This is a genomic window from Streptomyces sp. AMJ-169, assembly GCF_055597585.1.
Genome location: NZ_JBVLTJ010000013.1, coordinates 109,245 through 166,915, shown reverse-complemented (window position 1 = coordinate 166,915; position 57,671 = coordinate 109,245). Strand labels below are relative to the sequence as shown.

The window sequence follows — 57,671 nt, the reverse complement described above, 5'->3', positions numbered from 1 at the left end:
TCAGTGGGAGAGCGCTTCGTTCACACCGAAGAGGTCACTGGTTCGAACCCAGTATCGCCCACCCGGATCAAGGGGTCGTTTCCAGGCGAAACGGCCCCTTGAAGCGTTCCAGCCCCCGGACGCACCCCGGCGGTCGTCCGCAGAGGATCGAAAGGGCGTCATGACCAGCCTCGTCTCCGTCATCACCCCCATCTACGACCCCCGCCCCGACTTCCTCGCCGCCGCCTACGCGTCCCTCGCCGCGCAGGAGCTGCCGGGCGGCTGGGGCTGGGAGTGGATCGTCCAGGAGGACGGGCGGACCGGAGTCGCCGAGGAGATCCTGCCCGCCGACGACCCCCGCATCCGCTTCCAGCGCGGCCGGCACAACGGCGTCGCCATCACCCGTAACCTCGGCCTCTCCCGCGCCGCGGGCTCGCTGGTCAAGAACCTCGACCAGGACGACGTCCTCACCCCCGGCGCCCTCGCCCGAGACATCGCCGCACTTCAGGACCCCGCGATCGGCTGGGCCACCTCCCGCGCGCTCGACCTCCTCCCGGACGGGACGACGGTCGGCTTCGACGACGTACTGCCGCCGGGCCCGCTGCACCGGCCGGCCGTCGTCGACCACTGGCGCACCCACGACCACCGCCTCCCCGTCCACCCCACCACCCTCTGCATCCGCCGTTCCCTCGCCATCGCCCTCGGCGGCTGGATGGCCGTGCCGGGCTCCGACGACACCGGTCTGCTGATCGCCGCCGCGACCGTCTCGACCGGCTGGTTCACCGGTGAGCCGGGGCTGCTCTACCGCAAGTGGCCCGGCCAGGTCTCGGCCGGTGACGCCCATGTCGAACCCGTCGAACGCGCCCTGCGGATGCGGCTCATCAGCGAGCGCGCCGACCAGCTCGCCGCTCTCCTGAAATAGCGGCACGAACGGAATAACGGCACGAACCGCCCGGCCCCCGCGCCAAACCCGCCGGCGGATTTCCGCCGCAGGGCGTGCGTTCGGCCCGCCGGACCCGCCGCCCTCACCTGCGGTTCCGTCAACTCGCCGGGCCCAGAAGGCACTTGAAACCCGCTCAGCCCACCCGTCAAGTGCCTGAGAAATTCCTGTCCGAATCATTGACGCCCTCTCACCCCCCTCGTACCTTGTGCCAGCAAGCGCTTTCTTGAAACGATTCATGGCGGCAACGACGCTGCGAGGAGGGCCCGACGTGGGAACTGGCAGGCATGTCGAGAGGCGAACGATCCTGAAGGCGGCCGGTGCCACGGCGGCCACGCTCGGGCTGGCGGCCACGACCGGCTGCGGGGGCGGCAGCGGCTCGTCGGCGGACGGAAAGGTGACGATCCGTTACGCCTGGTGGGGCGCCGACGACCGGGCCAAGAGAATCAACCGGACCATCGCGCTCTTCGAGAAGAAGTACCCGAACATCAAGGTGAAAACGGACTTCCAGCCGTACAGCGACTTCTGGAAGAAGTTCAATACGCAGGCCTCCGGCGGAAATCCGCCGGACGTCTTCCAGAACGCCATCGGATTCCTGCGGAAATACGACGCGAAGAACGTCCTGCTCGATCTCAAGCCCCAGGTCCAGGCCGGAAACCTCTCCATGGACGGATTCCGCGCCGGGCTCGCCACCTTCGGCGAGGTCGACGGCAAACTCCTCGGCGTCCCCGTCGGCTCCAACTCCATGGCCCTCGTCATCGACCAGCCCGTCTACACCCGCGCCGGGATCACCCCCAAACAGGGCTGGACCTGGGACGACTTCCACGCCGCGATGCTGAAGATCCACCAGAAGACCGGCCGCGCGGGCGACTCCGGCATGTACGGCGTCATGTACCTCTACGACCTGTACCTGCGCCAGCACGGCAAGGCGTTCTTCACCACCGGCGGACTCGGCTTCACCGAAGCCGACCTCAAGGACTGGTGGACCAAGGCCGAACAGGGCCTGGAACAGGGCGAGTTCGCCGACGCCAAGAAGGTCGCCCAGGTCAAGCCCAAGTCGGCCGTCTCCGCCGAACTCGCCGCCGGCGAGTTCACCTGGGACAACTTCACCATCCGCTACACCTCCGAGGGCAAGAGCGAGTACCGCCTCGCCCCCATCCCCACCACCGACGGCAAGAAGACCGGCCAGTACCTCGGCTCCCTCATGCTCAGCGCCTCCAGACGCACCCGGCACCCCAAGGAAGTCGCCCAGTTCATCGACTTCATGGTCCACGACCCCGAGGTCGCCAAGATCATGGGCTACGACCGCGGCGTCCCCGCCACCCAGGCCCAGTACGACGCCTTCCGGCCCACCGACGACGTCAACAAGGCCATCGCCGCCTACGAGGAGTCCCTCGTCTCCTCCGGCGTCCTCGAACCCATCACCCCGCACCCCAACGGCGCCGACATCTGCGAGTCCGCGTTCCTGCGCATCGCCGAGGAACTCGCCCTCGGCACCCGCTCGGCCGACGACGCCGTCAAGCAGTTCTTCACCGAGTCCAAGACGGCCCTGACCGTCTGATGGGGACCACCATGACCGACGCCCCCGCGACGCGGAGCCCGGCCGCCGGCTCCCGTCGCGGGCCCGCGAAGCTCCCCAGACCGCCCGCGCTCCGACGCCGGCTGCGCCGCGAGAACCTGGCCGGCTACCTCTTCATGTCCCCCTGGATCGCCGGGTTCCTGCTGCTCACCGCGGGCCCGATGGTCGCCTCGCTGTACTTCGCCTTCACCGACTACAACCTCTTCGACCCGCCCAGGTGGATCGGCCTCGACAACTTCTCCGAGATGTTCGCCGACCCCCGCTGGCGCCACTCGGTCAAGGTCACCCTCTGGTACGTCGTCGTCGGCACCCCCCTCAAACTGCTCGCCGCCCTCGGCGTCGCCCTCCTCCTCGCCCAGAAGCGCCGCGGCCAGGCCTTCTACCGCGCCGCCTTCTACGCCCCCTCCCTGATCGGCGCCAGCGTCTCCATCGCGATCGTCTGGAAGGCGATCTTCTCGGACGACGCCGTCGTCGACCGCGTCCAGCGGCTCTTCGGCATCGACGCGGGCGGCTGGACCGGTGACCCCGAGCTGATCATCTACAGCCTCGTCGCCCTCACCGTCTGGCAGTTCGGCGCCCCCATGGTCATCTTCCTCGCCGGCCTCAAACAGGTCCCGCGCGAGCTGTACGAGGCCGCCGAGGTCGACGGCGCCGGGACCTGGCGCAGATTCTGGAACATCACCCTGCCGATGATCTCCCCCGTCCTCTTCTTCAACGTCCTGCTGGAGACCATCCACTCCTTCCAGATCTTCAGCTCGGCGTACATCGTCGGCGGCGGCGCGGGCGGCAACGCCTGCGGCCCTGCCGACGGATCGATGGTCTATACCTGCTATCTGTACGTGCAGGGCTTCGAGAACAGCCGGATGGGCCTCGCCTCCGCCATGGCCTGGCTGCTGCTCCTCGCCGTCGCCCTCGTCACGGCCGTCCTCTTCTGGTCGCAGAAGAAGTGGGTGCACTACGAGAACGACACGGAGGGTGCCCGATGAGCGCCGACTCCCTGGTCCGTGAGCCCGCCTCCGGGCTCGGCCGCAAACGCGCCGGATCGCTCGGCTGGCACCTCGGCTCGCTCGCGATCCTCGCCGTCATCCTCTACCCCGTGCTGTGGGTCGTCGGCGGCTCGTTCAAGAAGAGCGAGGACATCGTCGGCAGCCTCGACCTCTTCCCGGCCGACCCGATCGTCTCCAACTACCAGCGGCTCAGCGACGGCATCGCCGACATCCCCATCTCCACCTTCTTCGTCAACTCCCTGACCCTCGCGGTCGGTTCGGTCGTCGGCATCCTGCTGTCCTGCTCGCTGACCGCCTACGCCTTCGCGCGCATCCGCTTCGCCGGCCGCAATCTGCTCTTCACGCTGATGATCGGCACCCTCCTGCTGCCGTACCACGTCCTGCTCATCCCGCAGTACGTGCTCTTCCGCAACATGGACCTCATCAACACCTACGTGCCGCTGCTGCTCGGCAAGTACCTCGCCACGGAAGCCTTCTTCGTCTTCCTCATGGTCCAGTTCATGCGCAACCTGCCCAAGGAACTCGACGAGGCCGCCCGCCTCGACGGCTGCGGACATCTGCGGATCTACTGGTCGATCGTGCTGCCGCTGTGCCGCCCGGCCCTCATCACCAGCGCGATCTTCACCTTCATCAACTCCTGGAACGACTTCATGGGCCCGCTGATCTACCTCAACGAGCCCGACAAGTACACCGTCTCCCTCGGCCTGAAGATGTTCGTCGACCAGGAGGGCGTCGCCGACTACGGCGGCATGATCGCCATGTCCCTGGTCGCCCTGCTCCCCGTCCTCGCCTTCTTCCTCGCCTTCCAGCGCTACCTCATCGACGGCATGGCGACCTCCGGGCTCAAGGGCTGACATGGCCGGGGTACGTGTGAAGGAGTCCTGGTTCGCCGAGCGGTTCGCCGTCTTCGCCGAATGCCTGCTCACCGGCATATGGATCGCGGTCGCCTCCCTCGGCGTCGTCACCTACCCCGCCGCCCTCGCCGCCGGTGCCCGCCATCTGCACCGCCGGACCACTCAACAGGGCGGCGGAGTAAGGGAGTTCGCCGCCGACTTCCGGGGTGCGCTGCGCGGCGGGTGGGTGGTCGGCGGCGCCGGATGGGCGGCCGTGCTCGTGGTCTGGGTCGACGTACGGGCCGTGCGCGCCGGGCTGCCCGGCGGGGCGTTCGCCGGGGCCGTCGGGGTGCTCGCGCTGATCGGGGCCGGGGTCGCGCTGCTGCGGGCGGCGGCGCGCTGGGCGCCCGGCGCGAGCTGGCGGGCGCTGCTGGCCGGGGCCGGGCGGCGGACCGTGCTCGATCCGGCCGGGTCCTTCCTCCTCGTCGGCGGGATCGCGCTGGCCGTCGTCTCCTCCTGGTTCATCGCACCGCTCGGGGTGCCCGTCCTCGGGGCCGCCGTGGCCGCCGCGCTCGCCGTGGAGGAGCGCTACCGGCGGCGCTGATTGTTCTGTCATGCCCCTGACTAGCCTGAATTATTCCCGCACGGAAAGGAAAGGCCATGTCACCCCTTCCTCGCAGATCGCTTCTCAAGGCCGCCGCGGTCGCCGGAGTGGCCGCGCAGTTCAGCTGGGCGCTGGGGGCGGAGGACGCCTCCGCCGCGCCCGACTCCACTGGCGGGCCCGGTGATCCGGTCGTGCTCGACTGGCTGGAGGACGGCGGGCTCGGCGCCGCCCCCGGCGCCACGCTCGGTGTGCCCTGGCCCACGGGGGCCTTCCAGGAGGGGCAGGCCTTCGCGGCGACCGACGCCGGCGGCAAGGCCGTGCCCGTGCAGTCCTGGCCGCTCGCCTACTGGCCCGACGGCTCCCTCAAGTGGACCGCCCACGCGGTGAGTTCGGGCGAGGGCAAGCTGACGCTGGCGGCCGGGGAACCGGCCGCGCCGGGTGCCCGCGTGAGCGTCGACAAGAGCGGCGGGACCATCGATGTGTCGACCGGCGTGGTGCGGGTGCGCATCGGCAAGTCCGGGTCCACGCTCATCAAGTCCGTCGTCCGCGGCTCCACCGAGATCGCCAAGGACGGGCGGCTCGTCCTCATCCGGCAGCCCGAGATCGAGGACGAGGACCAGGGCGGCGTCAAGACCGAGCGCTTCGACGGGGTCATCTCGACGGTGACCGTCGAACAGGAGGGCCCGGTACGGGCGGTGGTCCGCATCGACGGCAAACACCGCAAGGGGAACCGGAGTTGGCTGCCGTTCTCGATCCGGCTGTACTTCTACGCGGGCGCCGACTCCTTCCGCATGGTCCACACCATCACCTACGACGGCACCCAGGAACCCGGCAAGGCGAGCGGCGACTTCATCCGCGGCCTCGGCGTCCGCTTCACCGTACCCATGCGCGACCAGTCCTACGACCGCCACATCCGCATCGGCGGCGAGGGAACCGGCCTGCTACGAGAGGCGGTCAAGGGCATCACGGGCCTGCGCCGCGACCCCGGCATCGCCGTACAGGAAGCCCAGTACGCGGGCCAGAAGCTGCCCGACCCCGCCACCTGGGACCAGCGGGTGACGACCCGCCTCCAGTACATCCCCGAATGGGGCGACTACACCCTCTCCCAGCTCTCCGCCGACGGCTTCACCCTGCGCAAGCGCACCAAGAAGGGGTACGGCTGGATCGGCGCCGGCGGCGGGAAGCGGGCCTCCGGGTTCGGGTACGTCGGCGGCGTGAGCGGCGGACTCTCCTTCGGGCTGCGGGACTTCTGGGAACGCCACCCCTCCCAGCTCGACATCCGCGCCGCCCACACCGACGCCGCCGAAGTCACCCTCTGGCTCTGGTCCCCCGAGGCCCAGCCCATGGACCTGCGCTTCTACCACGACGGCATGGGCCAGGACACCTACCCCGAACAGCTCGAAGGTCTCAACATCACGTACGAGGACTACGAGCCGGAGTTCGGGACGCCGTACGGGATCGCCCGTACCTCGGAGTTGCTGTTCTGGGCGAACGAGTCGACGCCGACGCCGCAGGCGTTGGCCCAACAGGTCGACGCCGTACGGGTGTTGCCCCAACTCGCCGCGCCGCCCCAGCAGTTGATGAAGGCCAAGGTCTTCGGCCCCGGCCTCTACTCCGCGCCCGACCGCTCGACCCCGGCCAAGGCGAAGATCGAGGACCACCTCGACTTCCTCTTCACCTACTACAAGGACCAGGTGGAGCAACGCCGTTGGTACGGCTTCTGGGACCACGGCGACATCATGCACACCTACGACACCGTCAGACACCAATGGCGCTACGACATCGGCGGCTACGCCTGGGACAACTCCGAACTCTCGCCCGACCTCTGGCTCTGGTACGCGTACCTGCGCTCCGGCCGCTCCGACATCTTCCGCTTCGCCGAGCACATGACCCGGCACACCGGCGAGGTCGACGTCTACCACCTCGGCAAGTGGGCCGGCCTCGGCACCCGGCACGGCGTCCAGCACTACGCCGACAGCGCCAAGCAGCAGCGCATCGCCAACACCACCTACCGCCGCTACTACTACTTCCTCACGGCGGACGAACGCGTCGGCGACCTCATGCACGCCAACGTCGACTCCGACGAGACGTTCCTGGTCCTCGACCCCATCCGCAAGATCCGCACCGAGCCCTACACCCCCGACCGCCACGCCCTCTCCATCGGCTTCGGCACCGACTGGAGCGGCCTCGTCTCCGCCTGGCTCACCGAGTGGGAACGGCGCGGGCCCAAGTGGGAGAAGGCCAAGGCGCGTGTCCTGTCCACCATGGAGACCATCGCCGCCCAGCCGAACGGCTTCGTGCAGGGCAGCGGCCTGTACGACCTCGACACCGGCAAGTTCGCGGTCGCGGCCCAGCCGGTCGTCGGTGTCTCGCATCTCTCGGCGGTCTTCGGCCTCAATGAGCTGTGCGCCGAGCTGATCCATCTCGTCGACATGCCGAAGTTCAACGAGGCGTACTACGACTACTGCCGCTACTTCAACGCCACCAAAGCCGAACAGGCGGCCCGCTACGGCTCCAACTTCGGCACCCTCCTGCTCTTCCAGGGCCACTCCCGCCTCGACGCCTACGCCGCCGTCCAGACCGGCGACGAGAAGCTGGCCAAGCGGGCGTGGGACAAGTTCTACAACTCCGACGGCTACAAGGAGTCGGCGCCTTGGCGGACGGAGGGGGTGAGTGGGCCTGCGGCGCTGGTCGCGGGGAGTGAGGCGGCTTGGGTGTCGACGAACGATACGGCGTTGTATGGGCTGGCGGCGATTGAGAATTTGGCGTTGTTGGGGGACAAGATGCCGTAGGGGGTGGGGAGTTGGGGGGGCTGATCTCGGAACTCCGGGCTCGGGGCTCGGGAGTTGGGGGAGTCTTCGCTGGCTGGCCGGGAGGCTTGGCTGGGGGTCCGTCCAGCCGCTCCGGTAAGTCGGTTGGGCTGGTCCGTCGGGTCAGCCCTTCCTGCTCGCTAGTTGAATCGGCCCAGCGTCTCCCGTACTCGTCGTACATCTCTCAGTCTGCGTTCGTACGTCGCGCCGAGCGTCAGCAGTAGGGCGTCGGCGAGGGCGGGATGGGTCCAGCGGGGTAGTGCACCGGCCAACTGGGCTAGGTATGGGGCCAGTTCGTGCAGTGCGGTCAGTAGGAGTGCGGCGCCGCCGAGCAGTGTCAACGCCAGTGCTGCCATGCCCAGCAGTAGCGGACGTGACCAGCCTGGGTCTGTCCAAGTTGCCGCCAAGCTGGGGGGGAGCGGGGCCGTATGCCGGCCATGAGTTCAGCTCTGGGGTGCGGTGGCGGACCTAAGTGGCCATTAGGAGGAGGGTGGTTGCCGCGTAGGCCGCTGGGCGGCGGTCGGGGCGGGTTGCTGTGGCTGCGGCGGTGCCGGTGATTTCCGTGGCGATTACGCTGGTTGTGCCCGTCAGGCGCTTCCCGCCGGTCGCGCTGGCCGTGCCCTTTGCTCGGAGAGTGCCCTTCACGCTGGACACGCCGGTCGTGCCCTTCGCGCCGAGCGTGCTGATCGTGCCCTTCGGGTTGATCGCGCCGGTCGGCTCCTCCGTGCCCGCCGCTCCCGTCACGCTCTTCGCGCCCTCTGTGTCGAGGCCGAGGTGCCAGGGTGTACAGCGCCGTCAGCAGGCTCCCGCGGCGGGTCGGCAACTGGGCTCTGCGGGTGTCCAGTTGCCACAACTCGGCGTCCAGGAGGCGGAGTTCCTCGGCCGGTGGCGGTAGGTGGGGCATGGGAGCAGAGCGTGGTGCGTGGCGGCATGAGTCGGGGTACTCAGGCGCGCTCCTCAGATCACGGGCACACTGGGACCGTGGACTGGACCTACTACCGTTTCCGCAGCGTCTGGGAGCTGGCCGCGCCCGTCAGGGACGTGTACGGGGTGCTGGAGCGGGCCGAGGAGTACCCGCTGTGGTGGCCGCAGATCAAGGAGGTCACGGCGCTCGACGGGCACAGCGGGGTCGTACGCGTGCGGTCCTTTCTGCCGTACGAGCTGGTGTTCACCGCGCGGGAGGTGCGGCATGAACCCTTCGTGCTGGAGATCTCCATGAGCGGGGATCTCGAAGGGTGGGCGCGGTGGACGCTCGTCGCGGGGGCGGGCGGGACCGTCGCCCGGTACGAGCAGGGTGTGCGGGTGCGCAAAGCCGCGCTGCGGTGGTTCGCCGTTCCCGGGCGGGCGGTGTTCCGCGCCAACCACTGGCTGATGATGCGCGGCGGGCGGCGCGGGATCGGCGAGAGGCTGCGAACGGTTTGAAGGATCGCCGCGCGGGCCTGTATTGTTCGACGCGTTCCCGGGCGATTAGCTCAGTGGGAGAGCGCTTCGTTCACACCGAAGAGGTCACTGGTTCGAACCCAGTATCGCCCACCGGGAAAGGCCGGTCAGCCTAGTCTGACCGGCCTTTGCGTTACCCTCACGCCGCCTCCGACAGCGGCGCCGGCCGCACCGGCCACGCCGGATCCACCGTCTCCTCCTGCCCGCTGCGCGCGAACCACGCCTGAAGCCCCCGCGCCTGCGCCGCGTGCCACCCCGTCTGGAGCGAGTGCAGCTCAACCGGGGAGAGCCGCTCGAGCCGGGCCGAGAAACGCCGCCCGACCGCCCGGACGACCTCCAGCGCCGCCAGCGCGTCCGCCGCCGCGTCATGCGCCTCCGCCAGCGTCACCCCGTAGTGCGCGCACAGGTCCGTCAGCGTACGGCGGCCCTTGCGGTAGCGGTCCAGCTGCTTGTCCAGGACCCTCGGGTCCAGCACCCGCAGCGGCGCCGGCTCCAGCCGCCGCTCCAGCGACGACGCCCGGTGCCGGCGCAGCTCACGGTCGAGCAGCGTCAGGTCGAACGGCGCGTTCATCACCACCAACGGCCGCCCGGCAGCCGCCTGTTCGGCCAGCAGTTCCGCTATTTCGTGCATCACGGGCGCCGGCCAGCGGCCGTTGCGCTGGAGGTGGTCGTCCGTCAGCCCGTGCACCGCCGTCGCCGCCTCGGGCACCGGCACACCCGGGTTCACCAGCCAGCGGCTCACCCGCGGCCGGGTGCCCGTGGCGTCCTGGACGACGAGCGCGGCCGACACGATCCGGTCGGTCTCGACGTCCACTCCTGTCGTCTCCGTGTCGAAGGCCGCCAGCGGGCCCTCGTACCAGGTCGTCATATCCCCACAACCCCTCGTTCACCCTCAGCAGTTGACATACCGTCTTCTGCCCGTTTGGTGATACCCGGGCCGTTTGCGCCGTACGCCGGAAGGACACAACAGGAGTGCGGGTCTTTGCAGTTCAGCGGGCCGGAACTGGAGACCTTCCGCGACATTCCGTCAAAACACCTCACGGGGAAGGGTGTTCACAGCCATGGCGATAGCGCAGCCCGAGCGGGGCGGGCTGCTGCCCGGACGTACGGGCGCGCAGCGCGGCACCCTCGCCACCACCGCCTGCATGGAGACCTTGCAGGTCGGCTATCTGCACGCGGTCGCCGCCGCGGCCGGCTGCTCACTGTCCCAGCCGTTCCCGGACAACGGCATCGACTGGCACGTCAGCCACAGCGCCCCCGGGCACACCGTCGACGACGAGGTCACCATCAAGGTCCAGCTCAAGGCGACCTACCAGCTGCCCCCGCACCCGCCGGGCCGCACCTTCCCCTTCGTCCTGGAGAACGACCACCTGCGCAAACTCGCCCGCACCCCCGTCTCGGTGCACAAGATCCTGGTCGTCATGCTCGTCCCGCGCGCCCAGGACGACTGGCTGCGCGCCGGCCACGACCACCTCGACCTGCGGCACTGCTGCTACTGGGTCAACCTCGCGGGCCACCCCGTCACCGGCCGCACCCGCACGACCGTACGCGTCCCCACCGCGCGCATCTTCGACGACCGGGCCCTGTGCGACATCATGACGCGCGTCGGGACCGGCGGCCGACCATAGAACAGCAGATGAGGAGGGTAGGACGACCATGAGCCACCGCCCCCTTGAGGAGCCCCTGCGGGCCGTGCGGTCCCACCCCGAACCGGGCTGGGACCGCACCCCCGACCCCGCGGCCGTCGACCCGGCCGTCCTCGCCGCCCTCCTGCGCCGGCACGGCTGGCAGCGGCGCGGCGGCGCCCCCGGACGCTACGGCCGCTGGACCCCGCCGGGCCCCGGCGCCGGCGCCACCAGCCTCCTCGTCCCCGAGAACCGCACCTTCCCCGACAGCGACGACCTCCTCGGCGAAGCCCTCCAGGCCCTCGACCGCTCCGGCGCGGCGGCCGCCCGCGAGGTCCTCCTCGCCCTCGCCGTGCCCAGCGACGAGATCCGCTGGCAGCGCGACGTCCCCGACGGACCCGCCACCTGGAACACCGACGACGAACTGCGCACCGCCGCCCGCCGCACCCTCCTCGCCGCCGCCCTCGCCACCCGCGCCCGCGCCGGCTACCACGGCGCCCGCCACCGCCGCTCCGCCGCCGCCCTCCTCGGCGAGGTCCTCGTCGGCTCCGCCACCGGCGGCCGGGCCCTCACCGCCTTCGTCCCCGTCGACCCCGCCCGCCCCCTCGCCGTCCGCCTCCACCAGGCCCTGCACGCCGTCCGCGAGGCCATCGACTACCAGCGCGCCACCGGCGGCATGGACGCCTTCGACGGCGCCATAGAGGCCGGCGCGAGCCGCGAGCTGACCGAGGCGCTGACCTGCCTGATACGCGGTACGGAAGGCGCCCGCGTCGCCGTCGACTGGGCGCCCGGCGCCGGCGTCCCCGAAGGCTGCTCCGCCACCGGCGAGCCCGTCGAGTTCTCCCCCGGCGACCTCCCCGCCCTGCGCGAGGCCGGCGCCCGCTATCTGCGCGAGGAGCCCGCCGTCCAGGCCACCGTCACCGGCACCGTCGTCCGCCTGCGCCGCTCCGGGCCGCGCGGGGACGGGAACGTGCGGCTGAGGGTGCTGGCCGGGGCCGAGATACCGCAGGTCAGGGTGCGGCTCGGGGAGGAGGACTACCGGATCGCCGGACAGGCCCACCTGCTCGGGCTGCCGGTGCGGGTGCGCGGCCGGCTGGAGAGCCGCGGCGGGTTCCGGCGGCTGGCCGGCGCCTACGGCGTCGTACCCGTCGAGGTCGACGAGGAGGAGCGCGACCGGCTGCTCAAATCGCTCCAGGAGGATCTCGACTTCTTCGAGGAGGCCTGCGGCGGGGAGCTGGACGGGGATCTCGACGTCGACGAGGACTGACTTCGACCGGCGGTGCGCGGGGTCGGTACGATCCTGTCCTGCGCGCGCCCTCGTACAGCGCCGCATTTCACCTTCAGGCAGGAGAGACCGGTGTCAGACGTCCGTGTGACCATCCAACGCGATTCCGAGCGGGAAGAGCGCGTGGTGACGACGGGGACTACGGCCGCCGACCTCTTCGCCGGCGAGCGCTCGATCGTCGCCGCGCGCGTGGGCGGCGAGCTGAAGGACCTGGCGTACGCCGTCGGCGACGGCGAGACGGTCGAGGGCGTCGAGATCTCCTCCGAGGACGGTCTCAACATCCTGCGCCACTCCGCCGCCCACGTCATGGCCCAGGCCGTGCAGGAACTCTTCCCCGAGGCCAAGCTGGGCATCGGCCCGCCGGTCAAGGACGGTTTCTACTACGACTTCGACGTCGAGAAGCCGTTCACGCCCGAGGATCTCAAGGCCATCGAGAAGAAGATGCAGGAGATCCAGAAGAAGGGGCAGAAGTTCGCCCGCCGCGTGGTGACCGACGAGGCCGCCCGCGAGGAGCTGGCGAACGAGCCGTACAAGCTGGAGCTGATCGGCCTCAAGGGCTCGGCCTCCTCCGACGACGGCGCGGACGTCGAGGTCGGCGCCGGTGAGCTGACGATCTACGACAACCTGGACGCCAAGACCGGCGAGCTGTGCTGGAAGGACCTGTGCCGCGGCCCGCACCTGCCGTCGACGCGCCAGATCCCGGCGTTCAAGCTGATGCGCAACGCCGCCGCGTACTGGCGCGGCAGCGAGCGCAACCCCATGCTCCAGCGCATCTACGGCACCGCCTGGCCGTCCAAGGACGAGCTGAAGGCCCACCTCGACTTCCTCGCCGAGGCCGAGAAGCGCGACCACCGCAAGCTCGGCAACGAACTCGACCTCTTCTCCATCCCCGAGCAGATCGGCTCCGGCCTCGCCGTCTTCCACCCCAAGGGCGGCATCATCCGCCGGGTCATGGAGGACTACTCGCGCCGGCGGCACGAGGAGGAGGGGTACGAGTTCGTCTACACGCCCCACGCGACCAAGGGCAAGCTTTTCGAGCAGTCCGGGCACCTCGACTGGTACGCCGACGGCATGTACCCGCCCATGCAGCTCGACGAGGGCGTGGACTACTACCTCAAGCCGATGAACTGCCCCATGCACAACCTGATCTTCGACGCGCGGGGGCGGTCGTATCGCGAACTGCCTTTGCGGCTCTTCGAGTTCGGGACGGTGTACCGGTACGAGAAGTCCGGTGTCGTGCACGGGCTCACCCGGGCGCGCGGGTTCACTCAGGACGACGCGCACATCTACTGCACGCGTGAGCAGATGGCGGACGAGCTGGACAAGACGCTCACGTTCGTCCTGAACCTGCTGCGGGACTATGGCCTCGACGACTTCTACCTGGAGCTGTCGACGAAGGACGAGAACAAGTTCGTCGGGAGCGACGAGGTCTGGGAAGAGGCCACCGAGACGCTGCGGCAGGTCGCCGAGAAGCAGGGGCTGCCGCTGGTGCCGGACCCGGGTGGGGCCGCGTTCTACGGGCCGAAGATCTCCGTCCAGGCGCGCGACGCCATCGGGCGGACCTGGCAGATGTCGACCGTGCAGCTCGACTTCAACCTGCCGGAGCGGTTCGACCTGGAGTACACCTCGGCGGACGGTTCGAAGCAGCGGCCGGTGATGATCCACCGGGCGTTGTTCGGGTCGATCGAGCGGTTCTTCGCGGTCCTCCTTGAGCACTACGCGGGGGCGTTCCCGGCGTGGCTGGCTCCTGTGCAGGCGGTGGGGATTCCGATCGGGGACGGGCACGTCGAGTACTTGCAGGAGTTCGCGGCGGAGGCCCGTAAGAAGGGGCTGCGGGTCGAGGTGGACTCTTCGTCGGACCGGATGCAGAAGAAGATCAGGAACGCTCAGAAGGCCAAGACGCCGTTCATGGTGATCGTGGGCGACGAGGACATGAGCGCGGGCACGGTCTCCTTCCGCTACCGGGACGGTTCGCAGGAGAACGGGATTCCGCGTGACCAGGCGCTGGCGAAGCTGATCGACGTGGTCGAGCGGCGCGTCCAGGTCTGATCGGTACGGCTGTCGGGCCCCCGGAGTCCGCTCCGGGGGCCTTTCCCTGCCCCTACGCGGGACGCAATATGCTGCTCACCATGACGAGTGAGCCGGAGCAGCAGATCGGAGTGGGCGTGCCGGACGCTTTCCAGCGCCTGTGGACGCCTCACCGGATGGCCTACATCCAGGGGGAGAACAAGCCGACCGGCCCGGGGGTCGACGACGGCTGCCCGTTCTGCTCGATCCCGGCGAAATCCGACGTGGACGGCCTGATCGTCAAGCGGGGCGAGCTGGCGTACGTCGTGCTGAACCTCTATCCCTACACGGGCGGCCACGCCATGGCCGTCCCCTACCGGCACGTCGCCGACTACACCGACCTCACCGACGCGGAGACGGCGGAGGTGGCGCTGCTGACCAAGCAGGCGATGACCGCGCTGCGCAAGGCGTCGGGGGCGCACGGCTTCAACCTGGGGATGAACCAGGGGGCGGTGGCGGGGGCGGGCATCGCGGCCCACCTGCACCAGCACATCGTCCCGAGGTGGGGCGGGGACACGAACTTCATGCCGGTGGTGGGGCATACGCGGGTGCTGCCGCAACTGTTGGCGGACACGCGGCAGATGCTGGCGGAGGCGTGGCCGGCCTGATCTACCGGCGTCGCCTGGGGAGGGTGTCCCCAGGCGACGGCTTCACGCGTCGTACGTGTCGGCCTTCTTCGGCGACGCGTCCTGCACCCCGCCGCTCAGCGCCCCGGCGCGTGCCACGAACTTGTCCACGTTCACGTCATGTTCCTGAAGCACCCGGATCGTCGCCGCGTGCACCACGCGCAGGACCGGGGCCGCCGCGCGCAGGGCGTCGTCGGCCATGAAGCGGTGTTTCCACGGCTGGTCCGCCCACGCGTGGCGCAGGCCGAAGGGCTCGGGGAGGCCGATGGAGCCGCCGAGCCACTGGAGCAGCGGGGGGTACCAGCTGATCGTCGCGCGGGCGGCGAGGCGGACGACCTCGTCGGGGGTGACCAGCGGGAGGCTTATCTTGCGGGTCTCCCAGAAGCGGACGGTCTTGGCGACCTCCTTGGAGGGGGCCTCCGGCTTGGACATGAACAGGCCGTTGACGGGTCCGAGCGCGTGCCCGGTGACCTCTATGCGCAGCGTCTCGTGGAGCACGGTGACGGTGATCATCATGGTGAGGATGAGCTGGCTGTCCCAGGTGATCCACTGGACGCCGAGGTAGTGCCGGTTGCCGCCGCCGAACTGCTGGGTGTTGCAGATGTCCTCTATGGCCTTGGGCTTGAACTGGTAGGCCTCGACGTCGGTGCCCTCGGGCCGGGAGACGGCTTTGGCGCCCTCGCCGACGTGGGTGACGACCCAGTGCCGCACGGACGGCTTGGGGAAGCCGCCGGTCTTGAGGTGCTGGCGCTGGAGCAGGTTGAGCTGGTCGCTGATCGCGCGGGCGACGGTCCAGCTGCGGAACTCGTGGATGCCCTTGACGGGGTCGAGGGGGACGAGTTCCTCGGCGAGGTGCCAGGAGCCCCAGCGGGTGCCCATGCCGAGGATGCCTTTGGGTCCGGCGTAGAAGACGCCGTTGGACTGCTGTTCGGCGGCGAGGCGGGCGAGGGACTGGCGCAGCTGTTCGGCGGCGGCCTGGTCGGGGCTGGTGGGGACGGCCTCGGGGATCTTCGCGCCGACGCTGCCGCCGGAGAGCAGGCTCTCCCAGCGTTCGCGCAGGTCTTTGGCGGTGGACTCGCAGATGCGGCGGGCGATGTACCAGCCGGCGACGGGGACGACGACCGCGCCGCGCGCGTACCAGCCGAGCAGTCCGGTGAGGGGCATACGGATCAGGAAGATCACGGCGACGACGCCGACGGCGACCAGGAGGGCGGTCGCCAGGCCCGAGGCGCGTTTGTTGCTCGACTTGCCCATGCTCGCGCGGAGTTGGAAGACGATCAGCCAGACGAGGAGTCCGGGCAGGAAGACGAGGCCGCACAGGACCATGACGGCGGCGAGCTTGCGGTCGCGCTCGCGGCGGATGTTGTTGGCGGCGAGGCAGTGTTCGACGACGACCTGGGGTTCGGCGCCGAAGGACTGGATGAGGGGTTTGCGGCCGACGCCGAGCATGCGGTCGATGACGGCCTGGGAGAAGGCCTCGCCGAGGTTGGGGCGGAAGATCTTGGCCCAGCTGCGGCCGGTGCTGACCGACGACTGGTGCCACTCGTTGTCGGCCTTCTTGATGTCCTCGGCCGGGTTGTCCCGGTAGGCGGCCGACGCCAGCGCGAAGGTCGCCGTCTGGCCCCCGTCGCCCATGAGAGGCACCTGTGGGCCGAAGAGGTCGCCGTACACACTGTCAACGGTCATTTACCGCCCCGATCGCCGCCATACCCGCTGCCGCCTTCTCCGCTTCTGCGGCCTTCCCGACTTCCGCCCTGCGCACACCTGTTGATCAGGTCATCAGCGTATCCGCCCCCACTGACAACCGGACACGGGACGGCCGGATCCGGTGGTACGGGCACAGGGGGCGCACGGATGCACCCCCTGAACCCCCGGGCCCCGCAAGGGGAACCGTCCCCTCCGGGGGCAACCGCTAGGCGTCCTGCTCCTGTTCGCGCACCTTCTCCGCGACGTGCGCCGGCATGGGTTCGTGCCGGGCGTAGGCGCGGTCGAAGCGGGCGGTGCCGTGGGACAGGGAGCGCAGGTCGACGGCGTACCGGCCGATCTCGATCTCCGGCACCTCCGCGCGGATCAGCGTGCGCCCGCCGTCGGTCTGTTCGGTGCCCAGGACCCGGCCCCGGCGCCCGGACAGGTCGCTCATGACGGCGCCCACGTAGTCGTCGCCGACCAGGACGCCGATCTCGGCGACCGGCTCCAGCAGATGGATCGCGCTGCCCCCGGCGGCCTCCCTGAGGGCGAGGGCGCCGGCGGTCTGGAAGGCGGCGTCGGAGGAGTCCACGGAGTGGGCCTTGCCGTCGAGGAGGGTGACGCGGACGTCGACCAGGGGGTAGCCGGCGACGACCCCGCGCGCGGCCTGTGCGCGGACGCCTTTCTCGACGGACGGGATGAACTGCCGGGGCACGGCTCCGCCGACGACCTTGTCGACGAACTCGATGCCGGAGCCGCCGGGCAGCGGCTCGACCTCGATCTCGCAGATCGCGTACTGCCCGTGCCCCCCGGACTGCTTGACGTGCCGCCCGCGCCCCCCGGAGCGCTCGGCGAACGTCTCGCGCAGGGACACCTTGTGCGCGACGACGTCGACCTGGACGCCGTAGCGGCTGCGCAGCCGCTCCAGGGCGACGTCGGCGTGCGCCTCGCCGAGGCACCACAGGACGACCTGGTGGGTGGCCCCGTTGTGCTCCAGGCGCATGGTGGGGTCCTCGGCGACGAGGCGGGCGAGGCCCTGGGAGAGCTTGTCCTCGTCGGCTTTGCTGTGCGCCTGGATGGCCAGCGGCAGCAGCGGGTCCGGCATCTGCCATGCCTCCATGAGCAGCGGGTCGTCCTTGGCGGACAGGGTGTCCCCGGTCTCCGCGCGCCCGAGTTTCGCGACGCACGCGAGGTCCCCGGCGATGCAGTGGGTGAGGGCGCGCTGGTGTTTGCCGAAGGGCGCGGAGAGGGCGCCGACGCGTTCGTCGACGTCATGGTCCTCATGGCCCCGGTCGGCGAGGCCGTGTCCGGAGACGTGGACGGTCTCGTCGGGGCGCAGGGTGCCGGAGAAGACGCGGACCAGGGAGACGCGGCCGACGTAGGGGTCGGAGGAGGTCTTCACGACCTCCGCGACCAGGGGGCCTTCGGGGTCGCAGAGCTTCAACGCGCGCGCGTGGCCGTCGATCGTGGTCACCCCGGGTGCCTCGCGCTCCAGGGGCGTCGGGAAGCCCCGGACGACCAGGTCGAGGAGTTCGACCGTCCCGATGCCCTGGCGGGCTCCCTCGGCGGCCGGGGCGGCGGCGAGGACGGGGAAGAACGTGCCGCGCGCGACGGCCCGTTCGAGTTCGGCGATCAGTGTGGGGACATCGATCTGTTCCCCCTCCAGGTAGCGGTCCATGAGGGACTCGTCCTCGCTCTCGGCGATGATCCCCTCGATCAGCCGGTTGCGGGCCTCCTTGATGACCGGGAGCTGTTCCTTGTCCGGTTCGGACTCCTTGCGCTCGCCGGACGCGTAGTCGAACAGGGTCCGCGTCAGCAGCCCGGTGAGCCCGGTCACGGGCGCGTGCCCGTCGGGGTTCGGCGGGCCGTGCAGCGGCAGGTACAGCGGCAGCACGGCGTCGGGGTCGTCGCCCCCGAACGCGTCCGCGCAGATCCGCGTCATCTCCTCGAAGTCCGCGCGGGCGGCCTCCAGATGCGTGACGACGATCGCGCGGGGCATCCGGACGGCCGCGCACTCGTCCCACACCATGCGGGTGGCGCCGTCGACGCCGTCCGAGGCGGAGACGACGAACAGGGCCGCGTCCGCCGCGCGCAGCCCGGCCCGCAGCTCACCGACGAAGTCGGCGTAGCCCGGGGTGTCGAGGAGGTTGACCTTGACGCCGTCCCATTCGACGGGGACGAGGGACAGCTGGACGGAGCGCTGCTGGCGGTGCTCCATCTCGTCGTAGTCCGAGACGGCGGTGCCGTCCTCCACGCGGCCCGCGCGGTTCACGGCCCCCGCGGTCAGCGCGAGGGCCTCCACCAACGTCGTCTTGCCCGATCCGCAGTGGCCGACCAGCACCACATTCCGTACGGACGCGGGATGGTCGGCCGCTGTAGCCCTGCCGGCGGCTCCGGGGTGTGCGTGTGCCTTGTCGCCCATTTCTCTGCCTCCCGAGCACGGTGAGGTCACTGAGGCGCGGGCGCGCAGGCCGGTACCGCGTCGGACGGCGGCTGCGATGGCGCCCGCGGTCCTTCGAGCTTTCCACTCCCGTCAGACGGCGTCCATACGGCGGACGCGAACCGGCCGCCCAAGGGGGTGTGACACGGGGGGTGCGGGTGCCCGACGGTCGCACACGCGCGCGCGTGGCTACGATGGGCCAGCCGGTGGCCAGCAAGGGCCGCGCGGCCACACCGACCGTCGGGAAGGCCATGCTGAACAAGTACGCGCGTGCATTTTTTACGCGTGTCCTCACACCGTTCGCCGCGTTTCTGATCAGGCGGGGGGTCAGCCCGGACACGGTCACGCTGCTCGGCACGGCCGGTGTCGTCGCGGGCGCGCTGGTCTTCTTCCCCAGGGGCGAGTTCTTCTGGGGCACGATCGTGATCACCCTGTTCGTGTTCTCCGACCTCGTCGACGGCAACATGGCCCGCCAGCTGGGCCGCTCCAGCCGCTGGGGCGCGTTCCTGGACTCGACGCTCGACCGGGTCGCCGACAGCGCGATCTTCGGCGGGCTCGCCCTCTGGTACGCCGGCAACGGCAATGACAACGTGCTGTGCGCGGTGGCGATCTTCTGCCTGGCGAGCGGCCAGGTGGTGTCGTACACGAAGGCGCGCGGGGAGTCGATCGGGCTGCCCGTCGCCGTGAACGGCCTGGTCGAGCGGGCCGAGCGGCTGGTGATCTCGCTGGTCGCGGCCGGGCTCGCCGGGCTGCACAAGTTCGGGGTGCCGGGCATCCAGTACCTGCTCCCCGTCGCCCTGTGGATCGTCGCCGCGGGCAGTCTCGTCACGCTGATCCAGCGGGTGGTGACCGTGCGCCGGGAGTCCGCCGAGGCGGAGGCGGAGGCCGCGCGGCAGGGGTCAGAGGCGGCCAAGTGACCCTCCAGGACCGGCTGACGGACGCCCTGTACGGCGCGGGCTGGAGCACCGTCAAGAAGCTCCCCGAACCCGTCGCCGTGCGCCTCGGGCGGACGATCGCCGATCTCGCCTGGAAGCGGCGCGGCAAGGGGGTGCTGCGGCTGGAGAGCAACTACGCGCGCGTGGTGCCCGGCGCGAGCCCCGAGCGGCTCGCGGAGCTGTCCCGCGCGGGGATGCGGTCGTACCTGCGCTACTGGATGGAGTCCTTCCGGCTGCCCGCCTGGAGCGCCGAGCGGGTGCGCGGCGGGTTCGACCCCAAGGACCTGCACCACCTCACCGACGGCCTCGCCGCCGGCAAGGGCGTCATCCTCGCCCTCCCGCACCTGGCCAACTGGGACCTCGCGGGCGCCTGGGTGACGACGGAACTCGGCACCCCCTTCACGACGGTCGCCGAACGCCTCAAGCCCGAGACCCTGTACGACCGTTTCGTCGCCTACCGCCAGGGCCTCGGCATGGAGGTCCTCCCGCACAGCGGCGGCAGCGCCTTCGGCACCCTCGCCCGGCGGCTGCGCGACGGCGGGCTGGTCTGCCTGGTCGCGGACCGCGACCTGTCCGCGTCCGGCGTCGAGGTCGACTTCTTCGGCGAGACCGCGCGGATGCCGGCGGGCCCCGCCCTGCTGGCCCAGCAGACCGGCGCGCTCCTGCTGCCGGTCACCCTCTGGTACGACGACTCACCCGTCCTGCGCGGGCGCGTGCACCCGCCGGTCGAGGTGCCCGGGTCAGGTACGCGGGCCGAGAAGACGTCTGCCATGACACAGGCGCTGGCCGACGCCTTCGCCACCGGTATCGCCGAGCATCCGGAGGACTGGCACATGCTGCAACGACTGTGGCTCGCCGACCTGTCTGCGAGGCCCGTGTGAGGATCGGCATCGTCTGCCCGTACTCCTGGGACGTCCCCGGGGGCGTCCAGTTCCACATCCGCGACCTCGCCGAGTACTTCATCCGGCTGGGCCACGAGGTGTCCGTCCTGGCCCCCGCCGACGACGACACCCCCCTGCCGCCCTATGTCGTCTCCGCCGGCCGCGCGGTCCCGGTCCCGTACAACGGCTCGGTGGCCCGCCTCAACTTCGGTTTCCTGTCGGCCGCGCGGGTGCGGCGCTGGCTGCACGACGGCGCCTTTGACGTCGTCCACATCCATGAACCGACGTCCCCTTCGCTTGGCCTGCTGACCTGTTGGGCCGCGCAAGGTCCTATGGTCGCCACCTTCCACACCTCCAACCCGCGCTCCCGGGCGATGATCGCCGCGTACTCGATCCTCCAGGCCGCGCTGGAGAAGATCAGCGCGCGGATCGCGGTGAGCGAGTACGCGCGCAGGACGCTGGTCGAGCACCTGGGGGGTGACGCCGTCGTCATCCCCAATGGCGTCGACGTCGACTTCTTCGCCCGCGCGGAGCCGCGGTCCGAGTGGCAGGGCGAGACCCTGGGGTTCATCGGGCGCATCGACGAGCCGCGCAAGGGGCTGCCGGTGCTGATGAGGGCGCTGCCGAGGATCTTCGCGGAGCGGCCCGAGGCGCGGCTGCTGATCGCGGGCCGGGGCGACGAGGAGGAGGCGGTGGAGGGGTTGCCCGCCGACCTGCGCGCGCGCGTGGAGTTCCTCGGCATGGTCAGCGACGAGGACAAGGCCCGCCTCCTGCGCAGCATCGACCTGTACATCGCCCCCAACACGGGCGGCGAGAGCTTCGGGATCATCCTGGTGGAGGCGATGTCGGCGGGGGCACCGGTCCTGGCCTCGGACCTGGACGCGTTCGCCCAGGTCCTCGACCAGGGCGCGGCGGGCGAACTGTTCACGAACGAGGACGCGGACGCCTTGGCGCAGACCGCGATCCGCCTGCTGGCCGACCCGGTCCGCCGGGAGGAACTGCGCGCGCGCGGGAGCGCCCATGTGCGGCGCTTCGACTGGTCGACGGTGGGGGCGGACATCCTGTCGGTGTACGAGACGGTGACAGCGGGAGCGGCAGCCGTGGCGACGGACGAGAAGGCGAGCGGGGGGTTGCGGGCGCGGTTGGGGTTGGCGCGGGACTGAGGGGGGCTTGGGCTGGAGGGGCGGGGCTGTTCTGGGCGGGGCCGGCGGCTGTCTGGCGGGGCTGGGGACTTCCGCCGGAGAGCGGGCTTTTGTGGACGTGGGCGGCGTATCCGCGCGGGGCGGGGCTTTCTGGATGGGGGCGGCGCCTGTCTGACGGCGGGCCGGGGGCCTTCCGCCGGAGATCGGGCTCTTCTGGGCGGGCCGCGCATCTCTCAGCCCGTCTGGGGGCACCTCCCTGCTCGAAGAGCTTGGGGGAGATTGAGGACAAGGCCCGTTCAGGGCCGGTGGGGGTCTGGGGGCGCAGCCCCCGGGGGCGACCACGGCCCGCACCCGACGACGATGCCTCGGTCCAGCTCCCCGGCGCCCCCCGATACTGTTGCCTCCCGTGACCGCAACCCTGATCTGGACCCTCGTCGTCCTTGTCGCGATCGGCCTCTATCTGAGCTGGACGGCGGGGCGGCTCGACCGGCTGCACTCGCGTATCGACGCGGCTCGCGCGGCTCTGGACGCCCAGCTGCTGCGCCGCGCGTCGGTCACGCAGGAGCTGGCCACCTCGGGCGTGCTGGACCCGGCCGCGTCGATCGTGCTGTACGAGGCCGCCCACGGGGCCCGGCAGGCCGAGGAGGAGCAGCGCGAGGTCGCCGAGAGCGAGCTGAGCCAGGCCCTGCGCGCGGTCTTCGAGGACCCCGTGCAGGTGGACGCGGTCAAGGAGGCCCCCGGCGGCGAGGAGGCCGCCCACGAGCTCACGGAGGCCGTCCGCAGGGTCCCGATGGCCCGCCGCTTCCACAACGACACCGTCGGCGCCGCCCGCCGCCTCAGAGCGCACCGCAAGGTCCGCTGGTTCCACCTCGCGGGCCACGCCCCCTTCCCGATGGCCTTCGAGATGGACGACGAGCCGCCGGCGGCACTGGCCGAACGCTGAAGCAGACCCTGCGTGTCCCGAAAAGATCCACGCCCCGGACATTGGCCCTTGTTGTGGACTGGTCGCCGGGCGTTTCCTCGGAGGTGTCGTAGAACCCCCCTTTTCGAACCCCCTTTTCATGGCAGTGAGGTCGATCCGTGTCCCACAGTGAGAACCAGGCGCCCGAGACCGGCACCGCGCGCGTGAAGCGCGGCATGGCCGAGCAGCTCAAGGGCGGCGTGATCATGGATGTCGTGACGCCGGAGCAGGCGAAGATCGCGGAGGACGCCGGAGCCGTCGCCGTGATGGCGCTGGAGCGGGTCCCGGCGGACATCCGCAAGGACGGCGGCGTCGCCCGGATGTCCGACCCGGACATGATCGAGGGGATCATCGAGGCCGTCTCCATCCCGGTCATGGCCAAGTCCAGGATCGGCCACTTCGTCGAGGCCCAGGTGCTCCAGTCCCTGGGCGTCGACTACATCGACGAGTCCGAGGTGCTGACCCCGGCCGACGAGGTCAACCACTCCGACAAGTGGGCGTTCACGACCCCCTTCGTCTGCGGCGCGACCAACCTCGGCGAGGCCCTGCGCCGCATCGCCGAGGGCGCCGCGATGATCCGCTCCAAGGGCGAGGCCGGCACCGGCAACGTCGTCGAGGCCGTCCGCCACCTGCGGCAGATCAAGAACGAGATCGCCCGGCTGCGCGGCTACGACAACAACGAGCTGTACGCCGCCGCGAAGGACCTGCGCGCTCCTTACGAGCTGGTCAAGGAGGTCGCCGAGCTGGGCAAGCTGCCGGTGGTGCTGTTCTCCGCGGGCGGCGTCGCGACCCCGGCCGACGCCGCGCTGATGCGCCAGCTCGGCGCCGAGGGCGTCTTCGTCGGCTCCGGCATCTTCAAGTCCGGCGACCCCGCCAAGCGCGCCGCGGCCATCGTCAAGGCGACCACCTTCTACGACGACCCGAAGATCATCGCGGACGCGTCCCGCAACCTCGGCGAGGCCATGGTCGGCATCAACTGCGACACCCTCCCCGAGACCGAGCGCTACGCCAACCGGGGCTGGTAACCGGCATGACCACTCCCGTCATCGGGGTGCTCGCGCTCCAGGGCGACGTACGGGAACACCTCGTCGCCCTGGCCGCGGCCGACGCCCTGGCCCGACCGGTGCGCCGCGCGGAGGAGCTGGCGGAGATCGACGGCCTGGTGCTGCCCGGCGGCGAGTCCACCACCATCTCCAAGCTCGCCGTCCTCTTCGGCGTGATGGAGCCCCTCCGCGCGCGCGTACGCGCGGGACTGCCGGTGTACGGCACCTGCGCGGGACTCATCCTCCTGGCCGACAAGATCCTCGACCCGCGCTCGGGGCAGGAGACGGTCGGCGGCATCGACATGATCGTCCGCCGCAACGCCTTCGGCCGCCAGAACGAGTCCTTCGAGGCCGCCGTCGATGTCCAGGGGATCACCGGACCCCCTGTGGAGGGCGTCTTCATCCGCGCCCCCTGGGTGGAGTCCGTGGGCGCCCGCGCGGAGGTCATCGCCGAGTACGACGGCCATATAGTCGCCGTCCGCCAGGGCAACGCGCTCGCCACGTCGTTCCATCCGGAACTCACCGGAGACCACCGGATGCACGCCCTCTTTGTCGACATGGTGCGCGCGAACCGCCCGGCGCGGGCCTTGTAGGATCTCTGGCGTTCGTAGATTGCTGGGTAACGCGAAGGAGACAGGCAGATGTCCGGCCACTCTAAATGGGCCACGACGAAGCACAAGAAGGCCGTCATCGACGCCAAGCGCGGCAAGCTCTTCGCGAAGCTGATCAAGAACATCGAGGTCGCCGCGCGGATGGGCGGCGTCGACATCGAGGGCAACCCGACGCTCTACGACGCCGTCCAGAAGGCGAAGAAGCAGTCGGTCCCGAACAAGAACATCGACTCCGCGGTCAAGCGCGGCGGCGGTCTCGAGGCGGGCGGCGCCGACTACGAGACGATCATGTACGAGGGTTACGGGCCCAACGGTGTCGCGGTGCTCATCGAGTGCCTCACCGACAACCGCAACCGCGCGGCCTCCGACGTACGCGTCGCGATGACCCGCAACGGCGGCAACATGGCCGACCCCGGTTCCGTGTCGTACCTCTTCAACCGCAAGGGCGTCGTCATCGTCCCCAAGGGTGAGCTGTCCGAGGACGACGTCCTGGACGCCGTCCTCGACGCGGGCGCCGAAGAGGTCAACGACCTCGGCGAGACCTACGAGGTGCTGAGCGAGGCCACCGACATGGTCGCCGTGCGCACCGCCCTCCAGGACGCCGGCATCGACTACGACTCCGCCGACTCCAGCTTCGTCCCGACCATGCAGGTCGAGCTCGACGAAGAGGGCGCCCGCAAGATCTTCAAGCTGATCGACGCGCTGGAGGACAGCGACGACGTGCAGAACGTCTTCGCGAACTTCGACGTGAGCGACGAGGTCATGGCGAAGGTCGACGCCTAGCGCCGGCTGCGGCTGGGCCGTTTCGGCGGGCCGGTGGGACACGTCCCACCGGCCCGCCGCCATTGTCAGTGGCAGCGGCTAGCCTGGCGGCGTTCACAGATCACCGTCCACGGGCCGCAACCATCAATTGAGGAACCACGGCGGTGCTCAGCCAGGTCCGCGAGAGCGGCGGCGGTTCAGCCGCAAAGGGGGGAGGGGCTGTGCGCGTACTCGGGGTGGATCCCGGACTGACCCGGTGCGGGGTCGGGGTCGTCGAGGGGGTCGCCGGGCGGCCGCTCACCATGGTCGGTGTCGGAGTCGTCCGCACGTCCCCCGACGCCGAGTTGAGCCGCAGACTCCTCGCCGTCGAGGAGGGCATCGAGCGGTGGCTCGACGAGCACCGGCCCCAATTCGTCGCCGTGGAGCGGGTGTTCAGCCAGCACAACGTCCGTACCGTCATGGGCACCGCCCAGGCCAGCGCCGTCGCCATGCTGTGCGCCGCCCGCCGGGGCATCCCCGTCGCCCTGCACACCCCCAGCGAGGTCAAGGCCGCCGTCACCGGCAGCGGGCGCGCGGACAAGGCACAGGTCGGCGCGATGGTGACGCGGCTGCTGCGGCTCGCCGCCCCGCCGAAGCCGGCCGACGCCGCCGACGCCCTCGCCCTCGCGATCTGCCACATCTGGCGCGCCCCCGCGCAGAACCGACTCCAGCAGGCCGTCGCCCTGCACACCTCGAAAGGCCGTACGACATGATCGCCTTCGTCAGCGGCAAGGTCGCCGCCCTCGCTCCCGACGCGGCCGTGGTCGAGGTCGGCGGGGTCGGCATGGCCGTCCAGTGCACCCCGAACACCCTCGCGGGCCTGCGCATGGGCCAGCCGGCCAAGCTCGCGACCTCCCTGGTCGTCCGCGAGGACTCGCTGACCCTGTACGGCTTCGCGGACGACGACGAGCGCCAGGTGTTCGAGCTGCTCCAGACCGCGAGCGGCGTCGGGCCGCGGCTGGCCCAGGCGATGCTGGCGGTGCACTCCCCGGACGCCCTGCGCGCGGCGGTCGCGAACGCCGACGAGAAGGCCCTGATCGCGGTCCCCGGCATCGGCAAGAAGGGCGCCCAGAAGCTCCTCATCGAGCTGAAGGACCGCCTCGGCGCCCCGGTCGGCGCCGCCGGGCTCGGTACCCCGGTCAGCCAGGGCTGGCGCGACCAGCTGCACGCGGCCCTGATCGGCCTGGGCTACGCGACGCGCGAGGCCGAGGAGGCGGTGACGGCGGTGACCCCCCAGGCGGAGGCGGCCGAGGGCACCCCCCAGGTGGGCCCCCTGCTGAAGGCGGCGCTCCAGACGCTGAACAGAGCCCGCTAGGGCCTGTCCGGCGGATCAGGCCGGCCGACAGCGAACGGCTGCCGGCCGGCTTACGTGAGCGGGGTCTGGTGCGTGCAGCTGCAAGGCGGAGGAGGGCGTCGACGCGGAGCGTCGGCAACCGACGACAACGCCGCAGATGCGCGTGCCAGGGCCCGCGACATCGGCAAGATCCGCCGGACAGGCCCTAGCCCTTGCCGTACGACCACCGGACCGCTACCCCCGAGGCACACATGAACTGGGACGACACGACCGACGCCGAAGCCGCCGCCGAGCGGCTCGTGGGATCTGTCGCCGACGGTGAGGACCAGGCCGTCGAGGCCGCCCTGCGCCCCAAGGACCTGGGCGAGTTCATCGGCCAGGAGAAGGTCAGGGAACAGCTCGACCTCGTCCTGCGGGCGGCCCGCGCGCGCGGGGCCACCGCCGATCACGTGCTCCTCTCCGGCGCCCCCGGCCTCGGCAAGACCACCCTCTCGATGATCATCGCCGCCGAGATGGGCGCCCCGATCCGCATCACCAGCGGCCCCGCCATCCAGCACGCCGGCGACCTCGCCGCGATCCTCTCCTCCCTCCAGGAGGGCGAGGTCCTCTTCCTCGACGAGATCCACCGCATGTCCCGGCCCGCCGAGGAGATGCTGTACATGGCGATGGAGGACTTCCGGGTCGACGTGATCGTAGGGAAAGGCCCCGGCGCCACCGCGATCCCCCTGGAGCTGCCCCCGTTCACCCTCGTCGGCGCGACCACGCGCGCGGGCCTGCTCCCGCCCCCGCTGCGCGACCGCTTCGGCTTCACCGCGCACATGGAGTTCTACGAACCGGCCGAACTCCAGCGCGTGGTGCACCGCTCGGCCGACCTCCTGGCCGTCGAGATCGACCCGGCCGGCGCCGCCGAGATCGCCGGCCGCTCCCGCGGCACCCCCCGTATCGCCAACCGCCTGCTGCGCCGCGTCCGCGACTACGCCCAGGTCAAGGCCGACGGCGTGATCAACCAGGAGATCGCGGGCGCGGCCCTGAAGGTGTACGAGGTCGACGCGCGCGGCCTCGACCGGCTCGACCGCGCGGTCCTCGAAGCGCTGCTGAAACTGTTCGGCGGCGGTCCGGTCGGCCTGTCGACGCTGGCCGTCGCGGTGGGGGAGGAGCGGGAGACGGTGGAGGAGGTCGCCGAGCCGTTCCTGGTCCGCGAGGGGCTGCTGGCGCGCACGCCGAGGGGGCGGGTCGCGACGCCGGCCGCCTGGGCGCACCTGGAGCTGACCCCGCCGCAGCGGGCGGCCGGAAGCGGGCAGCAGGACCTGTTTGGGGCATGACAACCCGCTAGGGCCGGCTCACCCCGGCCGCCGCCGGGAACCCGCCCCGCCTCCGGCGAGAAACCCGCTGGAAACCGCCCCCCGTCAACCCCCGTCACCTCACAGCCCCATCACGGCCAAGACACGGCTCAGCCACCGGCCAGGGTATTGGCCGGGTCAGGAACCCAGGTGCCATGCTGAACGTTGTTCCCTGCACGCGGACTCGCTTAGACTCCGCCGATGCCGCCCTTGTCGGCAGCATCCCCCGCCCCCAATACATCAGGCCGCTCCCCAGCGCGGTCGTGTGAAGGAAGTTCCGACCCGTGAGTATCGTGACCCTCCTCCCGTTCATCGTGCTCATCGGGGCCATGTTCCTGATGACCCGCTCGGCCAAGAAGAAGCAGCAGCAGGCCGCGGACATGCGGAACGAGATGCAGCCCGGCAGCGGGATCCGCACGATCGGGGGCATGTACGCCACGGTCAAGGAAGTGGGCGACGACACCGTCCTCGTGGACGCGGGCCCGGGGGTGGAGCTGCTGTTCGCGAAGAACGCGATCGCGACCGTCCTCAGTGACGAGGAGTACAACCGCATCGTCCACGGCATCGAGCACGACCTGAAGTCCGACTCCGACATCGTCCCCGACGACGTCTCCTCCCTCACCGAAGCCGCTGGAGCCACCGGGGCCACCGAAGCCGCCGGCGCTTCCGCCGAGACCGACAAGTCTTCCGACGCTGCCGCCGCCTCCGACGAGAAGCCTGTCGACCTCGGCAAGAAGGCCGAGTCCGCCGAGACCGAGGAGCCGGCGGCCACCGCCGCCGCGGAGCCCGCCGCCGACGCCGACAAGGCCGACGCGGAGCCGAAGAAGACCGACGGTGAATCCGACGCGAAGAAGTAGTCACGTCCCGGGCCAAGGCGCGTAAGAAAGCCTTGTCCCGGGCGTACGCATCTCGCGGGGGATTCCCGACACCATGTCATGGCCGCCGCTCGCACCGAACCCGGCGCGAGGCGGCCCGAGAGGGAGTACGAGAAGGTGGCAGCACCTAAAAAGGGCAGGAACGCGAGCGCCCAGAGCAAGCCAGGGCGCTCGCTGGCCCTGATCCTGATCGCGATCGTGGGCCTCACGGCGGGCATGTTCGCCACCGGGGACACCACACCGCGCCTTGGCATCGACCTCGCCGGCGGCACCAGCATCACGCTGGAGGCCAAGGCCGACCAGGGTTCGGCCATCAACAAGGCGAACATGGACACCGCGGTCGAGATCATGAACCGCCGTGTCAACGGGCTCGGTGTGTCCGAGGCGGAGGTGCAGACCCAGGGCAACTCCAACATCATCGTGAACATCCCGAAGGGCACCAACTCCCAGGAGGCCCGCGAGCAGGTCGGCACCACCGCCAAGCTCTACTTCCGCCCGGTCCTCGCGCAGGAGGCCACCGGCGTCGCCGCGAGCCCCTCCCCGAGCCCCTCGGCCTCCACCAGCGGCTCCCCGAGCCCGTCCGCGAGCCCGAGCAGCGGTGAGAAGGCCTCCTCCGGTTCCTCGGAATCCCCCTCCGCCTCCCCGACGTCCCAGGGCCGCGCCCTCACGGACTCCCTGAAGGCCGACGCGACCCCCTCGCCGTCCCCGACCGCGAGCGAGTCCGCCGCCACCCCTTCGGCGACCCCCTCCACCAGCGCCTCGACGGCCAAGCTCCAGGCCGACTACGCGGCCCTGGACTGCTCCAAGCCCGCCCAGCGCGCCAAGGCCGGCGAGGGCAGCAAGCCCACCGACTCGATCGTCGCCTGCGGCCAGATCAACAAGGTCTGGTACAAGTACCTGCTCGGCCCGGCCGGCGTCGACGGCACCGAGGTGAAGAAGGCCGCCGCGGTCTTCGACACCCAGGGCGCCGCGGGCTGGCAGGTGACGATGGACTTCACCTCCAAGGGCTCCAAGAAGTTCGCGGACGTCACCGCGCAGCTCGCGCAGAACCAGCAGCCGCAGAACGAGTTCGGCATCGTCCTCGACGGCGAGGTCGTCTCCAGCCCGTACGTGCAGTCCTCCATCACCGGCGGCCAGGCGCAGATCTCCGGCAGCTTCACGCAGGAGGAGGCCCAGAACCTCGCCAACATGCTGTCGTACGGCGCGCTCCCGCTGTCCTTCAAGGAGCAGAGCGTCACGACCGTCACGGCCGCGCTCGGCGGTGAGCAGCTGCACGCCGGTCTGCTCGCGGGCGCCATCGGCCTGCTGCTCGTCGTGGTCTACCTGGTCGCCTTCTACCGCGGCCTGTCGGCCATCGCGCTCGCCTCGCTGCTGTGCTCGGCCGCGCTGACCTACCTGCTGATGTCGCTGCTCGGCCCGGCCATCGGCTTCGCGCTGAACCTGCCGGCCGTGTGCGGCGCCATCGTCGCCATCGGCATCACCGCAGACTCGTTCATCGTGTACTTCGAGCGCATCCGCGACGAGGTCCGCGAGGGCCGCTCGCTGCGCCCCGCCGTCGAACGGGCCTGGCCGCGCGCCCGGCGCACGATCCTGGTCTCCGACTTCGTGTCGTTCCTCGCCGCCGCCGTCCTGTTCATCGTGACCGTCGGCAAGGTCCAGGGCTTCGCGTTCACCCTCGGTCTGACCACCGTCCTCGACGTCGTCGTGGTGTTCTTCTTCACCAAGCCGCTGATGACGCTGGCCGCGCGCGGCAAGTTCTTCGGCGGCGGCCACAAGTGGTCAGGACTCGACCCGAAGGGCCTGGGCGCGAAGGCGCCGCTGCGCCGCACCCGCCGTCCCGCCGCCGGCCCGCTCGCCGGCCCTGTCGACCCGAAGGAGGCGTGAGCGATGTCGAAACTCGGCAACCTCGGCGCCCGGCTGCACCGTGGCGAGATCTCCTACGACTTCATCGGCCACCGCAAGCTCTGGTACGGCGTCTCCATCCTGATCACCATCACGGCCATCCTCGGCCTGACGGTGCGCGGCCTGAACATGGGCATCGACTTCCAGGGCGGCGCGGTCTTCACCACCCCGAAGACCAGCGTCTCGGTGTCCCAGGCGGAGGAATACGCCAAGGACGCCTCCGGCCATGACGCGGTCGTGCAGAAGCTCGGCAACGGCTCGCTGCGCATCCAGATCGCCGGCATGGACACCCAGCAGTCCGACCAGATCAAGGACAAGCTGGCGACCGACTTCAAGGTCGACTCCGAGAAGATCGCCGCCGACCTCGTCGGCCCCAGCTGGGGCGAGCAGATCGCCAACAAGGCCTGGCAGGGCCTCGCGATCTTCATGGTCCTCGTCGTGATCTACCTGGCGATCGCCTTCGAGTGGCGCATGGCCGTCGCGGCGCTCGTCGCGCTGATCCACGACATCACGATCACCGTCGGCATCTACGCCCTGGTCGGCTTCGAGGTCACGCCCGGCACGATCATCGGTCTGCTGACGATCCTCGGTTACTCGCTGTACGACACGGTCGTCGTCTTCGACTCGCTCAAGGAGCAGACGAAGGACATCACCAAGCAGACCCGGTTCACCTACAGCGACATCGCCAACCACTCGATCAACGGCACGCTGGTCCGCTCGGTCAACACCACCGTCGTCGCCCTCCTCCCGGTCGCCGGCCTGCTGTTCATCGGCGGCGGCTTCCTCGGTGCGGGCACCCTCAACGACATCTCCCTGTCGCTGTTCGTCGGCCTCGCCGCCGGCGCCTACTCGTCGATCTTCATCGCCACCCCGCTGGTCGCCGACCTCAAGGAGCGCGAGCCGCAGATCAAGGCCCTCAGGAAGCGCGTCCTCGCCAAGCGCGCCGAGGCGGGCCCGGAAGAGTCCCAGACCGAAGCGGAGGGCTACGACGCCGACGGCCCCGAGGACGAGGCCGCAGCCGCCGTCGTAGGCCCCCGCAACCAGCCCGCGTCCCGTACCCGTGGCCGCGGCCGTCCCTCGGGGAAGCGCCGATGACCGAGCTGAAAGAGCTGCTGCTCAGCCGTATCCGCGATGTCGCGGACTACCCGGAGCCCGGGGTGATGTTCAAGGACATCACGCCGCTGCTCGCCGACCCGGCCGCCTTCACGGCGCTCACCGACGCGTTCGCGGAGATCGCGGTGCGCACCGGCGCCACGAAGGTCGTCGGCCTGGAGGCGAGGGGCTTCATCCTCGGCGCCCCCGTCGCCGTCCGCGCGGGGATCGGCTTCATCCCGGTCCGCAAGGCCGGCAAGCTCCCCGGCGCGACCCTCGCCCAGTCCTACGACCTGGAGTACGGCTCGGCCAAGATCGAGATCCACGCCGAGGACCTGGCGCCCGAGGACCGGGTGCTCGTCGTGGACGACGTCCTCGCCACCGGCGGTACCGCCGAGGCGTCGATCCAGCTGATCCACCGCGCGGGCGCCGAGGTCTCCGGCGTCGCCGTCCTGATGGAGCTGGGCTTCCTGAACGGCCGCCCCCGCCTGGAGGCCGCCCTGCGCGGCGCCCCGGTCGAGGCGCTGCTGACGGTCTGAACACCGCCGTAGAGCGAGAGGCGGGGCCGGAGAGAGCCGGGCCCGCCTCTCCCCTTTCCCCGGGCTGATCCCTAAAAGTCCCCTAAAGGGAATCCCGTGGTCACCCCATACGTTTCTCCCGTGTACGGCCCTCACAGCCGACTGAAGGCGATGCCGGAGCCCGGGATCGCTACGATGGGTCTTCCGGAGCCTGACCGGGGACCCGGATCGCGCACGAGGAGTCCTCTTGCCAGACGAGGCCCAGCACCTGACCGCCGCCAAGCCCGAGTCCGCCTCGGCGCCCGCGGCGCAAGCGCCCGCGCCGAACGGCACCCGGGTCGAGCATGACCGCACCGCCCCCGCCGACCGGCCCGCCATCGAGCCGGCGCGCCCCAAGCCGGCCCTGCCCGAGCGCTCCTCGGCGGCCCCCGCCGTACGCCCCGCCGCGGGCTCCCCGGCCCGTACGGGCGGCTCCTCCAACCGCGTCCGCGCCCGCCTCGCCCGCCTCGGCGTCCAGCGCGCGAACCCCTACAACCCGGTCCTGGAGCCGCTGCTGCGGATAGTGCGCAGCAACGACCCGAAGACCGAGACGGCGACCCTGCGCCAGATCGAGCGCGCCTACCAGGTCGCCGAGCGCTGGCACCGCGGCCAGAAGCGCAAGAGCGGCGACCCGTACATCACCCACCCCCTCGCGGTCACGACGATCCTCGCCGAGCTGGGCATGGACCCGGCCACGCTGATGGCGGGCCTGCTGCACGACACGGTCGAGGACACCGAGTACGGCCTCGACGACCTGCGCCGCGACTTCGGCGACGTCGTCGCCCTCCTCGTCGACGGCGTCACCAAGCTCGACAAGGTCAAGTTCGGCGAGGCCGCGCAGGCCGAGACCGTCCGCAAGATGGTCGTCGCCATGGCCAAGGACCCGCGCGTCCTGGTCATCAAGCTCGCCGACCGCCTGCACAACATGCGCACCATGCGCTATCTCAAGCGCGAGAAGCAGGAGAAGAAGGCGCGCGAGACCCTCGAGATCTATGCGCCGCTCGCCCACCGCCTGGGCATGAACACCATCAAGTGGGAACTGGAGGACCTCGCGTTCGCGATCCTCTACCCCAAGATGTACGACGAGATCGTCCGCCTGGTCGCCGAACGCGCCCCCAAGCGCGACGAATACCTGGCGATAGTGACCGACGAGGTCCAGTCCGACCTGCGCGCCGCCCGCATCAAGGCGACCGTCACGGGCCGCCCCAAGCACTACTACTCCGTCTACCAGAAGATGATCGTACGAGGCCGCGACTTCGCGGAGATCTACGACCTGGTGGGCATCCGCGTCCTCGTCGACACCGTCCGCGACTGCTACGCCGCCCTGGGCACCGTCCACGCGCGCTGGAACCCCGTTCCCGGCCGCTTCAAGGACTACATCGCGATGCCCAAGTTCAACATGTACCAGTCGCTGCACACGACGGTCATCGGACCCAACGGCAAGCCCGTCGAACTCCAGATCCGCACCTTCGACATGCACCGCCGCGCCGAGTACGGCATCGCCGCGCACTGGAAGTACAAGCAGGAAGCCGTCGCCGGCGCCTCCAAGGTCCGCACCGACGCCCCCAAGGCCGGCAAGGGCAAGGACGACCACCTCAACGACATGGCGTGGCTGCGCCAGCTCCTGGACTGGCAGAAGGAGACCGAGGACCCCAGCGAGTTCCTGGAGTCCCTGCGCTTCGACCTCTCCCGCAACGAGGTCTTCGTCTTCACCCCCAAGGGCGACGTCATCGCGCTCCCGGCCGGCGCCACCCCGGTCGACTTCGCGTACGCCGTGCACACCGAGGTCGGCCACCGCACCATAGGGGCCCGGGTCAACGGGCGCCTCGTACCGCTCGAATCGACCCTCGACAACGGCGATCTCGTCGAGGTCTTCACCTCCAAGGCGACCGGCGCCGGGCCCTCGCGGGACTGGCTCGGGTTCGTCAAGTCGCCGCGCGCCCGCAACAAGATCCGCGCCTGGTTCTCCAAGGAGCGCCGCGACGAGGCGATCGAGCAGGGCAAGGACGCCATCGCCCGCGCGATGCGCAAGCAGAACCTGCCGATCCAGCGCATCCTCACCGGCGACTCCCTGGTCACCCTCGCGCACGAGATGCGCTACCCCGACATCTCCTCCCTGTACGCGGCGATCGGCGAGGGCCATGTCGCCGCCCCCGGCGTCGTGCAGAAACTCGTCCAGGCGCTCGGCGGCGAGGAGGCGGCCACCGAGGAGATCGACGAGGCCGTACCGCCGTCCCGTACCCGCGGGCGCAAGCGGCGCAGCAACAACGACCCCGGGGTGGTCGTCAAGGGCGTCGACGACGTGTGGGTCAAGCTCGCCCGCTGCTGCACGCCCGTACCCGGCGACCCGGTCATCGGATTCGTCACCCGGGGTAGTGGCGTATCGGTTCACCGCAGCGACTGCGTCAACGTGGAGTCACTCTCCCGCGAACCCGAGCGCATCCTCGACGTCGAGTGGGCGCCGACCCAGTCCTCGGTCTTCCTGGTCGCCATCCAGGTCGAGGCCCTCGACCGCTCCCGGCTCCTCTCGGACGTCACCCGCGTCCTGTCCGACCAGCACGTCAACATCCTCTCGGCGGCCGTCCAGACCTCCCGCGACCGCGTCGCCACCTCCCGCTTCACCTTCGAGATGGGCGACCCGAAACACCTGGGCCACGTGTTGAAGGCGGTACGGGGCGTGGAGGGCGTGTACGATGTGTACCGGGTGACGTCGGCCAGGCGCCCGTAGCGCACGGAAAAGGGGCCGGGCAGCTAGCCCGGCCCCTTCTTCTCTGTACGGCTCTGTACGGCTGGTCAGCCGCCGAACTCCTGGAGCCCCTTGAGGGCCTGGTCCAAGAGGGCCTGGCGGCCTTCGAGTTCACGCTCCAGCTTGTCCGCGCGGGAGGCGTTGCCCTGGGCGCGGGCCGTCTCGATCTGCCCCTTCAGCTTGTCGACGGCCGCCTGGAGCTGGCCCGTCAGACCGGCCGCGCGGGCACGGGCCTCAGGGTTGGTGCGCCGCCACTCCGTCTCCTCGGCGTCCTGGAGCGCGCGCTCCACGGCGTGCATCCGGCCCTCGACCTTCGGGCGGGCGTCGCGCGGGACGTGACCGATGGCCTCCCAGCGCTCGTTGAGCGAGCGGAAGGCCGCGCGGGCGCCCTTCAGATCACCGATCGGCAGGAGCTTCTCGGCCTCCTCGGCCAGCTCCTCCTTCAGCTTGAGGTTCTCCGTCTGCTCCGCGTCCCGCTCGGCGAAGACGCCGCCGCGGGCGGCGAAGAAGACGTCCTGGGCGCCGCGGAAGCGGTTCCACAGATCGTCCTCGTGCTCGCGCTGGGCGCGGCCGGCCGCCTTCCAGTCGCTCATCAGCTCGCGGTAGCGGGCCGCCGTCGGACCCCAGTCCGTGGACGCCGACAGCGACTCGGCCTCCGCGACCAGCCGCTCCTTGAGCCGGCGGGCGTCCTCGCGCTGCGCGTCGAGCTGCGCGAAGTGGGCCTTGCGGCGCTTGGAGAACGCGGAGCGGGCGTGGGAGAAGCGGTGCCACAGCTCGTCGTCCGACTTGCGGTCGAGCCGGGGCAGGCCCTTCCACGTGTCCACCAGCGCCCGCAGCCGCTCGCCGGCCGCCCGCCACTGGTCGGACTGGGCCAGCTGCTCGGCCTCGGTGACCAGGTCCTCCTTGGCCTTGCGGGCCTCCTCGGACTGCTTGGCCCGCTGCGCCTTGCGCTCCTCGCGGCGCGACTCGACGTTCGCGACCAGCTGGTCGAGACGGGTCCGCAGCGCGGCCAGGTCACCGACCGCGTGATGCGCGTCGATCTGCTCGCGCAGATGGTCGATGGCGACCTGGGCGTCCTTCGTGGACAGGTCGGTCGTCCGCACCCGCTTCTCAAGGAGGCCGATCTCGACAACCAGGCCCTCGTACTTGCGCTCGAAATAGGCCAGGGCCTCTTCGGGAGAGCCGGCCTGCCAGGAACCGACGACCTGCTCGCCCTCGGCCGTACGCACGTACACGGTCCCCGTCTCGTCGACGCGGCCCCACGGGTCGCTGCTCACAGCGCCTCCTCCACATGATGCCTGCGCGGGGCGCTCTCGCCTCGGGGCATCGTCCACAGTTTCGTCACGGCCAACATAGCGAGCCGTTCCCTTGCCTGTCCGCATCCAGCGCGGGCGAAATTCCGCAGCTGGACGTCAGGATTTCGCGACAGTGGCCTTGTCGATCACCACGGTCGCGACCGGGGCGCCGTCGCTCCCGCCCCCGGTCACCCCGGCGGCGGCGATCTTCTTCAGCACCTTCATGCCCTCGGCGGACACCGTACCGAACGGGGTGTAGCTGGGCGGCAGCTGACTGTCCTCGTAGACCAGGAAGAACTGGCTGCCGCCGGTGTGCGCCTGGCCGGTGTTGGCCATCGCGACCGTGCCCGCCGGGTACACGTTGTTCTTCAGCGAGGCGTCCTTCAGGTTCTCGTCCGGGATCGTGTAGCCGGGGCCGCCGGAGCCGGAGCCCGTCGGGTCGCCGCACTGGAGGACGTAGATGCCGCTGGTGGTGAGGCGGTGGCACTTCGTGTGGTCGAAGTAGCCCTTGCCGGCGAGGAAGTCGAAGGAGTTGACCGTGTGCGGGGCCGCCGACGCCTTCAGGGCGATGTCGACCGCGCCGCACGTCGTGTCCAGCGTCATCGTGTACTTGGCCGACTTGTCGATGCCGACGGCCGGCTCCGTCTTCCACGTCTCGGTCTTCACCGAGCCCGCCGCGGCCTTCTCGCACGGGTCCTTCGCGGCGGCGGCCGGCGTCGGGGTGGCCGCCGCGGCGGCGTCGTCCGACTTCTTGCCGTCGTCCTTCAGCACACCGGTCGTGTAGAGCGCGACACTGCCGATGACGATCACGCCGAGGACCGACGCGATCACCGAGTTGCGCACGCGCGCCTTGCGGCGGGCCGACGTACGCCGCTGCTGCTGCCGCAAGAACTTCTCCCGGGCGAGCTGACGCTTGCGCTGTTCCTGGGTGACCACCGGTTCTTCTCCTCATGCGTCTCGTGCTGACCGACCGCGTGTGTGTGCCCCGTACCGTATATGGGTTCGCTGAGGAAACGGCAGCGCCGGTAGGCTCTGACGCGGGTTGTGCCGCGCACAAGCCGCCCGTATCGATACAAACGAAGGACGATCGTGCTCATTGCCGGGTTCCCCGCCGGGGCCTGGGGGACGAACTGTTATCTCGTCGCCCCCGCCGCCGGAGAGGAGTGCGTGATCATCGACCCGGGCCACGAAGCGGCCCCCGGAGTCGAGGAAGCGATCCGCAAGCATCGCCTCAAGCCCGTCGCCGTCGTCCTCACCCATGGCCATCTCGACCATGTCGCCTCGGTCGTCCCGGTGTGCGGCGCGCACGACGTGCCCGCCTGGATCCACCCCGAGGACCGCTACATGCTGGCCGACCCCGAGAAGGGGCTCGGCAGGGCCATCGGGATGCCGCTGATGGGCGAGCTGACGATCGGCGAGCCGGACGACGTCCGGGTCCTCACCGACGGCTCCCGCCTGGACCTGGCCGGTCTGGAACTCACCGTCGCGCACGCGCCGGGGCATACCAGGGGGTCGGTGACGTTCCGGCTCCCCGAGAGCACCGACATCCCGCCGGTGTTCTTCTCCGGGGACCTGCTCTTCGCCGGCTCCGTCGGACGCACCGACCTGCCGGGCGGCTCGGCGGCCGACCTGCTCGCCTCGCTGAAGCGGGTCTGCCTGCCGCTCGACGACTCCACCGTGGTCCTGTCCGGACACGGCCCCCAGACCACCATCGGCCACGAGCGCGCCGCCAACCCGTTTCTGCGGCAGGCGGCCGAGGCCGGCCTGGGAGCGCCCGACGCTCCCCGACGAGGAATGTGACTGCTTTCCGTGAGCACCTTCAAAGCCCCCAAGGGCACGTACGACCTTCTCCCGCCCGACTCCGCGAAGTACCTCGCGGTCCGCGAGGCGATCGCCGCGCCCCTGCGCGACTCCGGCTACGGCTATGTCGAGACCCCCGGTTTCGAGAACGTCGAACTCTTCGCGCGCGGCGTCGGTGAGTCCACCGACATCGTCACCAAGGAGATGTACGCCTTCGAGACCAAGGGCGGCGACAAGCTCGCCCTGCGCCCCGAAGGCACCGCCTCCGTCCTGCGCGCCGCCCTGGAGGCCAACCTCCACAAGGCCGGCAACCTCCCCGTGAAGCTCTGGTACTCCGGCTCGTACTACCGCTACGAGCGCCCCCAGAAGGGCCGTTACCGCCACTTCTCCCAGGTCGGCGCGGAGGCGATCGGCGCGGAGGACCCGGCCCTCGACGCCGAGCTGATCATCCTCGCCGACCAGGCGTACCGCTCGCTGGGCCTGCGGAATTTCCGGATCCTGCTGAACTCCCTGGGCGACAAGGAGTGCCGCCCGGTGTACCGCGAGGCGCTCCAGTCCTTCCTGCGGGGCCTGGACCTCGACGAGGAGACGATGCGCCGCGCGGACATCAACCCGCTGCGCGTCCTGGACGACAAGCGCGCGGACGTCCAGAGCCGGCTGACGGGCGCGCCCCTGCTGCGGGACTACCTCTGCGACGCCTGCAAGGCGTACCACGAGGAGGTCCGCGAGCTGATCACCGCGGCCGGGGTCGCCTTCGAGGACGATCCCAAGCTGGTCCGCGGCCTCGACTACTACACCCGCACCACCTTCGAGTTCGTCCACGACGGCCTCGGCTCGCAGTCCGCGGTCGGCGGCGGCGGCCGGTACGACGGCCTCTCCGAGATGATCGGCGGCCCCGCGCTCCCGTCCGTCGGCTGGGCGCTGGGCGTCGACCGCACGGTCCTGGCGCTGGAGGCGGAGGGCGTCGGACTGGCCCTCCCGCCTGCGACGTCGGTCTTTGCCGTGCCGCTCGGCGAGGAGGCGCGCAAGGTCCTGTTCGCGAAGGTCACGGAGCTGCGCAAGGCGGGCGTGGCGACGGACTTCTCGTACGGCGCGAAGGGCCTCAAGGGCGCGATGAAGAACGCCAACCGCTCGGGCGCCCGCTTCACCCTGGTCGCCGGCGAGCGGGACCTCGCGGAGGGCGTGGTCCAGCTGAAGGACATGGAGACGGGGGAGCAGACGGCGGTCGCGGTGGAGGAGATCGTGGGCGAACTGAAGCAGCGCCTGGGCTAGCCCCGATTCCCCTTGCCGACCGGAACGGCCCCTCCCAGAGGGGCCGTTCCGTCATCCGTCGCGCCGGTTCTTCCACCGGAACGTCAGCAGGCACAGCACCAGCCCTCCGACGCACCACGCCCCGAGCACCAGCGCGATCCGCCCGAACTCCCAGTCACCGGCCTGCTCCAGCACCCGCGCCGAGTCCGGCAGGAACACCCCGCGCAGCCCCTGGCACATCCACTTCAGGGGGAGGTGGCACTGCGCCCCGACTTCGGGACCGAGCTGATCGCGATGCCGAGCAGGGCGCACGCCGTCAGACCGAGCACGAAGATCCACGCGAAGTCGCCCCACTTCGCCGCCGACGAGGGCAGGCCGACGCCGTAGACGCCCGTACCGACCAGCAGCAGCACGGCCGTCTCCAGCGTGCCCGTCACCAGGACCAGCCAGATCTTGCCCAGGAAGTAGGCGGCCGGCGGCATCGGGGTGCCGCGCAGCCGGCGCAGCACCTTCTCGTCGCGCTCGATGGCGATGGAGATGCCGAGCGACTGGAAGCTGGTCGACATGATGCCGGCGGCCATCATCGCGGGCACGTAGAGCTGGGAGGCGGTGACGCCGGCGCCGTTGACGGTGTCCTTGAAGATCGACGCGAACAGGAAGAGGAAGACCACCGGAAAGGCGAAGGTGAACACCACCTGCTCGCGCTGGCGGAAGAACTGCTTCAGTTCGAGGGCGCCCCGGCCGAGGCCCAGCGACCACGCCGAGGGCAGCACGCCCGCCCCGGTCCGGCGTGACTGGGTGAGGGTCATCGCGCCGCCTCCTGCCCGGTCAGCCGCAGATACACGTCCTCCAGCGTCGGCCGGGTGACGGTGAGCCCGGGGACCTCGCCGTCGAAGCGGCGGGCGAGCTCGGCCACCACGCGCGTGGGGGTGTCGGTGACCTCCGCGCGCGGGGCGCCGTCCGGACCGGTCCAGGCGACGGTCGCGCCGGAGCCGTACCGCTCGCGCAGCGCGGCCGGTTCGCCCTCGGCGACGACGCGGCCCTGGGCGACGACCGCCAGCCGGTCCGCCAGGTTCTCCGCCTCCTCCAGGTAGTGCGTGGTCAGCAGGATCGTCGTGCCGCCGTCGGCGAGCGTCCGGATCAGCTCCCAGAACCGCCGCCTGGCCCCCGGGTCGAAACCGGTCGTCGGCTCGTCCAGGAGCAGCAGCTCAGGGCCGCCGATCACCCCCAGCGCCACGTCGAGCCGCCGCCGCTGCCCGCCCGAGAGCCCCTTGAGCCGGCTGTCCGCCTTGCCCGCGAGCCCGACCAGATCGATGACCTCCTCGGGGTCGCGCGGACGCGGGTAGTAGCGCGCGAAGTGCCGTACGGTCTCACGGACCGTCAACTCGGCGGGCGCCGATTCGTCCTGCCAGACGATTCCGATGCGCGAGCGCCACGCGCGCCCCCCTGACGCCGGGTCCGCGCCCAGCACCCGTACCTCACCCCCGTCGCGGTCCCGCATCCCCTGGAGGATCTCGACCGTCGTGCTCTTGCCGGCCCCGTTCGGGCCGAGGAGACCGAAGACCTCGCCCGGGCGGATACCCAGGTCGAGGCCGTCCACCGCGGTCACGTCGCCGTACTGCTTGCGCAGCCCCCGTACGTCCACCGCGAATCCGTCCGCGTGTGTTGTCATACCGGCGAGTCTCACCCGGAACCCCGCCCACCGGGGCTACCGATCGGCTGTCCTTATGCCCACCGAACGGTGGACGGCGGGGGGCGTGCGGCACAATGGCGCTGCCCTAAGAACGTCCACCTACCAAGTGACGGATCGGCGTGATGAGCAAGACGACAGTCAAAGCGGTCGCCACGGACCCCGAGCCGGAGCGCGCCAACGCCGACGCGCCCCGCGCGGTCGGTGCGAGCCTCGCTTTTTCTCTGATGCTGATGATCACGGGCGCGGCCGGTCTGCTCGCCGCCTGGGTCATCACGATCGACAAGTTCAAGATCCTCCAGGCCAAGGCCGACGGCAAGACCTTCACCCCGAGTTGCAGCCTCAACCCGGTCGTCTCCTGCGGCAGCGTCATGGAGTCCAAGCAGGCCGCCGCCTTCGGGTTCCCCAACCCCATGCTCGGCCTGGTCTGCTACGGCATCGTCATCTGCGTCGGCGTGAGCCTGCTGACCCGCGCCCGCTTCCCCCGCTGGTACTGGCTGACCTTCAACTTCGGCACCCTCTTCGGGGTCGGGTTCTGCACCTGGCTGCAATTCCAGTCGCTGTACCGCATCAACGCGCTGTGCCTGTGGTGCTCCCTGGCGTGGGTCGCGACGATCATCATGTTCTGGTACCTGACCTCCTTCAACGTCCGCAACGGGTTCCTGCCCGCGCCCGGCTGGCTGAAGAGCTTCTTCGGCGAGTTCACGTGGGTGCTGCCGGCGCTGCACATCGGGATCATCGGGATGCTGATCCTGACCCGCTGGTGGGACTTCTGGACCAGCTGACCGGGTTCTCGTACCGCCCGTACGGAGGCCGGACGGCATTGTCAGTGCCGTCCTTTAGGGTTTCCGTGTGGAGCCCGATCTGTTCACCGCCGCAGCCGAAGACCGCCAGGAGAAGGACCCCGCGGGGAGCCCCCTGGCGGTCCGGATGCGCCCGCGCACGCTCGACGAAGTCATGGGCCAGCAGCATCTGCTGAAGCCCGGCTCCCCCCTGCGCAGGCTGGTCGGCGAAGGCTCCGGCGGCCCGGCCGGCGCCTCCTCGGTGATCCTCTGGGGCCCGCCCGGCACAGGCAAGACGACCCTCGCGTACGTCGTCTCCAAGGCCACCGACAAGCGGTTCGTGGAACTCTCCGCGATCACCGCAGGGGTCAAGGAGGTCCGCGCGGTCATCGACGGCGCCCGCCGCGCGAGCGGCGGCTACGGCAAGGAGACCGTCCTCTTCCTGGACGAGATCCACCGCTTCAGCAAGGCCCAGCAGGACTCCCTCCTCCCGGCCGTCGAGAACCGCTGGGTCACCCTGATCGCGGCGACCACCGAGAACCCGTACTTCTCGATCATCTCCCCCCTCCTGTCCCGCTCCCTCCTGCTCACCCTCGAACCCCTCACCGACGACGACCTGCGCGGCCTCCTCAGAAGAGCCGTCGCCGCCGACCGGGGCCTCAAGGGCGCCGTGACCCTCCCCGAGGACACCGAGGACCACCTCCTGCGCATCGCCGGCGGCGACGCCCGCCGCGCCCTCACCGCCCTGGAAGCCGCAGCAGGCGCCGCCCTCGACCAGGACGAGCCGGAGATCAGCCTCCAGACCCTGGAACAGACCGTCGACCGCGCGGCCGTCACGTACGACCGCGACGGCGACCAGCACTACGACGTCGCCAGCGCCCTCATCAAGTCCATCCGCGGCTCCGACGTCGACGCCGCCCTGCACTACCTGGCCCGCATGATCGAGGCCGGCGAGGACCCCCGCTTCATCGCCCGCCGCCTGATGATCTCCGCCAGCGAGGACATCGGCCTCGCCGACCCCAACGCCCTCCCCATAGCCGTCGCCGCCGCCCAGGCCGTCGCGATGATCGGCTTCCCCGAGGCCGCCCTCACCCTGAGCCACGCCACGATCGCCCTCGCCCTGGCCCCCAAGTCCAACGCCGCCACGACCGCGATCGGCGCCGCCCTGGACGACGTACGCAAAGGCCTGGCCGGCCCGGTCCCCATGCATCTGCGCGACGGGCACTACAAGGGCGCCGCCAAGCTGGGGCACGCGCAGGGGTACGTCTACCCGCACGATCTGCCCGAGGGCATCGCCGAGCAGCAGTACGCGCCGGACCAGATCAAGGACCGCGCGTACTACACCCCGACCCGGCACGGCGCGGAGGCGCGGTACGCGGACGCCGTCGAGTGGACCAGGAGCCACCTCGGTCGCAAGCGGTCCTGAGCGCCCTGTAGACTCGCCCGAAGTGCCATGTCCCGCGCTGTCAGAGCGGGACGCCTGGCCGGAACCCCCTCACCGGGGCTCCAGGAGCGTCGCGCACCGTCGAACGGTGTCGCGGGCAGCCCACCACCATCCGCCCCCCAGGGGGCCGGAACCGGTCGGTGGGCCACTCGCGTGCTGCACGTATGTGCCCAGACCAGGGAAGCGGCTGCCCACCCCGTACACGTACGGGAGCGGGTCTTCCCGGCTGCGGATTGCGACCTCTTCACCACGCTGACGAGCCGGATCAAGACATAAGGAAAGAAAAAGTGGCGAACCAGTCCCGCCCCAAGGTCAAGAAGTCGCGTGCCCTCGGCATCGCGCTGACCCCGAAGGCCGTCAAGTACTTCGAGGCCCGCCCCTACCCGCCGGGCGAGCACGGCCGTGGCCGCAAGCAGAACTCGGACTACAAGGTCCGTCTGCTGGAGAAGCAGCGTCTGCGCGCGCAGTACGACGTCTCCGAGCGCCAGCTGGTCCGCGCCTACGAGCGTGCCTCCAAGGTGCAGGGCAAGACCGGTGAGGCCCTGATCATCGAGCTGGAGCGTCGCCTCGACGCCCTGGTCCTGCGTTCGGGCATCGCCCGCACCATCTACCAGGCCCGCCAGATGGTCGTCCACGGCCACATCGAGGTCAACGGCCAGAAGGTCGACAAGCCCTCCTTCCGCGTCCGCCCCGACGACGTCGTCCAGGTGCGCGAGCGCTCCAAGGAGAAGACCCTCTTCACCATCTCCCGTGAGGGCGGCTTCGCCCCCGAGGGCGAGACCCCGCGCTACCTCCAGGTGAACCTCAAGGCCCTGGCGTTCCGCCTGGACCGCGAGCCCAACCGCAAGGAAGTTCCGGTCATCTGCGACGAGCAGCTGGTCGTCGAGTACTACGCCCGCTGATCTTCCGGCGGTGAGGCCCGTCGTCCCCTTGGGGGCGGCGGGCTTTCGCGTGCCCATAATGCGGTGCGAGCCGCTGTGCCGGGCGCGATAAGCTCGGCTTCCTGAGTTTGCGAACTGGCCGGCCTTTGAGGGAGTAGGTGCGCGGGGATGTCCGGAGGCGAGGTAGCCGGAATCATCGTGGCCGTCTTCTGGGCGATCCTGGTCTCCTTCCTCGCCGTCGCGCTGGTGAGGCTGGCCCAGACGCTCAGGGCGACCACCAAGCTGGTGGCGGACGTGACCGACCAGGCCGTACCGCTGCTCGCCGACGCCTCCACGGCCGTGCGCTCGGCGCAGACGCAGATCGACCGGGTGGACGCGATCGCGTCGGACGTCCAGGAGGTCACGTCGAACGCGTCCGCGCTGTCGACGACCGTGGCGTCGACGTTCGGCGGCCCCCTGGTGAAGGTCGCCGCGTTCGGGTACGGCGTACGCCGGGCGCTGGGCGGCCGTAAAGAGGACGCGCCCGCGAAGGCGCCCCGCCGTACCGTGATCGTGGGCCGGACCGTCGCCCGGGCCCGTGGGAAGAGGAACTGAGGCTTCGAGGATGTTCCGCCGTACGTTCTGGTTCACCACAGGCGTCGCCGCCGGTGTCTGGGCCACCACCAAGGTCAACCGCAAGCTGAAGCAGCTCACCCCGGAGAGCCTCGCCGCGACCGCGGCGAACAAGGCCCTGGAGACGGGCGCCCGCATCAAGGACCGCGCGGTCGGCTTCGCGCTCGACGTCCGCGACAACATGGCCCAGCGGGAGGCCGAGCTGGAGGACGCGCTCGGCATCGAGCAGCCCCCCGGACTCCCCGCACCCCGGCGCATCGCCGCCATCGAGAACACGACGTACACCACGCATTCGTACAACCGGAATGAGGACCACTGATGGAGTCGGCTGAAATCCGCCGCCGCTGGCTGAGCTTCTTCGAGGAGCGTGGCCACAAGGTCGTGCCCTCGGCGTCGCTCATCGCGGACGACCCGACTCTGCTCCTCGTGAACGCGGGCATGGTCCCGTTCAAGCCGTATTTCCTCGGCGAGGTCACGCCGCCCGCCCCGCGCGCCACATCGGTGCAGAAGTGCGTGCGCACGCCGGACATCGAAGAGGTCGGCAAGACCACCCGGCACGGCACGTTCTTCCAGATGTGCGGCAACTTCTCCTTCGGCGACTACTTCAAGGAAGGCGCCATCAAGTACGCCTGGGAGCTGCTCACCAGCGCCCAGGACCAGGGCGGTTACGGACTCGACCCCGAGCGCCTGTGGATCACCGTCTACAAGGACGACGACGAGGCCGAGCGCATCTGGCACGACGTCGTCGGGGTGCCGAAGGAGCGCATCCAGCGCCTCGGCATGAAGGACAACTACTGGTCCATGGGCGTCCCCGGCCCCTGCGGCCCCTGCTCCGAGATCAACTACGACCGCGGCCCGGAGTTCGGCGCCGAGGGCGGCCCGGCCGTCAACGACGAGCGGTACGTGGAGATCTGGAACCTGGTCTTCATGCAGTACGAGCGGGGCGCCGGCATCGGCAAGGAGGACTTCGAGATCCTCGGCGACCTGCCGTCGAAGAACATCGACACGGGTCTGGGTCTCGAGCGGCTCGCCATGATTCTGCAAGGCGTGCAGAACATGTACGAGACGGACACCTTGCGCGTCGTCATCGACAAGGCCACCGAGCTGACCGGCGTCGGCTACGGCGACAAGCACGAGTCGGACGTCTCGCTGCGCGTGGTCGCCGACCACATGCGCACGTCGGTGATGCTCATCGGCGACGGTGTGACCCCCGGCAACGAGGGCCGCGGCTATGTCCTGCGCCGCATCATGCGCCGCGCCGTCCGCAACATGCGCATCCTCGGCGCCACCGGCCCGGTCGTGCAGGAGCTGCTGGACGTCGTGATCGGCACGATGGGCCAGCAGTACCCGGAGCTGATCACCGACCGCAAGCGCATCGAGACCGTCGCCCTCGCCGAGGAGAACGCCTTCCTCAAGGCCCTCAAGGGCGGCACGAACATCCTCGACACGGCCGTCGAGGAGACCAAGGCCGCCGGCCGGACGGTTTTGGCCGGCGACAAGGCGTTCCTGCTCCACGACACCTGGGGCTTCCCGATCGACCTCACCCTGGAGATGGCCGCCGAGCAGGGCCTGTCCGTGGACGAGGACGGCTTCCGGCGCCTGATGAAGGAGCAGCGGGAGCGCGCCAAGGCCGACGCCCAGGCCAAGAAGACCGGCCACGCCGGCGCCGGCGCCTACCGGGAGATCGCCGACCGGACCGGTGAGACCGACTTCATCGGCTACACCGACACCGAGGGCGAGACCACGATCGTCGGCATCCTCGTCGACGGCGTCTCCTCCCCGGCCGCCACCGAGGGCGACGAGGTCGAGATCGTCCTGGACCGCACCCCGTTCTACGCCGAGGGCGGCGGCCAGATCGGCGACACCGGCCGGATCCGGGTCGACTCCGGCGCCGTCATCGAGATCCGCGACTGCCAGAAGCCGGTCCCGGGCGTGTACGTCCACAAGGGCGTCGTCCAGGTCGGTGAGGTGACCGTCGGCGCCAAGGCCCAGGCCTCGATCGACACCCGCCGCCGCACGGCCATCGCCCGCGCCCACTCGGCCACCCACCTGACCCACCAGGCGCTGCGCGACGCCCTCGGCCCGACGGCCGCCCAGGCCGGCTCCGAGAACCAGCCGGGCCGCTTCCGCTTCGACTTCGGTTCGCCGTCCGCCGTGCCGACGGCCGTGATGACGGACGTCGAGCAGAAGATCAACGAGGTGCTCTCGCACGACCTCGACGTGCGCGCCGAGATCATGGGCATCGACGAGGCCAAGAAGCAGGGCGCCATCGCCGAGTTCGGCGAGAAGTACGGCGAGCGGGTGCGCGTCGTGACCATCGGCGACTTCTCCAAGGAGCTGTGCGGCGGCACGCACGTCCACAACACCTCGCAGCTCGGCCTGGTCAAGCTGCTCGGCGAGTCGTCGATCGGCTCCGGGGTGCGCCGGATCGAGGCCCTGGTGGGCGTCGACGCCTACAGCTTCCTCGCCCGGGAGCACACGGTCGTCCACCAGCTCACCGAGCTGCTGAAGGGCCGTCCCGAGGAGCTGCCGGAGAAGGTCGCCTCGATGCTCGGCAAGCTGAAGGACGCCGAGAAGGAGATCGACAAGTTCCGCGCGGAGAAGGTCCTCCAGGCCGCCGCCGGGCTCGCCGAGTCCGCCAAGGACGTCCACGGGATCGCTCTCGTGACCGGCCAGGTCCCGGACGGCACGACCCCGGACGACCTGCGCAAGCTGGTCCTCGACGTGCGGGGCCGTGTCCAGGGCGGACGGGCCGCCGTCGTCGCCCTGTTCACCGTGAACAACGGCAAACCGCTGACGGTCATCGCCACCAACGAGGCCGCCCGCGAACGCGGTCTGAAGGCCGGCGAGCTGGTGCGTACGGCCGCCAAGACGCTCGGCGGCGGTGGCGGCGGCAAGCCGGACGTCGCCCAGGGCGGCGGGCAGGACCCGGCCGCCGTCGGCGAGGCCGTGGCCGCCGTGGAGCGGCTCGTCGCGGAGTCGGCCAAGTAATGCGCAGAGGACGTCGCCTCGCGATCGACGTCGGGGACGCCCGGATCGGGGTCGCCTCGTGCGACCCCGACGGGATCCTCGCCACTCCGGTGGAGACGGTGCCGGGGCGGGACGTGCCCGCGGCGCGGCGGCGGCTCAAGCAGCTCGTCGAGGAGTACGAGCCGATCGAGATCGTCGTCGGGCTGCCCCGTTCGCTGAAGGGCGGCGAGGGGCCCGCCGCGGTCAAGGTGCGGGCCTTCGCGGGGGAGTTGGCCAAGGCGGTCGACCCGGTTCCGGTACGGCTCGTCGACGAGCGCATGACGACGGTGACAGCGAGTCAGGGACTGCGCGCATCGGGCGTGAAGTCGAAGAAAGGGCGTTCGGTGATCGACCAGGCGGCCGCTGTGATCATCCTTCAGCAGGCGCTGGAATCCGAACGGGTGTCAGGTCACGCACCCGGAGAGGGCGTCTAAGTGGTCATCTGATCGCGATACGGTAACGTTCCGCGCGATGCGGAGGTGTTCGAACAGCCTCCGCACAGCAAGAGGCGGAACGGAAGCCGGTTCCAGCAGCCGCGACCGCCGCCTCGCGGCTCTAGGGGATCGATGACTGAATATGGCCGGGGCCCAGGCTCCGAACCGTGGCATCCCGGGGACCCGTTGTACGGGGACGCCGGATGGGAGGGCGGCCAGCCCCACGCGGGCCATCAGGCTGCCTACGGCGGCCAGCAGCAGCAGTACCCGCAGCAGCCGCAGCAGCAGTACGGCGAGTGGAGCAACGGCGGCCCCGAGGCGTACTGCCAGGTGCCCGCATACCCCCAGCAGCCGCAGTACGACCAGTACGGTCAGCAGATCTACCCGCAGTACGACCAGCAGCAGTACGCCCACCAGGGCTCCCCCCAGGCCTATCATCAGGGCGCCTGGGACGGCTCCGGCAGCCACGCGCAGGTCCCCTACGCGGCCGACCCGGGCGACCCCTACGGGCAGCAGGCCGCGGCGTACGGCGCCGAACAGCCCGACTTCTACGGCACCCCCGACGCGTACCCGCCCCCGGAGCCCCCTGGCCGGCGCCGGGCGGAGCCTGTGCAGCAGGCCGGAGCGGAGACCGGGGCCGCGGGGGACTGGAACCCCGGGCCGGAGTTCCCTGAAGAAGCGGCCGCAGCCGGCTCCGGGCTCCTCGACACCGACCCCTCCGGCACCGCCCCTGACCCCGCCCCCGAAGAGCGCGGCGGCCGGCGCGGCGGCAAGAACGGCAAGTCGGAGAAGGACAAAGGGCGCAAACGCCGCAACGGCGCCGCCTGCCTCGTCGTCGTCCTCGTCTTCGGCGGCGGTGTCGTCGGCGTCGGCTACTTCGGGATGCAGTTCTACAAGAACCGTTACGGCACCGCCCCCGACTACGCGGGCGACGGCACCAGTGAGACCGTCAGCGTCGAGGTGCCCAAGGGTGCGGGTGGCGCCGACATCGGGCGGCGGATGAAGTCGGCCGGGGTGGTCAAGAGCGTCGACGCCTTCGTCTCCGCGTTCACCCAGAACTCCCGCTCGAAATCCATCCAGGCCGGCGCCTACATCATGCGCAAGGAAATGTCGGCGGTGGCCGCCGTCAACATGATGCTGGACCCGAAGAGCCAGGCCAATGTCATGGTGACGCCCGGCCAGCGCAATATCAAGGTCTACGAGCTCATCGACGCCAAACTCGGCCTCTCCGCGGGCGCCACCCGCAGCGCCGCCGAGAAACAGTACAAAACCCTCGGACTGCCCAGCTGGGCGAACAACAATTCCAAGATCAAGGACCCGCTCGAAGGATTCCTGTACCCGGGCACCTATCCCGCGGCCAAGGGGATGAAGCCCGAGGCGGTCCTCAAGGAAATGGTCACGCAGGCCAGCGCCGCCTACAACAGGCTCGGTCTCGAAGCCAAGGCCAAGGCGCTCGATCTGGCCGACCCGCTCCAGGTCATCACGGTCGCGAGCCTCGTCCAGGCCGAGGGCAAGACCGACGACGACTTCCGCAAAATGGCCGAGGTCGTCTACAACCGGCTCAAGCCGACCAATACCGAGACCAACCAGAAACTCCAGTTCGACTCGACCTTCAATTACCTCAAGAACGAGTCGACCGTGCACATCAGCGAACGCGAGATCAACTCCAACCCGGACCCGTACAACACGTACACACAAAGGGGCCTCCCGCCCGGCCCGATCGGTAACCCGGGGCCGCAGGCGCTCGCCGCCACGCTGAATCCGACGAGCGACGGCTGGATGTACTTCGTCGCCACCGACGGAAAGAACAACACGGAATTCGCGAAGACCTACGCGGAATTCCAGGGTCTGAAGGACAAGTTCAACCAGAGCAGCGGTAACTGATGAACGACAACGCGCACAGAGCGGCCGTCCTCGGCAGCCCCATCGAGCACTCCCTCTCCCCGGTCCTGCACCGCGCGGCCTACGAGGCGCTGGGCCTCGACGGCTGGTCGTACGACCGGTTCGAGATCGACGAGGCCGCCCTGCCCGGCTTCGTCGTGGGGCTCGACGGCAGCTGGGCCGGGCTCTCGCTGACCATGCCGCTGAAGCGCGCGGTGATCCCGCTGCTCGACGAGGTCAGCGAGACCGCCGCCGCCGTGGAGGCCGTCAACACGCTCCTCCTCACCGCCGACGGCCGCAGAGTCGGCGAGAACACCGACATCCCCGGCATCGTCGCCGCCCTGCGCGAACGCGGCGTCGAACAGGTCGAGTCGGCCGCGATCCTCGGCGCCGGCGCCACCGCCTCCTCCGCCCTCGCCGCCCTCGCCCGCGTGTGCACCGGCGAAGTCGTCGCCTACGTCCGCAGCGCGGCCCGCGCCGCCGAGATGCGCCGCTGGGGCGAACGGCTGGACGTCGACGTCCGCACCGCCGACTGGTCCGAAGCCGCCGAGGGCCTGCGCGCCCCGCTGGTCATCGCGACCACCCCGGCCGGTACGACGGACGCCCTCGCCAAGGACGTACCCGAACGCCCCGCGACCCTCTTCGACGTGCTCTACGACCCCTGGCCCACCGAACTCGCCGCCCGCTGGTCGATGTACGGCGGCGCGGTCGTCAGCGGCCTCGACCTGCTCGTCCACCAGGCCGTCCTCCAGGTCGAGCGGATGACGGGGCGCGTGCCCGCGCCGGTCGAGGCGATGCGCAAGGCGGGGGAGCACGCGCTGGCGCAGCGCCGGTAGCGACTTGAAAGACTCTCCCCGGAATTTCCCGCTCTCCCCTCCGCGCGCACTACCGTGGCCGCGGGGCGTCCGCCTGCTGGAACTCTGGGCGGGTTCGCCCCACGGACGTGGGAGGATCGGAGGCGGCGGACCTGGGTCGCGCATCCGGCCCCGCCCGTGCCGTACGCGAGGACGCGCGTAGGCGGAGCAGTACCAGGCGCGAGCATCTAGGAGCATCGTTGAGCAGGCTGCGTTGGCTGACCGCGGGGGAGTCCCACGGTCCCGCTCTTGTCGCCACGCTGGAGGGGCTTCCCGCCGGCGTGCCCGTGACCACCGGTCTGGTGGCGGATCACCTGGCGCGGCGGCGGCTCGGCTATGGCCGGGGTGCGCGGATGAAGTTCGAGCGGGACGAGGTGACGTTCCTGGGCGGGGTCCGGCACGGGCTCAGCCTCGGTTCGCCGGTCGCGGTGATGGTGGGCAACACCGAGTGGCCGAAGTGGGAGCAGATCATGTCGGCCGACCCGGTCGACCCGGAGATCCTGGCCGGTCTGGCGCGCAACGCCCCGCTGACCCGCCCGCGTCCCGGGCACGCGGATCTCGCGGGCATGCAGAAGTACGGTTTCGACGAGGCGCGTCCGGTGCTGGAGCGGGCTTCGGCGCGGGAGACGGCGGCGCGGGTCGCGCTGGGCGCGGTGGCGCGGTCGTTCCTGAAGGAGGCGGCCGGCATCGAGATCGTCTCGCACGTCGTGGAGCTGGCTGCCGCGAAGGCCCCGTACGGGGTGTACCCGACGCCGGCCGATGTGGAGAAGCTGGACGCGGACCCGGTGCGGTGCCTGGACGCGGACGCGTCGAAGACGATGGTCGCGGAGATCGACCAGGCGCACAAGGACGGTGACACCCTGGGGGGTGTGGTCGAGGTCCTGGCGTACGGGGTTCCCGTGGGCCTGGGTTCGCATGTGCACTGGGACCGGCGTCTCGACGCGCGGCTGGCCGCCGCGCTGATGGGGATCCAGGCGATCAAGGGTGTCGAGGTCGGTGACGGCTTCGATCTCGCGCGGGTGCCGGGTTCGAAGGCGCACGACGAGATCGTGTCCACCCCCGAGGGCATCAAGCGCGTGACCGGCCGTTCCGGCGGGACCGAGGGCGGTCTGACGACGGGTGAGCTGCTGCGCGTACGGGCCGCGATGAAGCCGATTGCGACGGTGCCGAAGGCGCTGCGGACGGTGGACGTGGTGACGGGTGAGGCCACGCAGGCGCATCACCAGCGGTCCGACGTGTGCGCGGTCCCGGCGGCCGGGATCGTGGCGGAGGCGATGGTGGCGCTGGTGCTGGCGGACGCGGTGGTGGAGAAGTTCGGCGGGGACAGCGTCGTCGAGACGCGGCGCAACGTGCGGTCGTACCTCGACAACCTGACCGTCCGATGAGCGGTGCGGGCGGGCCGCTGGTCGTGCTGGTCGGGCCCATGGGGGTCGGCAAGTCGACCGTGGGGCGGCTGCTGGCCGAGCGGTTGGGGGTGGCGTACCGGGACACCGACGACGACATCGTCGCCGAGCAGGGGCGCACCATCGCCGACATCTTCGTCGAGGAGGGCGAGCCCGCCTTCCGCGCCATCGAGAAGGCGGCCGTCGAGCGGGCGCTGGCCGGGCACGACGGGGTCCTCGCCCTCGGCGGCGGCTCGATCCTCGACGCAGAGACGCGCGGGCGGCTGGCCGGGCGCAAGGTCGTCTATCTGTCGATGGACGTCGAGGAGGCCGTGCAGCGCACCGGCCTGAACGCGGCCCGCCCGCTGCTCGCCGTCAACCCGCGCAAGCAGTGGCGCGAGCTGATGGAGGCGCGGCGCGAGCTGTACGAGTCGGTGGCCACGGCGATCGTCGCCACCGACCGCCGCACCCCCGAAGAGGTCGCCCGCATCGCCCTGGACGAACTGGAGTTGAAGATGAGCGGCGAGTCCGTCACCCGCATCCACATCGGCGCGAGCGCGGGCAGCGCGGCGTACGACGTGCTGGTGGGCCGGCAGCTCCTCGGCGAGCTGGGCGGGCTGATCGGGGACAAGGCCAAGCGGGTCGCCGTCATCCACCCCGAGGCCCTCGCCGAGACCGGCGACGCGCTGCGGGCCGACCTCGCGGGGCAGGGCTACGAGGCCGTCGCCATCCAGGTGCCCAACGCGGAGGAGGCCAAGACGGCCGAGGTCGCGGCGTACTGCTGGAAGGCGCTCGGGCAGTCCGGGTTCACCCGTACGGACGTCGTCGTCGGCGTCGGCGGCGGGGCCACGACCGACCTCGCCGGGTTCGTCGCCGCGACCTGGCTGCGCGGGGTGCGCTGGATCGCGGTCCCGACGACCGTGCTCGCCATGGTCGACGCGGCCGTCGGCGGCAAGACCGGCATCAACACCGCCGAGGGCAAGAACCTCGTCGGCTCCTTCCACCCGCCGGCGGGCGTGCTCTGCGACCTCGCCGCGCTGGAGTCGCTGCCGGTCAACGACTACGTCTCCGGGCTCGCCGAGATCATCAAGGCCGGGTTCATCGCCGACCCCGTCATCCTCGACCTCATCGAGTCCGACCCCGAGGCCGCCCGCACCCCGGCCGGCCCGCACACCGCCGAGCTGATCGAGCGCTCCATCCGGGTCAAGGCGGACGTCGTCTCCGCCGACCTCAAGGAGGCCGGACTGCGCGAGATCCTCAACTACGGCCACACCCTCGCGCACGCCATCGAGAAGAACGAGCGCTACAAGTGGCGGCACGGCGCGGCGGTCGCCGTCGGCATGCACTTCGCCGCCGAACTCGGCCGGCTCGCCGGGCGGCTGGACGACGCGACGGCCGACCGGCACCGCACGGTCCTGGAGTCCGTCGGGCTGCCCCTGCACTACCGCTACGACCAGTGGCCCAAGCTGCTGGAGGCGATGAAGGTGGACAAGAAGTCGCGCGGTGACCTGCTGCGGTTCATCGTCCTGGACGGCCTCGGCAAGCCGACCGTCCTGGAGGGCCCCGACCCGGCCGTCCTGCTGGCCGCCTACGGCGAAGTCGCCCAGTAGCTCCCGAGGTACGCCTTCCGCCCGATTCCCTTTCCACACAGGGCACTTCACACCGCCCCCGGCCGTTCACCAATAGAGCGCCGGGGGCGGTACCGTTCGGGGAGAAGCGGGAGCGATCCGCTCTCGCGCGCCGGTGACCTGCGGGGAGTCGGCGGGCGGGGGCCTGCCGAGGGGGCGGTGCGGCGCTTTCGGGGACAGGCCGGGGGAGGCCCGCAGGTGGGCGGGCCCGAGGAGAACGAGACGGAGTGGCGCCGGATGCAGCACGCAGTGGGTTCTCCGCTGCCGCCCCCGCAGCAGGGGCAAGGGGCGGCCTGGCCGCCGACCGCACATCACCCGGGGGCTGGGCCACACCATTCCGGGGCCGGGCCGCATCAGGCAGGCCAGCAGCATCCTGGGCCACAGCATCCCGGGGCCGGGCCGCAACAGGCCGGCCAGCGGCATCCTGGGGCCGGTCCGCAGCAGGTGGGTCCGCAGCATCCCGGGCCCGGTGCACAGCACGTCGGCCCCCAGCACGTCGGCCCCCAGCATCCGGCTCCGGGTTTCACCGCTCCGCCGGCGCCCCCGATGCCGCCGCCTCAGGTGCGGCACCCGCCCGTCCAGCACCCCCCGGCACCGCCCCCCGTCCCGCCCGGCCCCCCGCCGCAGATGCCCCCGGCCCCGCCGTACATCCCCTCCCCTGAAGGCACCGGGCATGTCACGCTGCCCCCGGGCGGGCCCGTGGCCGCGCCCGCGCGGAGTGTGCCGGGGGATCCGTCGGGCACGATGCTGGCGGTCCTGCTGATCGGCCCCGCCGGCGCCGGCAAAACCAGCGTCGCCAAGTACTGGGCCGACCACCGCCGCGTCCCCACCGCCCACATCAGCCTCGACGACGTCCGCGAGTGGGTCCGCTCCGGCTTCGCCGACCCCCAGCGCGGCTGGAACGACAACTCCGAAGCCCAGTACCGGCTGGCCCGCCGCACCTGCGGATTCGCCGCCCGCAACTTCCTCGCCAACGGCATCTCCTGCATCCTCGACGACGCGATCTTCCCCGACTGGCCGGCGGTGGGCCTCGGCGGCTGGAAGCGGCACGTGGGCCCCGGCCTCCTCCCGGTGGTCCTCCTCCCCGGCCTGGAGGTCGTCCTGGAACGCAACGCGGAACGCTCGGGCAACCGCCGCCTCACGGACGAGGAGGTGGCACGCATCCACGGCAGGATGGCGGGCTGGTACGGCTCCGGGCTCCCGATCATCGACAACTCCCAGATGGACGTGGCGACGACGGCGAGGGCGCTGGACGAGGTGCTGGGGAGGGCGATAGGGGGGACTCGGAGCTGATGTGAGGGGCAGTCGGCTCGGCATCCCCCGAACGGCACCCTCCCACCCGGCACAATCCCCCGCGGACTCCTACGCTCGGACCATGTCAGAAGCGCACGCGATCCGCAGAGCCCGCCTCAAAGAGCGCTGCACCGCGGCGGGGAACGCGGCAGCGCTGATCACCCGCCCGGCGAACGTGAGATACCTCTCCGGCGCGGCCCCGAGCGGCGCCGTCCTCCTGGTCGGCGCGAAAGAGGACGTCCTGCTGTGCACGTCCCCGCCGGACGAGCGCCGCGCGGAAGAGGGCCGCCCCGACGAGTCGGTCCGCGTCCACGTCCTGCCCGCCCCCGACGGCGACCCGGCGGTGGCGGCGGCCGACTTCCTCACCGCCCAGGGCCTGGACTCCCTCGCCGTGGAGGAACACCACCTCACGGTCGCCCGCCACCGCGCCCTCCTCTCCGTCGCCCCGAGACTGCGCCTCACCGACCTCGGCGGCGCGGTCGAGCAGCTGAGGGTCGTGAAGGACGAGGACGAGATCGCCTGCCTGCGGGTCGCCGCGGAGATCGCCGACCAGGCGCTGGGCGAACTGCTGGAGTCGATCCTGGTCGGCCGCACCGAACGCCACCTGGCCCTGGAGCTGGAACGCCGCCTGGTGGACCACGGCGCCGACGGCCCGGCCTTCCCCACGTCGGTGGCCACCGGACCGCACGCGGGGCTGCGCGGCCACCGCCCGACCGACCGCAGGGTCGAGGAGAGCGACTTCCTCTCCGTCTGCCTGGGCGCCTCCTACCGCGGCTACCGCTGCGAGATCGGCCGCACCTTCGTCATCGGCACGGCCCCCGCCGACTGGCAGATCGACCTGTACGACGCCGTCTTCGCGGCGCAGCGGGCCGGCCGGGAGACGCTCGCCCCGGGCGTCCCCTGCCGTGACGTCGACCGCGCGGCCCGCCAGACGCTGAGGTCGGCCGGGTACACGGAAGGCGTCCCGGCGCTCACCGGACACGGTGTGGGACTCGAAATCGAGGAGGACCCGCAGCTTGCCCCCGCGGCCATGGGTAAACTGGACGCTTGCGTGCCGGTCACCGTCGAACCGGGGGTCCACCTCCCGGGCCGGGGCGGTGTCCGGATCGATGACACGCTCGTCGTACGCCCTGAGGCGCACGGCGGACCCGAGCTACTCACCATCACGACCAAGGAGCTGCTCGCGCTGTAGGAGTGCGTGCCCCGGGGTCGTCCACGTACGTCCAGGAGATTGAAGCAACCGTGGCTTCCACGAACGACCTCAAGAACGGCATGGTGCTCAAGCTCGACGGCGGCCAGCTCTGGTCCGTCGTCGAGTTCCAGCACGTCAAGCCCGGCAAGGGCCCCGCCTTCGTGCGGACCAAGCTGAAGAACGTGCTCTCCGGGAAGGTCGTCGACAAGACCTTCAACGCCGGTGTGAAGGTCGAGACGGCCACTGTCGACAAGCGCGACATGCAGTTCTCGTACATGGACGGCGACTACTTCGTCTTCATGGACATGGACACCTACGACCAGCTGCACATCGACCGCAAGACGGTCGGTGACACCGCGAACTTCCTCATCGAGGGGTTCACGGCGATGGTCGCGCAGAACGAGGGCAGCGTGCTCTACGTCGAGCTGCCCGCCGCCGTCGAGCTGGTCATCCAGCACACCGAGCCGGGCGTCCAGGGCGACCGCTCCACCGGCGGCAGCAAGCCGGCCACGCTGGAGACGGGCTACGAGATCCAGGTCCCGCTCTTCATCACCACCGGCGAGAAGATCAAGGTCGACACCCGTTCCGGCGACTACCTCGGCCGGGTGAACAGCTAACCGTGGCTGCTCGCAACAAGGCGCGCAAGCGTGCGTTCCAGATCCTCTTCGAGGGCGATCAGCGCGACGTCGACGTGCTGACGGTCCTCGCGGACTGGGTGCGCCTTTCCCGGACCGACGAGCGTCAGCCGCCGGTCAGCGAGTACACGATGCAGCTGGTCGAGGGGTACGCGCAGCACACCGCGCGGATCGACGAGCTGATCTCCCAGTACGCCGTGGGGTGGACGCTGGACCGGATGCCGGTCGTGGACCGCAACATCCTGCGGCTCGGGGCGTACGAGCTGATCTGGGTCGACGAGACCCCGGACGCCGTCGTCCTGGACGAGATGGTCCAGCTGGCCAAGGAGTTCTCCACGGATGACTCGCCGGCGTTCGTGAACGGCCTTCTGGGGCGGTTCAAGGAGCTCAAGGGGTCCCTGCGCCGGTAGGGCGTCCGCAGGCGCCGCCAGCGCGCCCGCAGGCCCGCAGAAACAGAACTGCCGCCGGGGTGGCCGGAACCGAATCGAGTGGGTTTGGTCCCCCCTG

General features: G+C 70.6%; 49 protein-coding genes, 2 tRNA genes and 2 pseudogenes (1 of these 53 only partly in view). 45 read left to right on the top strand and 8 right to left on the bottom strand.

The genetic code is table 11. The annotated features are described in order from the left end of the window. The 7 genes from ACYUD3_RS29275 to ACYUD3_RS29245 form a co-directional block, all read left to right on the top strand. Positions 1-61 (top strand) — tRNA-Val (locus ACYUD3_RS29275); it begins 11 nt to the left of the window's first position. Between the two features lie 99 nt (positions 62-160). Next, complete coding sequence (locus tag ACYUD3_RS29270) at positions 161-901, top strand: glycosyltransferase (protein WP_470976133.1); 741 nt, start codon at positions 161-163, stop codon at positions 899-901. Between the two features lie 289 nt (positions 902-1,190). Continuing rightward, entirely contained in the window at positions 1,191-2,480 is a 1,290-nt protein-coding gene (locus ACYUD3_RS29265) for an ABC transporter substrate-binding protein (protein WP_470976130.1), read from the top strand. Next, on the top strand, positions 2,480-3,484 hold the full coding sequence (locus ACYUD3_RS29260; RefSeq protein ID WP_470976127.1) for a carbohydrate ABC transporter permease: 1,005 nt from the start codon (positions 2,480-2,482) through the stop codon (positions 3,482-3,484). Before ACYUD3_RS29265 ends, ACYUD3_RS29260 begins: the two co-directional genes overlap by 1 nt. After that, positions 3,481-4,359 (top strand): carbohydrate ABC transporter permease, encoded by an 879-nt coding sequence (locus ACYUD3_RS29255; protein WP_470976124.1) that lies wholly within the window; start codon positions 3,481-3,483, stop codon positions 4,357-4,359. The genes ACYUD3_RS29260 and ACYUD3_RS29255 overlap by 4 nt, the downstream gene beginning before the upstream one ends. Position 4,360: 1 nt before the next feature. Then, positions 4,361-4,942: a hypothetical protein gene (locus tag ACYUD3_RS29250; protein ID WP_470976122.1), complete on the top strand. Its 582-nt coding sequence runs from the start codon at positions 4,361-4,363 to the stop codon at positions 4,940-4,942. Positions 4,943-4,998: 56 nt separating this feature from the next. After that, entirely contained in the window at positions 4,999-7,734 is a 2,736-nt protein-coding gene (locus tag ACYUD3_RS29245; RefSeq protein ID WP_470976119.1) for an exo-rhamnogalacturonan lyase family protein, read from the top strand. Positions 7,735-7,892: 158 nt separating this feature from the next. Here the strand turns inward: ACYUD3_RS29245 and ACYUD3_RS29240 are convergent. Continuing rightward, positions 7,893-8,298 (bottom strand): annotated as a pseudogene (locus tag ACYUD3_RS29240) (SCO7613 C-terminal domain-containing membrane protein); the annotation flags it as partial. A gap of 435 nt (positions 8,299-8,733) precedes the next feature. Between ACYUD3_RS29240 and ACYUD3_RS29235 the strand changes: the two are divergent. Beyond that, positions 8,734-9,174, top strand: a complete 441-nt coding sequence (locus tag ACYUD3_RS29235; protein WP_470976116.1) for an SRPBCC family protein — start codon at positions 8,734-8,736, stop codon at positions 9,172-9,174. A 39-nt stretch (positions 9,175-9,213) separates the two neighbouring features. Then, positions 9,214-9,285: transfer RNA gene (locus tag ACYUD3_RS29230), tRNA-Val, on the top strand. 46 nt (positions 9,286-9,331) lie between these two features. Here ACYUD3_RS29230 and ACYUD3_RS29225 read toward each other — a convergent pair. Then, a complete protein-coding gene (locus ACYUD3_RS29225; RefSeq protein ID WP_470976114.1) occupies positions 9,332-10,060 on the bottom strand; it encodes an exonuclease domain-containing protein in 729 nt (242 codons plus the stop codon). Between the two features lie 193 nt (positions 10,061-10,253). On the opposite strand from ACYUD3_RS29225, the gene ACYUD3_RS29220 reads away from it, so the two are divergent. From ACYUD3_RS29220 to ACYUD3_RS29205, 4 genes are all read left to right on the top strand, one after another. After that, a complete protein-coding gene (locus ACYUD3_RS29220) occupies positions 10,254-10,820 on the top strand; it encodes a DUF4365 domain-containing protein (protein WP_470976112.1) in 567 nt (188 codons plus the stop codon). Between the two features lie 28 nt (positions 10,821-10,848). Further along, positions 10,849-12,084, top strand: coding sequence for a hypothetical protein (locus ACYUD3_RS29215; RefSeq protein ID WP_470976109.1), 1,236 nt, complete (start codon positions 10,849-10,851; stop codon positions 12,082-12,084). Positions 12,085-12,174: 90 nt separating this feature from the next. Beyond that, entirely contained in the window at positions 12,175-14,151 is a 1,977-nt protein-coding gene (gene thrS / locus ACYUD3_RS29210) for a threonine--tRNA ligase (protein WP_470976106.1), read from the top strand. 80 nt (positions 14,152-14,231) lie between these two features. Further along, on the top strand, positions 14,232-14,777 hold the full coding sequence (locus tag ACYUD3_RS29205) for an HIT family protein (RefSeq protein ID WP_470976103.1): 546 nt from the start codon (positions 14,232-14,234) through the stop codon (positions 14,775-14,777). Between the two features lie 42 nt (positions 14,778-14,819). Here the strand turns inward: ACYUD3_RS29205 and ACYUD3_RS29200 are convergent, their stop codons facing one another. Together ACYUD3_RS29200 and ACYUD3_RS29195 are read right to left on the bottom strand one after the other, a co-directional pair. Further along, complete coding sequence (locus ACYUD3_RS29200) at positions 14,820-16,481, bottom strand: hypothetical protein (RefSeq protein ID WP_470976100.1); 1,662 nt, start codon at positions 16,479-16,481, stop codon at positions 14,820-14,822. 226 nt (positions 16,482-16,707) lie between these two features. Then, the gene (locus ACYUD3_RS29195; RefSeq protein ID WP_470976097.1) at positions 16,708-18,903 is read right to left on the bottom strand and encodes an elongation factor G-like protein EF-G2; all 2,196 of its coding nucleotides are present in this window, start codon (positions 18,901-18,903) and stop codon (positions 16,708-16,710) included. Between the two features lie 212 nt (positions 18,904-19,115). On the opposite strand from ACYUD3_RS29195, the gene pgsA reads away from it, so the two are divergent. The 15 genes from pgsA to ACYUD3_RS29120 all read left to right on the top strand — a co-directional run bounded on the left by pgsA (position 19,116) and on the right by ACYUD3_RS29120 (position 35,083). Then, the gene (gene pgsA, locus ACYUD3_RS29190; RefSeq protein WP_470976348.1) at positions 19,116-19,838 is read left to right on the top strand and encodes a phosphatidylinositol phosphate synthase; all 723 of its coding nucleotides are present in this window, start codon (positions 19,116-19,118) and stop codon (positions 19,836-19,838) included. Next, positions 19,835-20,737, top strand: a complete 903-nt coding sequence (locus tag ACYUD3_RS29185) for a phosphatidylinositol mannoside acyltransferase (protein WP_470976093.1) — start codon at positions 19,835-19,837, stop codon at positions 20,735-20,737. The genes pgsA and ACYUD3_RS29185 overlap by 4 nt, the downstream gene beginning before the upstream one ends. Then, on the top strand, positions 20,734-21,900 hold the full coding sequence (locus ACYUD3_RS29180; RefSeq protein WP_470976090.1) for a glycosyltransferase family 4 protein: 1,167 nt from the start codon (positions 20,734-20,736) through the stop codon (positions 21,898-21,900). Before ACYUD3_RS29185 ends, ACYUD3_RS29180 begins: the two co-directional genes overlap by 4 nt. Before the next feature lie 385 nt (positions 21,901-22,285). After that, positions 22,286-22,822 (top strand): hypothetical protein, encoded by a 537-nt coding sequence (locus ACYUD3_RS29175; RefSeq protein ID WP_470976088.1) that lies wholly within the window; start codon positions 22,286-22,288, stop codon positions 22,820-22,822. A 137-nt stretch (positions 22,823-22,959) separates the two neighbouring features. After that, entirely contained in the window at positions 22,960-23,865 is a 906-nt protein-coding gene (gene pdxS, locus ACYUD3_RS29170; protein ID WP_470976085.1) for a pyridoxal 5'-phosphate synthase lyase subunit PdxS, read from the top strand. A gap of 5 nt (positions 23,866-23,870) precedes the next feature. Beyond that, the gene (gene pdxT, locus ACYUD3_RS29165) at positions 23,871-24,476 is read left to right on the top strand and encodes a pyridoxal 5'-phosphate synthase glutaminase subunit PdxT (RefSeq protein WP_470976082.1); all 606 of its coding nucleotides are present in this window, start codon (positions 23,871-23,873) and stop codon (positions 24,474-24,476) included. Positions 24,477-24,524: 48 nt separating this feature from the next. Continuing rightward, the gene (locus ACYUD3_RS29160) at positions 24,525-25,277 is read left to right on the top strand and encodes a YebC/PmpR family DNA-binding transcriptional regulator (RefSeq protein WP_470976079.1); all 753 of its coding nucleotides are present in this window, start codon (positions 24,525-24,527) and stop codon (positions 25,275-25,277) included. 200 nt (positions 25,278-25,477) lie between these two features. Continuing rightward, the gene (ruvC, locus tag ACYUD3_RS29155; protein WP_470976077.1) at positions 25,478-26,008 is read left to right on the top strand and encodes a crossover junction endodeoxyribonuclease RuvC; all 531 of its coding nucleotides are present in this window, start codon (positions 25,478-25,480) and stop codon (positions 26,006-26,008) included. Next, positions 26,005-26,610, top strand: a complete 606-nt coding sequence (gene ruvA, locus ACYUD3_RS29150; RefSeq protein ID WP_470976074.1) for a Holliday junction branch migration protein RuvA — start codon at positions 26,005-26,007, stop codon at positions 26,608-26,610. Before ruvC ends, ruvA begins: the two co-directional genes overlap by 4 nt. Before the next feature lie 230 nt (positions 26,611-26,840). Continuing rightward, a complete protein-coding gene (ruvB, locus tag ACYUD3_RS29145) occupies positions 26,841-27,911 on the top strand; it encodes a Holliday junction branch migration DNA helicase RuvB (protein WP_470976071.1) in 1,071 nt (356 codons plus the stop codon). 302 nt (positions 27,912-28,213) lie between these two features. Next, positions 28,214-28,786 (top strand): preprotein translocase subunit YajC, encoded by a 573-nt coding sequence (gene yajC, locus ACYUD3_RS29140; RefSeq protein WP_470976068.1) that lies wholly within the window; start codon positions 28,214-28,216, stop codon positions 28,784-28,786. 135 nt (positions 28,787-28,921) lie between these two features. Beyond that, positions 28,922-30,688 carry a protein translocase subunit SecD gene (secD, locus tag ACYUD3_RS29135; RefSeq protein WP_470976065.1) on the top strand — a complete coding sequence of 589 codons (1,767 nt, stop codon included), beginning with the start codon at positions 28,922-28,924 and terminating at the stop codon, positions 30,686-30,688. Positions 30,689-30,691: 3 nt separating this feature from the next. Then, complete coding sequence (gene secF, locus ACYUD3_RS29130; RefSeq protein ID WP_470976061.1) at positions 30,692-31,801, top strand: protein translocase subunit SecF; 1,110 nt, start codon at positions 30,692-30,694, stop codon at positions 31,799-31,801. Further along, complete coding sequence (locus ACYUD3_RS29125; protein WP_470976058.1) at positions 31,798-32,337, top strand: adenine phosphoribosyltransferase; 540 nt, start codon at positions 31,798-31,800, stop codon at positions 32,335-32,337. Before secF ends, ACYUD3_RS29125 begins: the two co-directional genes overlap by 4 nt. 226 nt (positions 32,338-32,563) lie before the next feature. After that, positions 32,564-35,083 carry a RelA/SpoT family protein gene (locus ACYUD3_RS29120; RefSeq protein ID WP_470976055.1) on the top strand — a complete coding sequence of 840 codons (2,520 nt, stop codon included), beginning with the start codon at positions 32,564-32,566 and terminating at the stop codon, positions 35,081-35,083. Positions 35,084-35,148: 65 nt separating this feature from the next. On the opposite strand, the gene ACYUD3_RS29115 is transcribed toward ACYUD3_RS29120, so the two are convergent. Together ACYUD3_RS29115 and ACYUD3_RS29110 are read right to left on the bottom strand one after the other, a co-directional pair. Beyond that, positions 35,149-36,378 (bottom strand): DUF349 domain-containing protein, encoded by a 1,230-nt coding sequence (locus ACYUD3_RS29115; RefSeq protein WP_470976052.1) that lies wholly within the window; start codon positions 36,376-36,378, stop codon positions 35,149-35,151. A 135-nt stretch (positions 36,379-36,513) separates the two neighbouring features. After that, entirely contained in the window at positions 36,514-37,332 is an 819-nt protein-coding gene (locus tag ACYUD3_RS29110) for a peptidylprolyl isomerase (protein WP_470976049.1), read from the bottom strand. Positions 37,333-37,485: 153 nt separating this feature from the next. Between ACYUD3_RS29110 and ACYUD3_RS29105 the strand changes: the two genes are divergently transcribed. Beyond that, entirely contained in the window at positions 37,486-38,196 is a 711-nt protein-coding gene (locus ACYUD3_RS29105) for an MBL fold metallo-hydrolase (protein ID WP_470976046.1), read from the top strand. A gap of 9 nt (positions 38,197-38,205) precedes the next feature. After that, positions 38,206-39,468 (top strand): histidine--tRNA ligase, encoded by a 1,263-nt coding sequence (hisS, locus tag ACYUD3_RS29100; RefSeq protein ID WP_470976043.1) that lies wholly within the window; start codon positions 38,206-38,208, stop codon positions 39,466-39,468. Positions 39,469-39,519: 51 nt separating this feature from the next. Here hisS and ACYUD3_RS29095 read toward each other — a convergent pair. Continuing rightward, positions 39,520-40,256, bottom strand: a pseudogene (locus ACYUD3_RS29095) (ABC transporter permease). Continuing rightward, on the bottom strand, positions 40,253-41,119 hold the full coding sequence (locus ACYUD3_RS29090; protein ID WP_470976041.1) for an ABC transporter ATP-binding protein: 867 nt from the start codon (positions 41,117-41,119) through the stop codon (positions 40,253-40,255). The pseudogene ACYUD3_RS29095 and the gene ACYUD3_RS29090 overlap by 4 nt, the downstream one beginning before the upstream one ends. A 143-nt stretch (positions 41,120-41,262) precedes the next feature. On the opposite strand from ACYUD3_RS29090, the gene ACYUD3_RS29085 reads away from it, so the two are divergent. The 15 genes from ACYUD3_RS29085 to nusB all read left to right on the top strand — a co-directional run bounded on the left by ACYUD3_RS29085 (position 41,263) and on the right by nusB (position 57,574). Continuing rightward, the gene (locus ACYUD3_RS29085; protein ID WP_470976039.1) at positions 41,263-41,922 is read left to right on the top strand and encodes a vitamin K epoxide reductase family protein; all 660 of its coding nucleotides are present in this window, start codon (positions 41,263-41,265) and stop codon (positions 41,920-41,922) included. 67 nt (positions 41,923-41,989) lie between these two features. Then, on the top strand, positions 41,990-43,345 hold the full coding sequence (locus tag ACYUD3_RS29080) for a replication-associated recombination protein A (RefSeq protein WP_470976036.1): 1,356 nt from the start codon (positions 41,990-41,992) through the stop codon (positions 43,343-43,345). A 305-nt stretch (positions 43,346-43,650) separates the two neighbouring features. Beyond that, positions 43,651-44,265, top strand: coding sequence for a 30S ribosomal protein S4 (gene rpsD / locus ACYUD3_RS29075; RefSeq protein WP_470976033.1), 615 nt, complete (start codon positions 43,651-43,653; stop codon positions 44,263-44,265). A gap of 147 nt (positions 44,266-44,412) precedes the next feature. Continuing rightward, positions 44,413-44,838: a DUF948 domain-containing protein gene (locus tag ACYUD3_RS29070; RefSeq protein ID WP_470976030.1), complete on the top strand. Its 426-nt coding sequence runs from the start codon at positions 44,413-44,415 to the stop codon at positions 44,836-44,838. Positions 44,839-44,848: 10 nt separating this feature from the next. Continuing rightward, positions 44,849-45,175 (top strand): hypothetical protein, encoded by a 327-nt coding sequence (locus tag ACYUD3_RS29065; RefSeq protein ID WP_470976027.1) that lies wholly within the window; start codon positions 44,849-44,851, stop codon positions 45,173-45,175. Further along, entirely contained in the window at positions 45,175-47,847 is a 2,673-nt protein-coding gene (gene alaS, locus ACYUD3_RS29060) for an alanine--tRNA ligase (RefSeq protein WP_470976024.1), read from the top strand. The genes ACYUD3_RS29065 and alaS overlap by 1 nt, the downstream gene beginning before the upstream one ends. Further along, entirely contained in the window at positions 47,847-48,299 is a 453-nt protein-coding gene (gene ruvX, locus ACYUD3_RS29055) for a Holliday junction resolvase RuvX (protein WP_470976021.1), read from the top strand. Before alaS ends, ruvX begins: the two co-directional genes overlap by 1 nt. Positions 48,300-48,431: 132 nt before the next feature. After that, positions 48,432-50,183: an endolytic transglycosylase MltG gene (gene mltG / locus ACYUD3_RS29050; RefSeq protein ID WP_470976018.1), complete on the top strand. Its 1,752-nt coding sequence runs from the start codon at positions 48,432-48,434 to the stop codon at positions 50,181-50,183. Continuing rightward, positions 50,183-51,016, top strand: coding sequence for a shikimate dehydrogenase (locus ACYUD3_RS29045; RefSeq protein ID WP_470976015.1), 834 nt, complete (start codon positions 50,183-50,185; stop codon positions 51,014-51,016). The genes mltG and ACYUD3_RS29045 overlap by 1 nt, the downstream gene beginning before the upstream one ends. 218 nt (positions 51,017-51,234) lie before the next feature. Continuing rightward, positions 51,235-52,419 carry a chorismate synthase gene (gene aroC / locus ACYUD3_RS29040; protein WP_470976012.1) on the top strand — a complete coding sequence of 395 codons (1,185 nt, stop codon included), beginning with the start codon at positions 51,235-51,237 and terminating at the stop codon, positions 52,417-52,419. Then, entirely contained in the window at positions 52,416-54,026 is a 1,611-nt protein-coding gene (aroB, locus tag ACYUD3_RS29035; RefSeq protein ID WP_470976009.1) for a 3-dehydroquinate synthase, read from the top strand. The genes aroC and aroB overlap by 4 nt, the downstream gene beginning before the upstream one ends. 255 nt (positions 54,027-54,281) lie before the next feature. Next, positions 54,282-55,337, top strand: a complete 1,056-nt coding sequence (locus ACYUD3_RS29030) for an AAA family ATPase (protein ID WP_470976007.1) — start codon at positions 54,282-54,284, stop codon at positions 55,335-55,337. Positions 55,338-55,419: 82 nt separating this feature from the next. Further along, a complete protein-coding gene (locus tag ACYUD3_RS29025) occupies positions 55,420-56,529 on the top strand; it encodes an aminopeptidase P family protein (protein WP_470976004.1) in 1,110 nt (369 codons plus the stop codon). Positions 56,530-56,579: 50 nt separating this feature from the next. Further along, positions 56,580-57,146 carry an elongation factor P gene (gene efp, locus ACYUD3_RS29020; RefSeq protein WP_470976001.1) on the top strand — a complete coding sequence of 189 codons (567 nt, stop codon included), beginning with the start codon at positions 56,580-56,582 and terminating at the stop codon, positions 57,144-57,146. Positions 57,147-57,148: 2 nt separating this feature from the next. Further along, positions 57,149-57,574 carry a transcription antitermination factor NusB gene (nusB, locus tag ACYUD3_RS29015; RefSeq protein ID WP_470975998.1) on the top strand — a complete coding sequence of 142 codons (426 nt, stop codon included), beginning with the start codon at positions 57,149-57,151 and terminating at the stop codon, positions 57,572-57,574. The last annotated feature ends 97 nt before the right edge of the window (positions 57,575-57,671 follow it).

Bases quoted from the DNA above. Each gene is read 5' to 3' on its own strand.
- ACYUD3_RS29270 (WP_470976133.1), top strand. From the start codon at position 161: ATGACCAGCCTCGTCTCCGTCATCACCCCCATCTACGACCCCCGCCCC.
- ACYUD3_RS29260 (WP_470976127.1), top strand. From the start codon at position 2,480: ATGGGGACCACCATGACCGACGCCCCCGCGACGCGGAGCCCGGCCGCC.
- ACYUD3_RS29255 (WP_470976124.1), top strand. From the start codon at position 3,481: ATGAGCGCCGACTCCCTGGTCCGTGAGCCCGCCTCCGGGCTCGGCCGC.
- ACYUD3_RS29250 (WP_470976122.1), top strand. From the start codon at position 4,361: ATGGCCGGGGTACGTGTGAAGGAGTCCTGGTTCGCCGAGCGGTTCGCC.
- ACYUD3_RS29245 (WP_470976119.1), top strand. From the start codon at position 4,999: ATGTCACCCCTTCCTCGCAGATCGCTTCTCAAGGCCGCCGCGGTCGCC.
- ACYUD3_RS29225 (WP_470976114.1), bottom strand. From the start codon at position 10,060: ATGACGACCTGGTACGAGGGCCCGCTGGCGGCCTTCGACACGGAGACG.
- ACYUD3_RS29220 (WP_470976112.1), top strand. From the start codon at position 10,254: ATGGCGATAGCGCAGCCCGAGCGGGGCGGGCTGCTGCCCGGACGTACG.
- ACYUD3_RS29215 (WP_470976109.1), top strand. From the start codon at position 10,849: ATGAGCCACCGCCCCCTTGAGGAGCCCCTGCGGGCCGTGCGGTCCCAC.
- ACYUD3_RS29205 (WP_470976103.1), top strand. From the start codon at position 14,232: ATGACGAGTGAGCCGGAGCAGCAGATCGGAGTGGGCGTGCCGGACGCT.
- ACYUD3_RS29200 (WP_470976100.1), bottom strand. From the start codon at position 16,481: ATGACCGTTGACAGTGTGTACGGCGACCTCTTCGGCCCACAGGTGCCT.
- ACYUD3_RS29195 (WP_470976097.1), bottom strand. From the start codon at position 18,903: ATGGGCGACAAGGCACACGCACACCCCGGAGCCGCCGGCAGGGCTACA.
- pgsA (WP_470976348.1), top strand. From the start codon at position 19,116: ATGGGCCAGCCGGTGGCCAGCAAGGGCCGCGCGGCCACACCGACCGTC.
- pdxT (WP_470976082.1), top strand. From the start codon at position 23,871: ATGACCACTCCCGTCATCGGGGTGCTCGCGCTCCAGGGCGACGTACGG.
- ACYUD3_RS29160 (WP_470976079.1), top strand. From the start codon at position 24,525: ATGTCCGGCCACTCTAAATGGGCCACGACGAAGCACAAGAAGGCCGTC.
- ruvA (WP_470976074.1), top strand. From the start codon at position 26,005: ATGATCGCCTTCGTCAGCGGCAAGGTCGCCGCCCTCGCTCCCGACGCG.
- ruvB (WP_470976071.1), top strand. From the start codon at position 26,841: ATGAACTGGGACGACACGACCGACGCCGAAGCCGCCGCCGAGCGGCTC.
- secF (WP_470976061.1), top strand. From the start codon at position 30,692: ATGTCGAAACTCGGCAACCTCGGCGCCCGGCTGCACCGTGGCGAGATC.
- ACYUD3_RS29125 (WP_470976058.1), top strand. From the start codon at position 31,798: ATGACCGAGCTGAAAGAGCTGCTGCTCAGCCGTATCCGCGATGTCGCG.
- ACYUD3_RS29090 (WP_470976041.1), bottom strand. From the start codon at position 41,119: ATGACAACACACGCGGACGGATTCGCGGTGGACGTACGGGGGCTGCGC.
- ACYUD3_RS29085 (WP_470976039.1), top strand. From the start codon at position 41,263: ATGAGCAAGACGACAGTCAAAGCGGTCGCCACGGACCCCGAGCCGGAG.
- ACYUD3_RS29070 (WP_470976030.1), top strand. From the start codon at position 44,413: ATGTCCGGAGGCGAGGTAGCCGGAATCATCGTGGCCGTCTTCTGGGCG.
- ACYUD3_RS29065 (WP_470976027.1), top strand. From the start codon at position 44,849: ATGTTCCGCCGTACGTTCTGGTTCACCACAGGCGTCGCCGCCGGTGTC.
- alaS (WP_470976024.1), top strand. From the start codon at position 45,175: ATGGAGTCGGCTGAAATCCGCCGCCGCTGGCTGAGCTTCTTCGAGGAG.
- ruvX (WP_470976021.1), top strand. From the start codon at position 47,847: ATGCGCAGAGGACGTCGCCTCGCGATCGACGTCGGGGACGCCCGGATC.
- mltG (WP_470976018.1), top strand. From the start codon at position 48,432: ATGACTGAATATGGCCGGGGCCCAGGCTCCGAACCGTGGCATCCCGGG.
- ACYUD3_RS29045 (WP_470976015.1), top strand. From the start codon at position 50,183: ATGAACGACAACGCGCACAGAGCGGCCGTCCTCGGCAGCCCCATCGAG.
- aroB (WP_470976009.1), top strand. From the start codon at position 52,416: ATGAGCGGTGCGGGCGGGCCGCTGGTCGTGCTGGTCGGGCCCATGGGG.
- ACYUD3_RS29030 (WP_470976007.1), top strand. From the start codon at position 54,282: ATGCAGCACGCAGTGGGTTCTCCGCTGCCGCCCCCGCAGCAGGGGCAA.
- ACYUD3_RS29025 (WP_470976004.1), top strand. From the start codon at position 55,420: ATGTCAGAAGCGCACGCGATCCGCAGAGCCCGCCTCAAAGAGCGCTGC.